Source organism: Sphingomonas zeae (assembly GCF_014197135.1).
GTDB classification, from domain to species: domain Bacteria; phylum Pseudomonadota; class Alphaproteobacteria; order Sphingomonadales; family Sphingomonadaceae; genus Sphingomonas; species Sphingomonas zeae.
In genome coordinates this window covers 1-56,712 of the sequence record NZ_JACIFA010000002.1, presented here as the reverse complement: position 1 = coordinate 56,712, position 56,712 = coordinate 1, and the positions used below count along the sequence as shown (strand labels likewise).

At 66.8% G+C, this 56,712-nt stretch carries 50 protein-coding genes, 1 tRNA gene and 2 riboswitches (1 of these 53 only partly in view); of the genes, 24 read left to right on the top strand and 27 right to left on the bottom strand.

Translation table 11 applies throughout. The features are described from left to right. Positions 1-283 carry the 3' portion of a bifunctional adenosylcobinamide kinase/adenosylcobinamide-phosphate guanylyltransferase gene (gene cobU, locus GGR45_RS03330; RefSeq protein ID WP_175312745.1) on the top strand. 242 nt of this gene lie to the left of the window's left edge, so only the last 283 of its 525 coding nucleotides appear in the window; its start codon lies off the left edge, out of view; it ends in the stop codon at positions 281-283. Continuing rightward, the gene (gene cobO, locus GGR45_RS03325; RefSeq protein ID WP_246358029.1) at positions 283-882 is read left to right on the top strand and encodes a cob(I)yrinic acid a,c-diamide adenosyltransferase; all 600 of its coding nucleotides are present in this window, start codon (positions 283-285) and stop codon (positions 880-882) included. Before cobU ends, cobO begins: the two co-directional genes overlap by 1 nt. Before the next feature lie 191 nt (positions 883-1,073). Here cobO and cobF read toward each other — a convergent pair whose 3' ends face one another. The 6 genes from cobF to cbiE are packed head-to-tail and all read right to left on the bottom strand — an operon-like array spanning position 1,074 to position 6,231. Then, the gene (gene cobF / locus GGR45_RS03320; RefSeq protein WP_285138874.1) at positions 1,074-1,907 is read right to left on the bottom strand and encodes a precorrin-6A synthase (deacetylating); all 834 of its coding nucleotides are present in this window, start codon (positions 1,905-1,907) and stop codon (positions 1,074-1,076) included. Next, positions 1,904-2,626, bottom strand: a complete 723-nt coding sequence (cobA, locus tag GGR45_RS03315; RefSeq protein WP_175312743.1) for a uroporphyrinogen-III C-methyltransferase — start codon at positions 2,624-2,626, stop codon at positions 1,904-1,906. Before cobA ends, cobF begins: the two co-directional genes overlap by 4 nt. Then, on the bottom strand, positions 2,623-3,930 hold the full coding sequence (locus GGR45_RS03310; protein ID WP_175312742.1) for a cobyrinic acid a,c-diamide synthase CobB: 1,308 nt from the start codon (positions 3,928-3,930) through the stop codon (positions 2,623-2,625). Before GGR45_RS03310 ends, cobA begins: the two co-directional genes overlap by 4 nt. Beyond that, positions 3,927-4,691, bottom strand: coding sequence for a precorrin-4 C(11)-methyltransferase (gene cobM, locus GGR45_RS03305; RefSeq protein ID WP_175312741.1), 765 nt, complete (start codon positions 4,689-4,691; stop codon positions 3,927-3,929). Before cobM ends, GGR45_RS03310 begins: the two co-directional genes overlap by 4 nt. Then, positions 4,688-5,038, bottom strand: coding sequence for a cobalamin biosynthesis protein (locus GGR45_RS03300; protein WP_175312740.1), 351 nt, complete (start codon positions 5,036-5,038; stop codon positions 4,688-4,690). The genes cobM and GGR45_RS03300 overlap by 4 nt, the downstream gene beginning before the upstream one ends. Then, the gene (gene cbiE, locus GGR45_RS03295) at positions 5,032-6,231 is read right to left on the bottom strand and encodes a precorrin-6y C5,15-methyltransferase (decarboxylating) subunit CbiE (RefSeq protein WP_175312739.1); all 1,200 of its coding nucleotides are present in this window, start codon (positions 6,229-6,231) and stop codon (positions 5,032-5,034) included. Before cbiE ends, GGR45_RS03300 begins: the two co-directional genes overlap by 7 nt. Here cbiE and GGR45_RS03290 point away from each other — a divergent pair. Continuing rightward, positions 6,230-6,976 carry a cobalt-precorrin-6A reductase gene (locus GGR45_RS03290; protein ID WP_175312738.1) on the top strand — a complete coding sequence of 249 codons (747 nt, stop codon included), beginning with the start codon at positions 6,230-6,232 and terminating at the stop codon, positions 6,974-6,976. The two genes, cbiE and GGR45_RS03290, sit on opposite strands and share 2 nt — an antisense overlap. Here GGR45_RS03290 and cobJ read toward each other — a convergent pair. From cobJ to GGR45_RS03255, 7 genes are all read right to left on the bottom strand, one after another. After that, on the bottom strand, positions 6,952-7,701 hold the full coding sequence (gene cobJ, locus GGR45_RS03285; protein WP_175312737.1) for a precorrin-3B C(17)-methyltransferase: 750 nt from the start codon (positions 7,699-7,701) through the stop codon (positions 6,952-6,954). The genes GGR45_RS03290 and cobJ overlap by 25 nt on opposite strands. Next, positions 7,698-8,426: a precorrin-2 C(20)-methyltransferase gene (gene cobI / locus GGR45_RS03280; protein ID WP_175312736.1), complete on the bottom strand. Its 729-nt coding sequence runs from the start codon at positions 8,424-8,426 to the stop codon at positions 7,698-7,700. The genes cobJ and cobI overlap by 4 nt, the downstream gene beginning before the upstream one ends. Further along, positions 8,423-9,052: a precorrin-8X methylmutase gene (locus GGR45_RS03275; protein ID WP_175312735.1), complete on the bottom strand. Its 630-nt coding sequence runs from the start codon at positions 9,050-9,052 to the stop codon at positions 8,423-8,425. Before GGR45_RS03275 ends, cobI begins: the two co-directional genes overlap by 4 nt. After that, positions 9,052-10,173: a cobalamin biosynthesis protein CobG gene (locus GGR45_RS03270; RefSeq protein ID WP_175312734.1), complete on the bottom strand. Its 1,122-nt coding sequence runs from the start codon at positions 10,171-10,173 to the stop codon at positions 9,052-9,054. The genes GGR45_RS03275 and GGR45_RS03270 overlap by 1 nt, the downstream gene beginning before the upstream one ends. Continuing rightward, the gene (gene cobN, locus GGR45_RS03265; RefSeq protein WP_175312733.1) at positions 10,170-13,619 is read right to left on the bottom strand and encodes a cobaltochelatase subunit CobN; all 3,450 of its coding nucleotides are present in this window, start codon (positions 13,617-13,619) and stop codon (positions 10,170-10,172) included. Before cobN ends, GGR45_RS03270 begins: the two co-directional genes overlap by 4 nt. Positions 13,620-13,623: 4 nt before the next feature. Then, a complete protein-coding gene (cobW, locus tag GGR45_RS03260; RefSeq protein WP_175312732.1) occupies positions 13,624-14,661 on the bottom strand; it encodes a cobalamin biosynthesis protein CobW in 1,038 nt (345 codons plus the stop codon). Between the two features lie 180 nt (positions 14,662-14,841). Then, positions 14,842-15,041, bottom strand: a riboswitch (cobalamin riboswitch). A gap of 22 nt (positions 15,042-15,063) precedes the next feature. Next, entirely contained in the window at positions 15,064-16,119 is a 1,056-nt protein-coding gene (locus tag GGR45_RS03255; protein WP_175312731.1) for a HoxN/HupN/NixA family nickel/cobalt transporter, read from the bottom strand. Between the two features lie 158 nt (positions 16,120-16,277). Beyond that, positions 16,278-16,479, bottom strand: a riboswitch (cobalamin riboswitch). A 100-nt stretch (positions 16,480-16,579) separates the two neighbouring features. Here GGR45_RS03255 and GGR45_RS03250 point away from each other — a divergent pair. Further along, a complete protein-coding gene (locus GGR45_RS03250; protein ID WP_175312730.1) occupies positions 16,580-17,155 on the top strand; it encodes a septal ring lytic transglycosylase RlpA family protein in 576 nt (191 codons plus the stop codon). Between the two features lie 709 nt (positions 17,156-17,864). Here GGR45_RS03250 and GGR45_RS03245 read toward each other — a convergent pair. Then, positions 17,865-17,941, bottom strand: a tRNA-Pro gene (locus GGR45_RS03245). Between the two features lie 192 nt (positions 17,942-18,133). Between GGR45_RS03245 and yajC the strand changes: the two genes are divergently transcribed. Genes yajC through GGR45_RS03225 form a run of 4 tightly spaced genes read left to right on the top strand, consistent with a single transcriptional unit; the run spans position 18,134 to position 21,483 of the window. Then, complete coding sequence (gene yajC, locus GGR45_RS03240; RefSeq protein ID WP_415640673.1) at positions 18,134-18,484, top strand: preprotein translocase subunit YajC; 351 nt, start codon at positions 18,134-18,136, stop codon at positions 18,482-18,484. Between the two features lie 4 nt (positions 18,485-18,488). Then, positions 18,489-20,093 (top strand): protein translocase subunit SecD, encoded by a 1,605-nt coding sequence (gene secD, locus GGR45_RS03235; protein ID WP_175312729.1) that lies wholly within the window; start codon positions 18,489-18,491, stop codon positions 20,091-20,093. Between the two features lie 16 nt (positions 20,094-20,109). Next, positions 20,110-21,090 (top strand): protein translocase subunit SecF, encoded by a 981-nt coding sequence (gene secF / locus GGR45_RS03230; protein WP_175312728.1) that lies wholly within the window; start codon positions 20,110-20,112, stop codon positions 21,088-21,090. Positions 21,091-21,099: 9 nt separating this feature from the next. Beyond that, the gene (locus GGR45_RS03225) at positions 21,100-21,483 is read left to right on the top strand and encodes an Mth938-like domain-containing protein (RefSeq protein WP_175312727.1); all 384 of its coding nucleotides are present in this window, start codon (positions 21,100-21,102) and stop codon (positions 21,481-21,483) included. Positions 21,484-21,628: 145 nt separating this feature from the next. Here GGR45_RS03225 and GGR45_RS03220 read toward each other — a convergent pair whose 3' ends face one another. After that, positions 21,629-22,801, bottom strand: coding sequence for a glycosyltransferase (locus GGR45_RS03220; protein WP_175312726.1), 1,173 nt, complete (start codon positions 22,799-22,801; stop codon positions 21,629-21,631). 201 nt (positions 22,802-23,002) lie between these two features. On the opposite strand from GGR45_RS03220, the gene GGR45_RS03215 reads away from it, so the two are divergent. Then, complete coding sequence (locus GGR45_RS03215) at positions 23,003-24,445, top strand: S41 family peptidase (protein ID WP_175312725.1); 1,443 nt, start codon at positions 23,003-23,005, stop codon at positions 24,443-24,445. A 76-nt stretch (positions 24,446-24,521) separates the two neighbouring features. Here the strand turns inward: GGR45_RS03215 and GGR45_RS03210 are convergent, their stop codons facing one another. After that, complete coding sequence (locus GGR45_RS03210) at positions 24,522-25,346, bottom strand: pirin family protein (protein ID WP_175312724.1); 825 nt, start codon at positions 25,344-25,346, stop codon at positions 24,522-24,524. A 194-nt stretch (positions 25,347-25,540) separates the two neighbouring features. On the opposite strand from GGR45_RS03210, the gene GGR45_RS03205 reads away from it, so the two are divergent. The 7 genes from GGR45_RS03205 (at position 25,541) to GGR45_RS03175 (ending at position 36,004) form a co-directional block, all read left to right on the top strand. Further along, positions 25,541-26,476 carry an outer membrane protein assembly factor BamD gene (locus GGR45_RS03205; RefSeq protein ID WP_175312723.1) on the top strand — a complete coding sequence of 312 codons (936 nt, stop codon included), beginning with the start codon at positions 25,541-25,543 and terminating at the stop codon, positions 26,474-26,476. A 250-nt stretch (positions 26,477-26,726) separates the two neighbouring features. After that, a complete protein-coding gene (recN, locus tag GGR45_RS03200) occupies positions 26,727-28,388 on the top strand; it encodes a DNA repair protein RecN (RefSeq protein WP_175312722.1) in 1,662 nt (553 codons plus the stop codon). Between the two features lie 136 nt (positions 28,389-28,524). Further along, positions 28,525-28,680, top strand: a complete 156-nt coding sequence (locus tag GGR45_RS03195; RefSeq protein WP_175312721.1) for a hypothetical protein — start codon at positions 28,525-28,527, stop codon at positions 28,678-28,680. 65 nt (positions 28,681-28,745) lie between these two features. Beyond that, on the top strand, positions 28,746-30,884 hold the full coding sequence (ligA, locus tag GGR45_RS03190; RefSeq protein ID WP_175312720.1) for an NAD-dependent DNA ligase LigA: 2,139 nt from the start codon (positions 28,746-28,748) through the stop codon (positions 30,882-30,884). 323 nt (positions 30,885-31,207) lie between these two features. Further along, positions 31,208-33,961 (top strand): TonB-dependent receptor, encoded by a 2,754-nt coding sequence (locus tag GGR45_RS03185; protein WP_175312719.1) that lies wholly within the window; start codon positions 31,208-31,210, stop codon positions 33,959-33,961. A gap of 109 nt (positions 33,962-34,070) precedes the next feature. Next, positions 34,071-35,210, top strand: a complete 1,140-nt coding sequence (locus GGR45_RS03180) for a sensor histidine kinase (protein WP_175312718.1) — start codon at positions 34,071-34,073, stop codon at positions 35,208-35,210. Further along, positions 35,207-36,004, top strand: coding sequence for a LytR/AlgR family response regulator transcription factor (locus GGR45_RS03175; protein WP_175312717.1), 798 nt, complete (start codon positions 35,207-35,209; stop codon positions 36,002-36,004). The genes GGR45_RS03180 and GGR45_RS03175 overlap by 4 nt, the downstream gene beginning before the upstream one ends. Before the next feature lie 132 nt (positions 36,005-36,136). Here GGR45_RS03175 and queE read toward each other — a convergent pair whose 3' ends face one another. From queE to GGR45_RS03160, 3 genes are all read right to left on the bottom strand, one after another. Beyond that, positions 36,137-36,769: a 7-carboxy-7-deazaguanine synthase gene (gene queE / locus GGR45_RS03170; protein ID WP_175312716.1), complete on the bottom strand. Its 633-nt coding sequence runs from the start codon at positions 36,767-36,769 to the stop codon at positions 36,137-36,139. Between the two features lie 4 nt (positions 36,770-36,773). After that, on the bottom strand, positions 36,774-37,469 hold the full coding sequence (gene queC, locus GGR45_RS03165) for a 7-cyano-7-deazaguanine synthase QueC (RefSeq protein WP_175312715.1): 696 nt from the start codon (positions 37,467-37,469) through the stop codon (positions 36,774-36,776). 200 nt (positions 37,470-37,669) lie between these two features. Further along, a complete protein-coding gene (locus tag GGR45_RS03160; protein ID WP_175312714.1) occupies positions 37,670-38,521 on the bottom strand; it encodes an ABC transporter permease in 852 nt (283 codons plus the stop codon). A gap of 72 nt (positions 38,522-38,593) precedes the next feature. Between GGR45_RS03160 and GGR45_RS03155 the strand changes: the two genes are divergently transcribed. Further along, positions 38,594-39,235, top strand: a complete 642-nt coding sequence (locus tag GGR45_RS03155) for a GcrA family cell cycle regulator (RefSeq protein WP_175312713.1) — start codon at positions 38,594-38,596, stop codon at positions 39,233-39,235. Between the two features lie 164 nt (positions 39,236-39,399). On the opposite strand, the gene GGR45_RS03150 is transcribed toward GGR45_RS03155, so the two are convergent. After that, on the bottom strand, positions 39,400-40,260 hold the full coding sequence (locus GGR45_RS03150) for an outer membrane protein (protein ID WP_175312712.1): 861 nt from the start codon (positions 40,258-40,260) through the stop codon (positions 39,400-39,402). A 152-nt stretch (positions 40,261-40,412) separates the two neighbouring features. Between GGR45_RS03150 and parE the strand changes: the two genes are divergently transcribed. The 5 genes from parE (at position 40,413) to hslO (ending at position 47,073) form a co-directional block, all read left to right on the top strand. Further along, complete coding sequence (gene parE, locus GGR45_RS03145; RefSeq protein WP_175312711.1) at positions 40,413-42,392, top strand: DNA topoisomerase IV subunit B; 1,980 nt, start codon at positions 40,413-40,415, stop codon at positions 42,390-42,392. Between the two features lie 411 nt (positions 42,393-42,803). Beyond that, positions 42,804-43,796, top strand: coding sequence for a hypothetical protein (locus GGR45_RS03140; RefSeq protein ID WP_221235827.1), 993 nt, complete (start codon positions 42,804-42,806; stop codon positions 43,794-43,796). A gap of 77 nt (positions 43,797-43,873) precedes the next feature. Continuing rightward, a complete protein-coding gene (locus tag GGR45_RS03135; protein WP_175312709.1) occupies positions 43,874-45,064 on the top strand; it encodes an aspartate aminotransferase family protein in 1,191 nt (396 codons plus the stop codon). A 52-nt stretch (positions 45,065-45,116) separates the two neighbouring features. Beyond that, positions 45,117-46,040: an ornithine carbamoyltransferase gene (gene argF, locus GGR45_RS03130; protein WP_175312708.1), complete on the top strand. Its 924-nt coding sequence runs from the start codon at positions 45,117-45,119 to the stop codon at positions 46,038-46,040. Positions 46,041-46,158: 118 nt separating this feature from the next. Then, the gene (gene hslO / locus GGR45_RS03125; RefSeq protein WP_175312707.1) at positions 46,159-47,073 is read left to right on the top strand and encodes an Hsp33 family molecular chaperone HslO; all 915 of its coding nucleotides are present in this window, start codon (positions 46,159-46,161) and stop codon (positions 47,071-47,073) included. A gap of 135 nt (positions 47,074-47,208) precedes the next feature. Here hslO and GGR45_RS03120 read toward each other — a convergent pair whose 3' ends face one another. Genes GGR45_RS03120 through GGR45_RS03110 form a run of 3 tightly spaced genes read right to left on the bottom strand, consistent with a single transcriptional unit; the run spans position 47,209 to position 49,588 of the window. Next, positions 47,209-47,988, bottom strand: coding sequence for a LysR family transcriptional regulator (locus GGR45_RS03120; protein ID WP_175312706.1), 780 nt, complete (start codon positions 47,986-47,988; stop codon positions 47,209-47,211). Next, on the bottom strand, positions 47,985-48,383 hold the full coding sequence (apaG, locus tag GGR45_RS03115; RefSeq protein WP_175312705.1) for a Co2+/Mg2+ efflux protein ApaG: 399 nt from the start codon (positions 48,381-48,383) through the stop codon (positions 47,985-47,987). The genes GGR45_RS03120 and apaG overlap by 4 nt, the downstream gene beginning before the upstream one ends. Next, positions 48,380-49,588 carry a trans-sulfuration enzyme family protein gene (locus GGR45_RS03110; protein WP_175312704.1) on the bottom strand — a complete coding sequence of 403 codons (1,209 nt, stop codon included), beginning with the start codon at positions 49,586-49,588 and terminating at the stop codon, positions 48,380-48,382. Before GGR45_RS03110 ends, apaG begins: the two co-directional genes overlap by 4 nt. A gap of 134 nt (positions 49,589-49,722) precedes the next feature. Here GGR45_RS03110 and GGR45_RS03105 point away from each other — a divergent pair, with 134 nt between their 5' ends. Next, positions 49,723-50,028 (top strand): hypothetical protein, encoded by a 306-nt coding sequence (locus tag GGR45_RS03105; RefSeq protein WP_175312703.1) that lies wholly within the window; start codon positions 49,723-49,725, stop codon positions 50,026-50,028. 139 nt (positions 50,029-50,167) lie between these two features. Here the strand turns inward: GGR45_RS03105 and GGR45_RS03100 are convergent, their stop codons facing one another. Beyond that, complete coding sequence (locus tag GGR45_RS03100) at positions 50,168-52,027, bottom strand: glycoside hydrolase family 35 protein (protein ID WP_285138876.1); 1,860 nt, start codon at positions 52,025-52,027, stop codon at positions 50,168-50,170. Between the two features lie 259 nt (positions 52,028-52,286). On the opposite strand from GGR45_RS03100, the gene GGR45_RS03095 reads away from it, so the two are divergent. Next, positions 52,287-53,531, top strand: coding sequence for a phospholipid carrier-dependent glycosyltransferase (locus GGR45_RS03095; RefSeq protein ID WP_175312702.1), 1,245 nt, complete (start codon positions 52,287-52,289; stop codon positions 53,529-53,531). 4 nt (positions 53,532-53,535) lie between these two features. Here the strand turns inward: GGR45_RS03095 and GGR45_RS03090 are convergent, their stop codons facing one another. Genes GGR45_RS03090 through recO form a run of 3 tightly spaced genes read right to left on the bottom strand, consistent with a single transcriptional unit; the run spans position 53,536 to position 56,471 of the window. Continuing rightward, positions 53,536-54,636 (bottom strand): glycosyltransferase family 2 protein, encoded by a 1,101-nt coding sequence (locus GGR45_RS03090; RefSeq protein ID WP_175312701.1) that lies wholly within the window; start codon positions 54,634-54,636, stop codon positions 53,536-53,538. Between the two features lie 5 nt (positions 54,637-54,641). Continuing rightward, positions 54,642-55,685: a 3-isopropylmalate dehydrogenase gene (gene leuB / locus GGR45_RS03085; RefSeq protein WP_175312700.1), complete on the bottom strand. Its 1,044-nt coding sequence runs from the start codon at positions 55,683-55,685 to the stop codon at positions 54,642-54,644. A 54-nt stretch (positions 55,686-55,739) separates the two neighbouring features. Continuing rightward, positions 55,740-56,471, bottom strand: a complete 732-nt coding sequence (gene recO / locus GGR45_RS03080) for a DNA repair protein RecO (protein ID WP_175312699.1) — start codon at positions 56,469-56,471, stop codon at positions 55,740-55,742. Positions 56,472-56,712 lie beyond the last annotated feature (241 nt).

The window sequence follows — 56,712 nt, the reverse complement described above, 5'->3', positions numbered from 1 at the left end:
CGTGCTGCTGGTGGACTGCCTGACCTTGTGGCTCACCAATATGCTGTTGGGCGAGGCCGATCTGGCGGCGGCGGGCGATGCGCTGGTCGCGGCGCTGGAGGACGCCCCATGCCCGGTGGTGCTGGTCAGCAACGAGGTTGGCTTCGGCATCGTCCCCGACAACGCGCTGGCCCGGCGCTTCCGCGATGCGCAGGGCACGCTCAACCAGCGGCTGGCGCGGGTGTGCGATGCGACCGATCTGGTGGTGGCGGGGCTTCCCTTGCGGCTTTCAGGAGAGAAATGATGCGAACCGACGCCGAACATGCCGAGCGCATGGCCAAGAAGAAGGCCGCGCAGGATAGCAAGGTCGCCGCGCGCGATGCGGAGAAGGGTCTCCTCATCGTCCATACCGGCAAGGGCAAGGGCAAGACCACCGCCGCGCTCGGCATGGCGATCCGCGCAGTCGGCCACGACATGCGGGTCGGCATAGTCCAGTTCGTGAAGGGCGCGATGACCACCGGTGAAGCGGCGGTACTGGCGCGTTTTCCGGAAGTCGATTTCCATGCGATGGGCGAAGGCTTCACCTGGAACACCCAGGACCGCGCCCGCGACATCTCCACAGCGCGCACCGCTTGGGACGAGGTCAAGCGGATGATCGCCGACCCGTCCTACGACCTGATCGTCGCGGACGAACTCAATATCGTCCTGCGCTACGACTATCTGCCGCTCGACGAGGTGCTGGAAGTGCTCGGCACCAAGGGCGCGATGACGCATATCGTCATTACCGGGCGCAACGCCCCGGAGGCGCTGATCGAGGCGGCGGACCTGGTGACGGACATGACGCAGGTGAAGCACCCCTTCCGCGAACAGGGCGTAAAGGCGCAAAAGGGCATCGAGTTCTAAGCCCCCCCTCCCGGCAGGGGGGAGGGGTTTGGGGTGGGGGCCAGGCCACGAGCGATGCAGCCTGTGGCCCCGCCCTCCCCCAGCCCAGTTGTGAGTGAACGATGCCCCGCATCGTTCAGGCCATGCCGGGGGCATGGCCAACCCACAACTCGCCTGCGGGAGGGGAGATGTTTGTGGCGGCCGGATCCGCATTAAGCCCCTCCTCCCGGCAGGGGGGAGGGGTTTGGGGTGGGGGCGCCGCCGCAAGCGACGTCGCTGGGGGCAATGCCCTCCCCCGCCAAATCTCCCGCCCGCCGCAACAGATACACATCCATGATCCACCCATGGACCCGCCGCAGTTCGGCCCGCCGCGCGACGATCCGTTCCGCCACATCCGCCAGCCGCCCGGCGTCGATGGCCTGTTGCGCCATGCCCAGATACGCGCCCCACCAGATCGCCGCATCCGGCTGATCCAGCGTGGTGAACGCGCATCCGCCGTCGAGCATCACCGCGACGCTGTCCGCACCGTCGGGCCAGCCGCCGTCGCGCAGACGCCGCCCGGTCGTCACCATCACCGGCGCGCCGACCGCGTTGAACGGGATCGCATGTGCCGCGCACAGAGCCTGAAGGCTGGTGATTCCCGGCACGACCGTCACCCGCTCCACCGCCACCAGCCGCCGGGCGATGCGGATCGTGCTGTCGTAAAGCGAGGGGTCGCCCCATACGAGCAGCGCCACCCGCCCGCCGCCGGGCAGATGTGCCGCGATTGCCCCAGCCCAGCATTCGGCGATCGCATCATGCCAATGCTCGACGCTATCGAGATAGGCCCCCTCGCCGCTGCGCACCGGCAGGTCGAACTCGACCACCCGCACGGCTGTCCCCGCCAGCACCTGCGCGCAGATGTCGCGGCGCAGGTCGATCAATTCGGCCTTGTCCGCCTTGCGCGGCAGCAGGATCAGGTCGGCGGCGCGCATCGCGGCCTCCGCCGCACGGGTCAGGTGCTCGGGATTGCCCGTACCGATGCCGATCAGGTCGAGATGGATCACAGGTCCTCCATCAGCGGGCCATAGAGGATCAGCGCCGCCTTGTCGGACACGCCCTCCGCCAGTTGCGTCGCCAGTTCGCCCACGGTCGCGCGGGTCAGGCGCTGATCGGGGCAGCCGACATGCTCGGCCATCAGCGCGGGCGTCGCGGGCGACAGGCCATGCGCGACCAGCGCCTCGGCCAGCGCGGGAAAGGTGCGCTTGGGCATGAACACCACGGTCGTCGCGCCCGCGTCCGCCAATGCCGCCATGTTGCGATCGGCAGGCAGCGCGCCGGTCACGTCATGGCCGGTCACGAACTGCACCCGCCGCGCCTCGGCTCGCCGGGTCAGTGGAATGCCCGCCACCGCCGCCGCCGCGCTCGCCGCGCTGACGCCGGGGACGATCTCGAAGGGGATGCCCGCGCCTTTCAGCGCGACGATCTCTTCCTCCAGCCGCCCGAAGATGCCGGGATCGCCCGACTTCAGGCGCACCACGCGCTTGCCCGCCAAGGCATGATCGACCAGCAGCCGGTCGATCTCACCCTGTTTGGGCGAGGCGCGGCCCGCGCGCTTGCCGACCGCGATCAGTTGGGCACCGCTGCGCGCGTGGCTCAGCATCGGCCCGGCGGCGAGGTCGTCGAACAGCACGACATCGGCCGCGCCCAGACAGCGCACCGCCTTCAGCGTCAGCAGTTCGGGGTCGCCCGGCCCCGCGCCGATCAGATGGACGAACCCGCTCACCACCAGCGCGCCACCAGATGGAAGAAGGTGCCGGTCACCTGCCCCCGCCGCGATCCGGTTTCGGGCACCGCCTCGCCTTGCGCATCGACGACATGAGCGAGTGCCGCGTCGGGCTGTTCGAGCACGGTCGAATAATGAAACTCATGCCCGCCCAGCACCGCGCCCTCGGGCATCCCCGTCACTTCGCCGAGCAGGGTCGCGCGGCGATAGCCGAGATGCATCTTGCGCTTGGCATAGCTGGTGACGAGGCCGAGCAGCCCGGCCATGCGGTGGCTGACGCCGCCTGCATCGACCAGCGCCTCGCCCAGCGCCATATAGCCGCCGCACTCGCCGTGGATCGGCTTGGTCGCGGCGTGGGCGGCGAGCCCCTTGCGGAACGTCTCCGCCGCCGCCAGCCGCCCGGCGTGAAGCTCGGGATAGCCGCCGGGCAACCAGACAAGATCGGCCGAGGCATCCGGTGCCTCGTCGGCCAGCGGCGAGAAGAGCAAGATTTCCGCGCCACCCGCGCGCCAGCCCTCCAGCATGTGCGGATAGACGAAGGAAAAGGCCGCATCCTGCGCCAGCGCGATCCGCTGCGCCGGGGGTGGAGGGAGCGTGCCGGACGCGACGGCAAAGGGTTTGGCATAGGCCGCCGCGCGGATCGCCGCCAAATCGACATGCGCGGCCAGGAAGGCCGCATAATCGCCGATCAACCGGTCAAGCTCGGGATGCTCAACCGCCTGCACCAGCCCGAGATGCCGCTCCGGGATGACCAGGTCGCCGCGCCGGGGCAGCGCGCCGAACACGGGCAGGCCGATCTCCTCGAAGCCGAGCTTGGCCAGCCGCTCGTGACGCGGGCTCGCCACCCGGTTGAGGATCACGCCCGCCACCCGCAATTCGGGGTCATAGCGCGCGAAACCCAGCGCGGTCGCCGCCGCCGATTGCGCCTGTCCCGACACGTCGATGACCAGGATCACCGGCCAGCCCATGCGCTTGGCGGTTTCCGCGCTGCTGCCCATGCCGGTAGCACCCGGTTTGGCGACCCCGTCGAACAGCCCCATCGAGCCTTCCGCGAGCACGAGGTCCGCGTCCCTCCCTCGCTGGCCCAGCGTGTCGAGCAGGGCTGCGGGCATCGCCCAGCCATCGAGGTTGAACGACGCCCGCCCACAGGCCGCGCGGTGAAAGGCCGGATCGATATAGTCGGGGCCGCTCTTGAACGGCTGCACAGCCAGCCCCGCATCGCGGAACGCGCGGAGCAGGCCCAGCATCACCGTCGTCTTGCCAGTGCCCGAGGCGGGCGCGGCGATCATCAATCCCGGAGTCATGTCAGGCTGTTTCCGGGGCGATAGCGGCGGTCATAGCCCTCCGCGTACAAACGGCTCTCGGCGAAATCGCTCGGGGCAAGAACGCGGCCGACCAGGATCAGCGCGGTCCGCTCCGGCCCGTCGGCGGCGGCCTCTTCGATGGTGGCCAGCGTCGCGCGGACGATCCGCTGTTCGGGCCAGCTGGCGCGCCAGACGATCGCGACCGGGCAGTCGGCCCCATAATGCGGGGTCAGGTCGGCAACGACCTTGGCCAGATTGTGGATCGACAGATGGATGGCCAGCGTCGCGCCGGTCGCAGCAAAGGCGGTCAGCGATTCACCCTCGGGCATTGCGCTGGCGCGGCCGGGGGTGCGGGTGAGAATGACCGACTGGGCGATGCCGGGCAGGGTCAGCTCGCTTTCCAGCACCGCCGCCGCCGCCGCGAAGGACGGCACGCCCGGCGTCACCGAGACGGGGATGCCCAGTTCACGCAACCGCCGCACCTGCTCGCCCATCGCCGACCAGACCGACAGGTCGCCCGAATGGAGCCGGGCGACGTCCTGCCCCTTGGCATGCGCGTCCGAGATTTCGGCCATGATCTCATCGAGCGTCATCGGCGCTGTGTTGACGATCCTCGCACCCGGTGGGCAGTGGTCGAGCACGGCCTCGGGCACCAGCGATCCGGCATAGAGGCAGACCGGGCAGGCGGCGATCAGGTCGCGCCCGCGCAGGGTCAGCAGATCGGGCGCGCCGGGTCCGGCGCCAATGAAGTGAACGGTCATTCTTCAAGTCCCTGGGCAATGGCGCAGGTCGCCATGCGGTCGGAGGAAATCACACGGGCAACGACGATCCGCGCGCCCGGCCCGGCGGCAGCGAGCGCCACGGCTTCGGCGACGCTGCCTACGCCGCGCGCGGCCATGCTGACGGTCGAACGGGTCGGGGTGTCGATGCCTTGCAACAGGTCTGCGGCAATGGCGTGGACAGCCATCCCACCGGCGAATGGCGCGATCACCGCTGTGCGATCAGCAGGTACGGCCAGCGAATCCGGACGCATGCCTGTTTGCGCCAACGCGCTGCGGAACGACTCCATCGTCGCCTCCGCCCGGCATCCGAACCCGGCGATCACCATGCGACCCGCCATTGCACGATGGGATAGCTCGCCTTCCACCCGCGCTTGGTCCCGAGCGGGCGCGCGTGCGCCAATTCGATGCGAAGCAATTCACCGCCATAGCGGGCGTGGCATTCGGCTAGCAGCGCCTCGGTCTCCAGCGTGACGGCGTGGGCGACCAGGCGACAACGCGGCAGCGTCCGCAGCGCCTCGACCAGGGGGCGCGACAGGCCACCGCCGACAAACACCGCATCGGGATGCGGGCGCTCGGCCAGTTCAGCCGCCGCATCGCCTTCGACCAGTTCCAGCCGGGTCAGGCCCAGACGCGCGGCATTGGCAGCGGCGCGGGCGAGGCGGTCGGGATCGCGCTCGAAACCGATGGCGCGGGTGGTCGGGTCGCTCAACAGCCATTCGATCGCAACCGATCCCGATCCCGTCCCGATATCCCACAGCAACTCGCCGGGGCGCGGGGCGAGCGCCGACAGCGCCAGCGCGCGGACGGGGCGCTTGGTGATCTGTCCGTCATGCGCGAACCAGTCGTCGTCGAGGCCACTCGCGCCAGGCAATACCCGGCCCGCCCCGGCAGGCTCGATCGCCACCGCGACCGGGTGTGCGATGTCGGTCCAGTCGAGCGCGTCCGCCGTACAGGCCCGCACCCGTTCACGCGGGCCGCCCAGCGCCTCCAGCACGGTCAGCGCGCTGTCGCCGAAACCCTGCTCGGCGAGCCACGCCGCCAGCCCCGTCACCGAAGCCCCGTCGCGCATCAGCGCCAGGATGCGCTTTCCCGGCGCCAGATGCGGGCGCAGCGTCTCGATCGGCCGGGCGTGAAGCCCGACGCTCTGGATCGTCTCCACCGGCCAGCCAAGCCGCGCCGCCGCCAGCGACAGGGTGGAAGCGGCCGGATAGGCCACCCATTCGCCCGGCGTCAGATGACGGGTCACGACCGATCCCGCTCCGAACCAGAAGGGATCGCCCGAGGCGAGCATCGCTACCCGCCCACCCCGCCGTTCGAGCAGCATCGGCACCCCATCGGCAAAGGGCACCGGCCAGACGACCCGTTCCGCCCGGCCCGTCCTGGGCAGCAGCGACAGGTGACGGGCTGCGCCCATCACGCTATCGGCCGCTTCGATCGCGGCGCGCGCGGGGGCGGTCAGGCCATCCCAGCCATCCTCGCCGATCCCGACGATCGTCAGCCAGGGTTCGGAGTCAGCCATGCGCCATATCCTTCTGCTCGGCGGCACGACCGAGGCGAGCGCGCTGGCCTCCGCGCTGGCGCAGCGCGGGATACGCGCGGTGCTGAGCTATGCGGGCCGCACCGAGCACCCCCGCGCCCAGGCGATCCCGATACGCGTCGGCGGGTTCGGCGGGGTCGAGGGGCTGGCCGATCACCTGAAGCGCGAAGGCGTGACGCATCTGGTCGACGCGACCCACCCCTTCGCCGCGCGGATCAGCACCAATGCGATTGCGGCGGCGGAGCGGGCGGGCGTGCCTTTGCTCGCGCTGACCCGACCCGAATGGGTGGAAAGCCCCGGTGATCGCTGGATCCGCGTGGCGGATACCGAACAGGCGATCGCTGCGCTCGGCACCGACCCTGCGCGCGTGTTCCTGGCACTTGGCCGCCAGACCATCGGCGACTTTGCCAAGGCCCCGCAGCATTTCTACCTGCTGCGCTTCGTCGATACCGCCGCGCCGCCGGCCTGGCCCCACCATCATCTGGTCGTGGATCGCGGCCCCTTCACGCCGGCGGGCGAACTGGCCTTGTTGCGCGAACACCGCATCGAGGTGATCGTCGCCAAGAATGCGGGCGGCACGGGCGCGCGCGCCAAGCTGGATGCCGCGCGCGCGCTGGGGTTGCCGGTCGTGATGATCGACCGTCCCTTCATCCCGCCCCGCCCGCAGGTGGACAGCGTCGCCGAGGTGCTGGACTGGCTGGATCACGGCGTCGTCCGGGGGGTGTAGAGGATCGGCTGGCCCGCATGCGGGATCATCCGCGTGCGGCTGGAGCCGATGATGACGACGGTGCGCATGTCGGCCATCTCGCCCTTGGCTTCGGGCAAGGGCACGATGCGCAAGACCTCCTCCGGCGTGGAGACGGCGCGGGCGAACAGCACAGGACGGTTGTCGCCACACGTCTCGCGAAGGAGTGCAAAGGCCGCATCCAACGCGTCGGGCCGTGCCTTGGAGCGGGGATTGTAGAGCGCGATGGCGAAGTCCGCTTCCGCCGCTAGGGCCAGGCGCCGCTCGATCAACGCCTGCGGCTTGAGGTTGTCCGACAGATTGATCGCGCAGAAATCATGGCCCAGCGGCGCCCCCGCCCGCGCACTCGCCGCCAGCATCGCGGTGATGCCGGGCAGGACGCGGATGTCGAGATCGTGCCAGCGGGTGGGGTCTTCCTCGACCCGCTCGAAGATCGCCGCCGCCATCGCGAAGACGCCCGGATCGCCCGAGGATACGACGACCACGCGAGCCCCCGCCTCAGCCATTTCCAGCGCATGGAGCGCGCGGTCGCGCTCGACACGGTTGTCGCTGGCGTGGCGGGTCAGGCCGGGCCGCTCGGGCACGCGCGCGACATAGGGGATATAGCCGACGACATCGGTCGCCTCCGCCAGCGCCACCGAAACCTCGGGCGTGACCATCGCGTCCGCGCCCGGCCCCAGCCCCGCGACGATCAGCCAGCCGCTCATGGCCGCCGCCCCTGTCCATGGATCAGCGCGATCGAGAAATAGGGGGCGGGGGCGTCCTCGACCTCCACCAGCGGGCGAACCCGTTCGGCGGCTTGCGCGGCATGTTCGACCAGCCAGGCCTGCCCTTCCCGCCCCGCCGCCGCGATCGCACGGCGCAGCTTGGGGAGGTGGCGGCCGATCTTCATGACGACCAGCGCGTCCGTTTCGGCGATGCGGCGGGTCAACTCCGCCTCTGGCAGGGTCGCCATCGCCACGGTCAGCACATCGTCGCCCCAGGTGATCGGCGCGCCGCTGGCGGTCCAGGCGCCCGACATGCCGGTGATGCCGGGCACCACGGCGACGGGGGCGTGATCCTTCAACCGGCTGTGCAGGTGCATGAACGAGCCGTAGAAGAACGGATCGCCCTCACACAGCACGACCACATCCTCGCCACCCTGCACCAGCGACAGGATATGCGCGGTGCATGTCGCGTAAAAGGCCGCCAGGCATTCATTATAGCGCGGGTCGGTGAAGACGATCTCGGTGGTGACCGGATAGTCCATCGGGTACTCGACCACATCGTCGCGCAGCATCCCGTCGACAATGGTACGCGCATGGCCGCGCCGCCCGCTTTTACGGAAATAAGCGACATGACGCGCCCCCCGCACCAGCCGGTCGGCACGGACACTCATCAGGTCCGCCGCGCCGGGGCCGAGCCCGACACCGTGGATCGTTCCGATGGTCATTCGGCGCGGCTCGCCAGCGCGTTGATCGCCGCGACGGTGATCGCGCTGCCGCCGGGACGGCCCTTGACGATGGCGCAAGGGACGGGCTGCGCGTCCCACAGCGCATCCTTCGACTCCATCGCGCCGACAAAGCCGACCGGACAACCGATGATGGCCGCCGGGCGGGGGCAGTCGGGGTCTTCCAACATGGTCAGGAGATGGAACAGCGCGGTCGGCGCATTGCCGATCGCGACCAGCGCGCCCGCCAGATGCGGCCGCCACAACTCCAGCGCGGCGGCCGAGCGGGTCGTACCCATCTCCTTCGCCAGCGTGGGCACCGATGGGTCACGCAAGGTACAGATTACCGGATTGTCGGCGGGCAGCCGCGCGCGCGTGACGCCTTCGCTGACCATATGCGCGTCGCACAGGATCGCCCCGCTGTTCGCCAGCGCCTGCCGCCCCGCCACCGCGAAACCACTTGAGAAATGGATCGATGGCGCCAGCTCGACCAGCCCGGCGGCATGGATCATGCGCACCGCGACCGGCTCTTCCTCGGCGTCGAAGCGGGCCAGATCCGCCTCGGCGCGGATGATGGCGAAAGACTGGCGATAGATCGCCGCGCCATCGGTTTCGTAAGTGTACGGCATCAACAGGCTCCGAGAAGCGCGACCGCCCGCTCGGGCGTCAATCCGGTGTGAAGGGGCGTGGCCCCGGCGTGGGCGTTGCGGGCCAGATCGAAAGCCCCCTCCCGCCCGGTCAGCACCCAGTCCGCCGCCCGTGCCCGTGCGCAGCCCTTCGCGCAACCCGAGACATGCAGCCGCCCCTCGATCAGCGGCGCAAGACGGGCGGCAAGACTGCGGGTTTCGACGCTGCCCTGCGGGCAAGCGGGCGCGCCTACACAGGCATCGACGTGGAGGATCGGGCTGTCGGCCAGCAGCATTCCGGCGGCGGGCACGGGCGCAATGCCCTCCGCGATCAGCAGCCGCCACGGGGTAAGGCGAATCGCGCAGTCATGGGCGCGGGCAAACGCCGCCAGCGATGCGGCCTCGATCCGGCCGAAGGGCAGGCCATAGACCGCACCCATGGGATGCGCGCCAGGCTGCATCGGCGCGCCGGATGCAGGTACGGCATCGCCTTCGGCCCAGTCAGGCAGAGAGGCCATGTGTCGCGCCATCCGCCCGGCGGTGCGGCCGTTGCTGTCGGCGAACCAGTTCGCCAACCGGATCAGGGCATCGGCTGCGTTGGAGCGGGTAACGGTCACGCCGCTCGCCCGGCCATCCGCGCGCAACAGCAACTCCCCGGTAGCCGCCCGCTCGATCCGAAAATCGCCGGAGGCGTGCGCCAAGGTCGGCGCAGGCCCCGCATCGACCACGAAGCCCACCTTGCCCGGCAGTTCAGGCAATTCGGCCAGCCGCGCGCGCCATTCGCTGGCGATGGCATGGGTGTCGTCGCCTTCGCGCCAGTCGGGGTTGACGAGGATCGCCCCCCGCCGCTCGCGCACCGGATCGGGATCGACCAGTCCCAGCGCCTGCAACTCGGCGACCATAATAGGCCAGCTTGCCTCGGTCGCCCCACGCAGTTGCAGATTGGCGCGGGCGGTCAGGTCTATCTGGCCATTGCCATGCCGGATCGCGGCCTCGCACAGCCCCTCCATCTGCTCCGCCGTCAGCCGCGCCAACGGCGGGCGGACGCGGACCAGCAAGCCGTCGCCCGCCATCATCGGCCGCCACGCATCGGGGCACCAGCCCTTGACGACGAAGCCGCTCATGCCATGCCGTCCAGCATCGCCAGCACCGAGTTGCGCCGCGTCTGCCAGAGGCCCGCCGCATGGAGCGCCGCGAAGCGTGCCTCCATGGCCGCCAGCGCCGCCGGATTCGCCTGCGCCATGAAGTCGCGCACCTCGTCTCGCGCCAGCGTCGCATCCCAATAAAGGTCGATCAACGCGGCGGGCACCGCATCGGCCAGATGCGCGAAACTGCCCAGATGGTCGAGCGTCGCGGCGATCTCCGCCGCGCCGCGAAAGCCATGCGCCATCATTCCCTCGACCCAGCGCGGGTGCGCGGCGCGGGCATGGACGGTGCGGGCGATTTCCTCCGCCAGCGTCCGCGCCTTGGGGTTGGCCGGATCGCGCGTGTCGAGGTGATAGAGCGAGGCTGCCTCCTCGCCCAAGGCCGTGCGCGCCGCCGCGAAACCTGCCTGATGCGCGGCATAATCGGCGGCGAGCAACAGATCGCTTTCGGGGAGGTCATGGACGTGAACAAAGGCCTGTGCGCGAGCCACCCGCGCCGCGACCCCCTCTGCATCGCGCCGGTCGCCATCGTCGAGCGCGGTTGCCGAGGCGGCGAGCCAGCTCCGCCCCGCCTCGAACCGCGCGGCGTCGTCATAGCCCGCATTCGGGTCCAGCCCGACGCCGTAACGCCCCGGCGCGGGACCATAGACGCGAGGGGACGCCTGCCCGACGAACGGATTCCACTCCGCCGCTTCGTCGCGCTGGGCGAGCGCGCGCACGGCCTGCCCGAACAAGGCGACCAGATGCGGGAAGGCGTCGCGAAACAGTCCCGACACGCGCAGCGTCACATCGACACGCGGCCTGTCGAAGCGCATCAGCGGCATCACCTCGAACCCGGTCACCCGCTCGGACCGATGATCCCAGACGGGCTCGACCCCGATCAGATGCAGCGCCATGGCGAACTCCTCCCCCGCCGTGCGCATCGTCGCCGATCCCCAGAGATCGACGATCAGCGTGCGAAGATGGTCGCCTTCTTCCTGCATATGCCGGCGGATCAGTTCCTCGGCGAGCTTGACGCCCTGGGTCTGTGCCGCCCGGCTTGGCACCGCGCGCGGATCGATGGCGTAGAGGTTGCGGCCCGTGGGCAGGACGTCGGCCCGGCCGCGATAAGGCGAGCCCGAAGGCCCCGGCGCGACCCGCTTGCCATCCAGACCGGCGAGCAGCCCGGCGCGCTCCGCCGCCCCCTGTTCGCCGCGGCCGAAGACGTGCAGCCCCTCGCCGAACTGGCTGTCCTTCACGTCGCACACAAAGGCGTCGATCCGGGCGAGCGGGTCCTCCGCGCCCGCCAGCCCCAAAGTCTCGCCCAGCCCGACGCTGTCCGCCTCCTCGGCGATCAGACCGCGCAGCCGATCGCGACGCGCAGGGTCGAGGCCATCGGCATTGGCATATTCGTCAAGCAACGCCTCCAGCCGCCCCAGACCGGCCCCCGTTTCCGCTTGGACCAGCGCCGGGGGGACATGGCCGATCGTCACCGCGCTCAGACGGCGCTTGGCCTGCGCCGACTCGCCCGGATCGTTGACGATAAAGGGATAGAGGACCGGCCAGTCCCGCGTCAGCGCCTCGGGCCAGCAGGCGTCGGACAGCGCGACCGCCTTGCCGGGCAGCCATTCCAGCGTGCCATGCGCACCGACATGGACCAGCGCATCGATCCCCTGCGCGCGGAGCCAGAGATAGAAGGCGACATAGGCGTGGCGCGGGCAGCGGGACAAGTCGTGATACTCGTCCGCCCGTGCCTCGCGACGGCCACGCTCGGGCTGGAGCGCGACGATCGCCTTGCCGAGCGTCAGCGCGGGAAAATGGAACTGGTCGCCCTCGACCATCGGGTCGTCCTCGACCGCGCCCCAGCTTTCGAGCAGGTCGCAGCGCAAGGTTTTGGGGAGGGTGGCCAGGGCGTCACGATATGCCTCGACCGGCCACGCGATCCGGCTGCTCGTCAGCGCCACGGGCAAATCGGCCGGCACCGCGACATCATAGTAAGCAGCGCGCAGGTCATCGAGGATCGCCGCCGTCGAGGCGAAACCGTCCAGCCCGACCGCATGGGCCGCCTGCCAGTCCTTGCCCGGATAGGTGGACAGCAGGATCGCCAACCGCCGCTCCGCCACGGGGGTGGCGGCCAGTTTCGTCCAACCCGCCACCCGGTCGGCGACCGCCGCAATCCGGCTCGGCTCCGCGCGATGAAGGCGCAAGGCGATGTCGAAATCGGGGTCACGCTCTCCCGGCTGCTTGAAGCTGACGACGCCCGCGAACAACCGTCCGTCGATCTCGGGCAGGACGACATGCATGGCGAGGTCGGCGGGCGACAGGCCGCGCGCCGAACTCTCCCAACCTTCGCGGTCGCTGGTTGCGAGCGCGACCTGGAACACCGGCACGCCCGCGCCGTCGAGCGGGGTGGTGTCGTCCTCGCCGCGCGCCGAGAAGGCGGTGGCGTTGACGATCGCGGTCGGGGCGAGCGCCTTTACCCAGCGCGCGATCCATGACCCTGCGCCCTCGGCCTTCAGCGAGGGCACGAACAGGGCAACGGGGTCGAAGCCGCGCTCCGTCAAGGCGGTATGAAGGGCGGCGATGGGTTCCAGATCGGCGGCGGCGAGATAGGCGCGGTAGAAGACGATCAGGACGCGGGGGCGGGTGGCGGTCAGCAGGGTCGCGGCGGGGCAGGAGACGCCCTGCGGGGACCAGGCGCCGACAGGGGCTACTTCAAAGCCCCTCTCCCGGCAGGGGGGGGGGGTGGGGAGGGGAAAGGGCGCGAGCGACGTCGCTTGCGGCAAGGATCCTCCCCCATCCCCTCCCGCCTGCGGGAGGGGCGTGCTTGTGGTGGCAGCCCGCGCTTCTTCAAACGGCTCGCTTGCGTCTCCGACAAGAGCCTCAAGCTCGGACCCCACGCCCCTCGCATCACTATAGCCCCTCCCGCTGGCGGGAGGGGTTGGGGAGGGCATAGCCCCAAGCGACACCGCCTGCGCCAACGCCCGCAAAGCCATCATCGCCGCCTGTGCACCCCCCGCGTCGCACAGCGCCCCCAACCGCCGCACAACCGCCTCATCGACGGTAGACGCCGCCGCCAGCCGCGGGTCCTCACGCCCGTCCGCCGCCAGCACCGCCAGCGCGATGCCCCGCTCGCGCGCCAGCCGCTCGACCTCGCGCAGGCCATAGTCCCAATAGGCCGCCCCGCCGATCAGCCGGATTAGGATCGCTTTCGCATGCGCCAAGGTGTGTTCGACATAGGTGTCGACCGACAGCGGGTGGACCAGCGCCGCCAGATTGGCGAGCCGTAGCGACCAGGGGAATCCCCCTGCCCGCCAGCCCGCCGCAAAGGCGCTCAGGTCGCTGTCGGAGAAGGACAGGACGACCGCATCACCGGGGCGCTGCCCCAGATCCTGCGGAACGGCCTGTTCCTCCAGCCCATGGCTCTCGCGAAAGACGAGATGCACTGGCTCAGCCCTTCAGCACAGCCTCGATCGCGGGCCGGTCGATCCGGTCATGCTCGGCAATGACGACCAGCTGTGTTCCGCGCGGCTCGCCTGCGCCCCAGGGGCGGTCGTAATTGGTGCGCACCCGGCGGCCGACCGCCTGGACCAGCAGCCGCATCGGCTTGCCCGCCACTGCGGCATAGCCCTTTACGCGCAATATGTCCTGTTGCTCGGCCAGCGTGACGATGCGCTGCGTGATCGCCTCGGGGCTGTCCACTTCGCCCAGCATGACCGAGATGCTGTCGAAATCGTCGTGCTCGTGATCGTCGGCGCCGTCATGGTGCGAGGGGCGCGCGGCGATGTCGTCCTCAGCGGCGGCTTCCAGCCCCAGCACGATCTCGGCGGAGACGATGCCATCGACCGCCTCGACCATCGGCAGCGGACGCGGCGCTTCGGCGGCGATGATGGCGCGGGCCTTGGCGACGCCTTCCGGCCCGGCGAGGTCCGCCTTGGTCAGCAGGACGATGTCGGCACAGGCCAGCTGGTCCTCGAACACCTCCGACAGCGGGGTTTCATGGTCGAGGCTGGGGTCAGCGGCGCGTTGCGCCTCGACCGCGTCCAGATCGGGGGCGAAACGCCCTGCCGCGACGGCTTCGGCGTCGGCCAGTGCGACCACGCCGTCGACGGTGATCCGCGAGCGGATGGCGGGCCAGTCGAACGCCTTGAGCAGCGGCTTGGGCAGCGCCAGCCCCGACGTCTCGATCAGGATGTGATCGGGACGCGGCTCCATCGCCAGCAGCTTTTCGACCGTCGGGATGAAGTCGTCGGCGACGGTGCAGCAGATGCAGCCATTGGCGAGCTCGACGATATTCTCGGCCGGGCAGTCGGGGATGGCGCAGGACTGCAGGATGTCGCCATCGACGCCCAAAGTGCCGAACTCGTTGACGACCACCGCCAGGCGGCGGCCGCCCGCATTGCGGATCAGATGGCTGATGAGCGTGGTTTTCCCGGCGCCCAGAAAGCCGGTGACGATGGTGACGGGGACCTTGGAGAGGTCACGCATGATAATTCTCCGACGCGCCGGACGAGCGAGCACGGACGGGGGCCAATCGCCGGAGCGGTGACGGACGGGCGCTGTCGAATGCGTCCGCCCCGCTGCCCAGCGACCGATGCGGCCCCGGCCGCATGGCTTCGTCGCTCCCCGACGGAGAACCGTGCCCCGACCACCCCCTGGGTCCAGGCAAGAGCGACCATGACGCCGGCAGGTCTCCTGGCTCGCGGGTCGAAGCAAGGGGATGCGCCTTCCCGGATCACTCCAGTGGCCGTGCCCTCATGGGAGCACCAGCATCGCTCGCTCACCGCTTACAGTTGCAGGGACAGCCGGGGATTTTCACCCCATTCCCGTTTGAAGCCCTTGCGGGCACCGGCGCGATCTTCGAGGGCTTTCGTCCCCGATATGCGGCATTTATCCCGCCCCGCCGGGCTTTGCAATTCGCGCTTCCATCGCCGCGAAACCGCGCCAGCGATAGAGGAGGAAGCTCACGCCCCAACAGACGACGAACAGCCCCACGATGGCGAAGCCGAGCACGTTGAAATGCTCCGCCAGCGCCCCCGCATAGCGGAACGGCCCCGTCGTCCAGCCGAACCGCTCGGCGAGCAGCGCGGTCGCCTGGATGCCCCCGATCACCAAGGCGACCAGGGCGGACACAAGCGTGATCGTCATGTTGTAATAGAGTTTGCGCAACGGATGGACGAACGCCCACTCATAGGCGCCGAGCATCACCAGACCGTCGGCCGTGTCGATCAGCGCCATGCCGACCGCGAACAGCACCGGGAACACCAGGATCGTCGCCAGCGATACGCCATCGGCGGCATGCGAACCCGACAGGCCGAGGATCGCCACCTCGGTCGCGGTGTCGAAGCCCAGCCCGAACAGGAAGCCCAGCGGCGCCATGTGCCAGCTGCGGCGGATCAGCCGGAACAGCGGACGGAACAGCCGCGACAAAGGCCCCTGCCCCGAAAACAGCATATCGGCATCCGCCTCGGCCATCGGCTCGCCGCGCGCGACGCGGCGGAAGCGGGTCCAGACATCGCGCAGGATGATGAGGTTCATGATCGCAATGGCGAACAGGAAGCTGGCCGAGACGATGGTGGCGATGGTCCCGCCGCTCTGCCCGAACGCCTCGAAGTCGGACAAGGTGCTCGCCGCCAGCGCCACCGTGGTCGCCGCGATCAGGACGATGGCGGAATGGCCGATCGCGAACCACAGGCCGACCGCGATGGGGCGCTGGCCGTCCTGCATCAGCTTGCGGGTGACATTGTCGATGGCGGCGATGTGATCGGCATCGACCGCATGGCGCAGCCCCAGGCTATAGGCGAGCAAAGCGGTGCCCAGCATCAGGCTGTTGCCCGCAAAGACGCTGAGCGCCCAGCCCCAGACGGCGATATTGACGATGACCAGTGCCCCCATCAGCAGCGTGACGCGGCGCTTCAACGGGGGGCGAGTGGAAACTTCGGACATGGGCGGATCACGCCTTGCACAGCGCCGTTGCGACTAAGGCCGTCCCTCCCCGGCCACAAGCGGGCGCACGCCGGGCTGGGTTTCCGATTCGGGTCGGCCGGATGGCGTCGCTCGCATGATACAATATATCCTGGCCATGACCATCCCCTGGATCGCGGCAAGAGCGACTCGCATCGGCAGGTCTCCTGGCTTGCGGGTCGAAGCGTCGGCAATGCGGCCTTCCCGGATCGCTCCAGTGGCTGTTCCCTGTTGCAGGAACCGGCATCACGCGCTCACCGCTTACAGTTGCAGGGACAGCTATGGATTTGCACCATATTCCCGTTTGAAGCCCCACGGGGCACCGATGCGATAGCCCGGCGGCGTGGCTGAAAGCCCTTGCCGGTCGGCCCGGGGATAGTCTGCGGTGGGCGGAGGCGCAAACGGCTTTATCGGCTGACGCGAGCGGCTTAATCCGGATCATATGGCGAATATGATGAGATGGCGTTGCTGGGCGCCGGCGGCGGCCGGCCTGGTCGCGGCCTGTTCAGGCGGGAATTACCGGCCAGTCAGCGATTTTCCGGTGCGGATCGGCAAGCCCTATACGGTGCGCGGCATCACCTATGTCCCCGCCGAGGATACGACCTACGACATGCTCGGCTATGCCAGCTGGTATGGCAACGAATCGGGCAAGCGCACCGCGAACGGCGAACGCTTCCGCCCCGGCTGGGCGACGGCGGCGCACACCACCCTGCCCCTGCCCAGCTATGTCGAGGTGACGGCGCTCGACACCGGGCGGCGGATCATCGTGCGGGTCAACGATCGCGGGCCGTTCGCGGGATCGTCCCGGATCATCGACCTCTCGCGCGGCGCGGCGGAACAGCTCGGCCTGCGCGCGGTCGGCAAGGCGGCGGTACGCGTGCGCGTCGTCGAGCCGGACGAAAAGGACCGCGAACGCCTGCGCCACGGCAAGGCCGCGCGGCCCTTGCCTCCGGTATCGGATGCGGTGCGGGCGAACCTGCTGTCGCAGATCGCGGCGGCGGGGATGACGGTTCGGTAGGAACGGCAGCTTTCGCCCAGTAGCGGACGTTGCCCCTCTGGTGCAGGATTGCTACCTCAGATGAGAACGGAGCGCTGCGATGAGCCTGATGTTTTTCCTCGCTGCACTCTTTGCCATTAGGACAGGGCATCAACCCCTGGAGTATCTGGCCACACGAAATCTCCAGGTAGATGCGTGGTACTGCGACGGCACGGGCTGCGCAGACACGCCGCGGCGGTTCGCCGGCACAGTACAATTCGATACGGTCAGATCGAGTTTGCCTGCGGATATAAAGGCATTCGGGCCTGAGAGCTGGACCGCCGTTCTCACTTGCAACGCGACGCGGGGACGGCTCGCCGCTTGCCGTGTTGAGCCGGATTCGACAGCGACCGGTGAGGCAGCTGAGCATGGCTTAGCACTGACGCGCCGTTTACATCTCAGATCAACCCCAGCAGTTCGCAACAAGCGAGCCACAATCCTCCTGATCATCACCTACTCGGCAGGAGAATGCGGGTGGCAGTGCGTTCCTACCCCCGCGCCGCCCAGATTGCCGGGCTGAATTGACGGCAGCTAACCACCAATAGCAGACAATCGATCTGGGCGATTTGGTCCATCATGACGCCAGATCTCCCGGCCCTCACATCGCTCCGAATAAACAGGACGCGCCCAAATACGAAAAAAAGCGGGCTTTCGCCCGCTTCATCGTCATCCGCCAATGTTGGAAGAAGATTGGTCGGGGCGACAGGATTCGAACCTGCGACCCCCACACCCCCAGTGTGATGCGCTACCAGGCTGCGCTACGCCCCGACCGAGCGGCGGCCTCTAGGCGGGTTTTATCGGGGATGCAAGCCTTGATGTTGCGATACTGCCGTCACCACATCCGCCTCTCCATTGCGCCTGTCCGCCTGCGATGGTAGCGGGCAGGCTATCCGACATGGGGGCTTGTCGATCGTCATCGGTCGACACGTACCCGTGCCCATTCAGCATAGACGGGTCCGAATGTTCATTCCCTTCACCGCCCCAGTCGCCGTGATGGCAGCCGCCTCCGGCACCGCCGCCTCGAGCGGAGCCGCCTCGTTCCTCAGCCTCGCGCCGCTGCTCCTCGTCTTCGTCGTCTTCTATTTCCTGATGATCCGCCCGCAACAGCGTCGGATGAAGACGCTGCAGGCGTCGATCGAGGCGGTCAAGAAGGGCGATCAGGTCACCACGGCGGGCGGCATCGTCGGCAAGGTGACCCGCGTCGAGGACCAGCTGGTCGAGGTCGAGATCGCTCCGAACGTCCGCGTCCGCGTGGTCAAGGCGACGCTGACCGACGTGATCGACCCCACCGCCAAACCCGCGAACGACTGACCCCATGCTGGATTTCCCCCGCTGGAAGGTCGCTTCCATCGTCGCGCTGCTGGCCGCCCTGTGCCTGCTGGCGATTCCGAGCTTTCTGCCGGAAAGCGTCACCAACAAATGGGGGGCCATCCCCCATCCGCGCGTAAACCTGGGTCTCGACCTGGCGGGCGGCAGCTATCTGCTGCTGGAGGCGGACACGTCCGACCTCGCCAATACGCGGCTGGAGACGATGCGCGATCAGGTCGCGGCCGAAATGCGCCGGGGCCAGCCCCGCATCGACATCGGTGACATCTCGGTCCGGGGCGGACAGCTCAGCTTCATGCTGCGCGATCCCTCTCAGGTGGATGCGGCGCGCGAGCGGTTGCTGGCGATCACCGGCGGCGGGGCGGGCATGACCGGCCAGCGCGAATGGGACATCCAGGTCGTCGACACCTCGCGCTTCGTGCTGAAGCCGACCCAGGCGGGACTAAACCAGGCGGTCGACACGGCGATGAAGACCGCGACGGAAGTCGTGCGTCGCCGCATCGACGCGCTGGGCACCAAGGAACCGACGATCCTTCAGCAGGGCAGCAACCGCATCGTGGTGCAGGTGCCTGGGCTCCAGGACCCGCAGGCGCTGAAGAGCCTGATCGGCAAGACCGCCAAGCTGGAATTCAAGCTGGTCGACACCACCGCCAACCCGGTGGACGTGGTCAAGGGCAATGCGCCGGCGGGTAGCCAGGTCCTGCCCTATCCGGGCAATCCGCTGGGTGCGCCGGTGATCGCGGTCAAGCGGCCGGTCATCATCTCGGGCGACCAGCTGATCGACGCGCAGCAGACCTTCGACCAGCAGACCAACGCACCGCAGGTGGCGATCACCTTCGACGCACAGGGCGGCCGCAAGTTCGCGCGCATCACGCAGGAAAACACCGGCAAGCCCTTCGCGATCATCCTTGATGGTCAGGTGCTGTCGGCCCCCAATATCAACGAGCCGATCCTCGGCGGTCGCGCCTCGATCAGCGGCAACTTCACCGTTGAGACGGCCAACCAGCTGGCGATCTCGCTGCGCTCGGGCAAGCTGCCGATCGATCTGAAGGTCATCGAGGAACGCACCGTCGGCCCCGATCTGGGCGCGGACTCGATCCATGCGGGCATCCTGGCCTCGGCGATCGCGGCGCTGGCGGTGGTCATCTTCATGACCCTGACCTATGGCCGGTTCGGCATCTATGCGAATATCGCGGTCATCATCAACATCCTGGTCATCCTGGCCGTGATGGCGATGCTAAACGCGACGCTGACCCTGCCGGGTATCGCAGGCTTCGTGCTGACCATCGGCACCGCCGTCGACGCCAACGTGCTCATCAACGAGCGCATCCGCGAGGAACGACGGCGCGGACGCAACGTCGTCCAGGCGGTCGAGCTGGGGTATAAGGAAGCCAGCCGCACCATCTTCGAGGCGAACGTGACCCACGCCATCTCGGGTGTCATCATGCTCGTGCTCGGCTCCGGCCCGGTCAAGGGGTTCGCGGTCGTGCTGCTGATCGGCATCGTGACCAGCGTGTTCACCGCCGTTACCTTCACGCGGATGCTCGTGGCGCTCTGGTTGCGCCGCGAAAAGCCCAAGACCATCAATATTTGAGGCAGGAGAACAGATCATGCGCCTCCTGAAACTCGTCCCCGACAACACGAACATCGACTTTGTCCGCCTGCGCGGCTGGGCGTTCGGGCTGACGCTCGCGCTCACTTTGCTGGCGGTCGGCGTGACGTTCGCCAAGGGCCTCAATCTGGGCGTCGACTTTGTCGGCGGCCTGATGATCGAAGAGAAGTTCCCCACCCCGCCTTCGGCCGACCGGGTCCGCTCGGTGATCGACGGGCTGGGCGTCGGTGAAGCCAATATCCAGACGGTCGGCGACGGCCGCACCATCAGCATCCGCCTGCCCGCGCCCAACTCGAATGACGAAGGCGCGACCAATGCCGTTGTCCGCAAGGTCGAGACGGCGCTCGGCCAGCAATTCCCCGGCGCGACCTTCAGCCGTTACGACACGGTGTCGGGCAAGGTCTCGGGCGAACTCATCAAGCACGGCGTCCTGGCGGTGGTCCTGGCGGTGCTGGGCATCGGCCTGTTCGCCATCTTCCGCTTCGAATGGCAGTTCGGCGTGTCGACCATCGTCGCCATCGTCCACGATCTTCTCGTCACGCTGGGCTTCTTCGCGATCACGCGATTTGAAGTCGACCTGACGATCATCGCGGCGTTCCTGACCATCATCGGCTATTCGATCAACGACAAGATCGTCATCGATGACCGCATCCGCGAGAATATGCGCCGCTATCGCAAGATGGACATGCGCGAGATCATCAACCTGTCGGTGAACGAGACGCTGCCGCGCACGGTCATGACCTCGGTCACGATCCTGCTGGCGCTGATGGCGCTGCTGCTGCTGGGCGGCCATGTGCTGCGCGGCTTCACCGCGGCGATGATCCTGGGCATCGTGGTCGGCACCTATTCGTCGATCTACGTATCGTCCTCGCTGCTCATCACGCTGGGCCTGCGCGCCGAGCCCAACCGCGAGAAGCCGGGTACCACCGACAAGCGCAAGGTGGCCGACGCCGAACGCATCACCCCGCGTGAGGAGTAAGTCGGCGGGATGAGCGACTCGATCCGCATCACGCGCGATCCCACCGCGCCCGGCCCGATCGTCCGTGGCTTTGCCGCCACGGGCTTTCGGGTGGGCGAGATCGCCTATCCCGCGCTGCTGCTCTCGCCCGACTGGCATGAGCCATGGAGCCCGCCGCCGTTCGACGCGCTGACCCCCGAATCGGTCGCGGCGCTGGTCGACGAAGCCCCCGAATTCCTGTTGCTCGGCACGGGCGCGACCCTGCGCCGCGCGCCCGTCGCGTTCGTCGCCGCGCTGGAAGCGCGCGGGCTGGGCGTCGAAGTCATGGACAGCCGCGCCGCCGCGCGCGCCTGGGGCGTGCTGCGCAGCGAGGGCCGCAAGCTCTGCGCCGCCCTCTACCCGCTCGACGCCTGAGTAGAATCGATCCTCCCCGCTCGCGGGAAGGTGGCGGGCCAAAGGCCTGACGGAGGGGGGCTTCCCCGCAGCACGTCGCTTGCAACACGCCCCCGCCACCAGCCTGCGGCTGGTCCCCCTCCCCGTGCCGGGGAGGATGATTTGCCTACCGCCCGCGCGCGACCAGTTCCGCCAGGTGCGAGTGCAACGCCGCCGCATTGGCCGCCCAGGTAAAGTCACGCACCACCGCGCGCACCGCCCAGGGGTCGGCCGCCTGATCCAGCACGTCGAGAATCGCGGCGGCGAATTCGCCCGGATCGGCCAGCGCGATCCGCCCGGCCACCCGGCTGGTCACGACATCGCCCGCCCCGCCGGCTGGGGTGATGACCACCGGCGTTCCGCAGGCGAGCGACTCGACCCAGGCATTGGCCAGCCCTTCGGAGGCGGAGGCCAATGCCATCACATCCGCAGCGCCCAGCAACGGTGGCAACTCGGCATGGGGAATCGCCCCGACCAGCCGCACCCGATCAGCGATCCCGGCGCGCTCGGCCCGGGCGGCGAGCGCGGCACGCTCCGGTCCCTCCCCCACGATCATCAGGGTGACGCCCGGCAGCCGGGCGACGGCGTCGATCACCACGCCATGCCCCTTCCGCGGGATCAGCGCGCCCAGCGACACGACCAGCGGCCCGGTAACGCCCAGCGCCTGTTTGGCCCCGTCGCGTTCGATCGGCTGGAACCGGCTCTGGTCGACGCCGGTATGGTGGACGCGGATGCGGTGTTTCGAGACGCCGAGCGCGGCCACGTCATCGGCCATCGCATCGCTGACCGCCAGCAAGCCGTCGGCCTGCATCGCCGCACGCGCCACCTGATGACGGGTGGCGGGGGCGCGGCCCCAGAGGTGAATGTCCGCCCCCCGCGCCTTGATCGAGACGGGCACGCCGTAACGCCGCCCCAGCGCGACCGCCGCCGGGCCATCGGGGAAGAAGAAGGACGCATCGATCACGTCGAACCGCGCTTCGTCGTACAGCCGGTCAAGTACCGGGATCAACGCGCGGATCAGGGCCGGGACATGAAAGCGTCCGCCGGTGCCGGGTATCGTCACGAAACGCGGTCGGCTGACGTCCAGCCCCGCCCAATTTTCGCGCAAGGGGAGTGCCGCCTGCGCACGGAATCGGGCCGAGCGAGCCAAAGGCCAGACCGGCAGGCCGATCGGCGCGACCACCCGGACGGCGACCCCGGGACGCGACGCCAGCGCGGCGGTCTGTCGTTCGACGAAGATGCCGAAATTCGGACGCGTGGCGTCGGGAAACAGGCTCGACAGGGTCAGCACGTTCAGCATGAGACCTCATACTCCTGTCGAGGCGAAAAGCGCAGATGTCGGGGCATGATGACCGACACCGTCCGCCTGAACCACGACTTGCGTTTACAAGATCATAAATCTGACGGCCAAGATATACGCCATTCATCAACTCGACAGATCGGACCTGACACAGTTACGGCAACAAGCTATCCTTTCGACAGCTTTCAGGTGGGGGATTCGATGAGCCGATTCGGACGTTGGGGCGCGCTGCTGGCGCTGAGCGCGACGCTGGCGGGTTGCGGCGGTGACGGGGGCAGCAACAGTACGATCGGATCGAACACCGGGGGTGGCGGCACCGCGACCGGCACCATCGACGGCACCTGCTCGCTGCGCAATCGCCAGAACTGGGTCTGGGCGCAGATGAACGAATGGTATCTGTTCCCCGATACCCTGCCCGCCTCGCTCGACCCGTCGGGCTATACGACGGTCAGCGATTATATCGACGCGTTGACCGCGACCGCGCGGGCGCAGCGCAAGGATCGGTATTTCACCTATCTGACCTCGATCAAGGAAGAGGACGCCTATTATAGCTCGGGCTCCTCGGCCGGTTTCGGCTGGCGCCTGACGGCCGACGCTTCGATGTCGAAGCTGATGATCGCCGAATCGATGGAGGGCGGCCCAGCACTCGCCGCCGGGATCGATCGCGGCACCGAGATCCAAGGCATCGGCACCACCCAGTCGAATATCCAGTCGATCGCCGATATCGTCCGCGCCGACCCCAATAACGGCCTGTACAATGCGCTGGGCAGCGACACGGCGGGAACCACCCGCTATTTCCGCGTCGCCGACTCGTCGGGCGGCAATGTCCGTACCGTGGCGGTGACCAAGGCGGACTTCACCCTTCAGCCGGTGTCGCCGCGCTATGGCACGCAGATCATCACCGATAACGGCCAGCGCTATGGCTATATCAACCTGCGCACCTTCATCAGCACCGCCGATCCGCAACTGCGCGCCGCCTTCGCGACCTTCAAGCAGCAGGGCATCACCCAGGTCATCGTCGACCTTCGCTATAATGGCGGCGGTGCCATTCCGATCGCCGACCTGTTCAACAACCTGCTGGGCGGCAATCGCCAGACGTCGGACGTGATGGGCTATGTCGCCTATCGCGCCAGCAAGGCGTCGAACAACCAGACGACCTATTTTGCGCCACAGCCCGAATCGATTGTGCCGACCCGCCTCGCCTTTATCGGCACGGGCGGCACCGCCTCGGCCAGCGAGTTGGTCCTCAATCGCACCCTGCCCTATATGGGCGCGAATACGGGGCTGATCGGCGCCAACACTTATGGCAAGCCGGTGGGCCAGATTGCCCGCGACAATGCCCAGTGCGACGACCGGCTGCGCGTGATCGCGATCTCGCTGCAGAACGCCAACAAGCAGGGCGATTATTATAACGGCCTGGCTGGCGTGGTACCCGCCAGTTGCACGGCCAGCGACGACCTGACCCGCAGCATGGGCGATCCGCAGGAAGCCTCGACCCGCGCCGCGCTCAACTTCCTGCAGGGCAAGAGCTGCACCCCGATCAGTGCGAGTGCCAGTGCGCAGGCGGTCGGGACCGGTCCGCGCAAGCTGCTGCAGCCCGACCGTCCCTCGGTCGCACAGCGTGACGTGCCTGGCTTGTTCTAAAATCGGTGGAGGGGTGTCACCGCTGATGGTGACACCCCCCGTCAGGGCTTCGCCCTGCCCCCCTTGGGAGGGATTTTCAGAGCCGCTTCGTACCCGCATAGGCAAACAGCGCATCGCCGTCTGCCGACAGCGTCACCGTTTCCTGGCCCGTCACGGTCAGGCACTGGCCCGCCTTGAACGCAACGCCCGCGACCTCGCCCGACCCGGTGATCGGGATCAGCCACGCCGTCCGCCCCTCGGGCAAGGCCACCGCATGGTCGCCCGCCGCCCAGCGCTCCAGCACGAATTTGGGTCCTTCGACCAGGATGTCGCGCCCCTCGCCCGCTGCACCGGGCGAGACGATCGGTTCGTAAGGCGTCAGATGCGCGACATCGACCCCGTCCTCCAGATGGAGCTCGCGGTCGCTGCCATAGTCATAGAGGCGATAGGTGGTTTCGCTGTTCTGCTGGACCTCGATCACGGTAAGCCCTGCGCCGATCGCATGGATGGTGCCCGAGGGCGCGTAGTAGAAATCACCCTCCTTCACGGGCACCCAGTCCAGATCCGCCTCGACCGAGCCGTCCCGTGCATGGCTGCGCAACTGTTCCTTGGTCATCGGCGCCTTCGGCCCCAGCGCGATAGTCGAATCGGGCTCGGCGGTGAGGATGGTCCAGCACTCGTCCTTGCCGCGCGGCAGGCCACGGGCATGGGCCTGTTCGTCATCCGGGTGGACCTGCACCGACAGCTTCTCACTGGTGAACAGATATTTGATGAGCAGGTCGGGCGAGGTGTCGCCGGGTTCCTGGAACCAGACCTCGCCGACGGGCGCGCTGCCCGGCGCAACATCCTCGAACCCCGGATACAGCGTGTGGCGGCCCCAGGGTTTTTCGACGCGGTGGGTTTGGAGCATCGTGGCGGGCATGGTCGTTCGATTCCTTCCGATCGGGCGACGGCAGAACCGTCGGGGCCTTGGGGGCGTTCCGTGCCGCCCGGCCCGAGCTCGCCCCATGCCGCGAGCGCTATCGGAATGGCAAGTCGTCTGTCGTCACGGCCTATCGTTACGGTTGTGCGGGAAGGACTGTTCCCCGCCCCAATGCTGCGCTAAGGACATGCGCGATGCGTAACCCCCGTTCCCGTGCGCTGTCGCTGGCGCTGATCGCCGCTCTGGCCCTTCCGATCGCGGGTTGCGCCCGCAACCGTACCCGCACTGACCTGCCTTATGTCGCGCGCGACGTCGGCACGCTGTACACGGCCGCCAAGAACCGGCTGGACCAGCACCGCTATAAGGAGGCCGCGCTGCTGTTCGACGAGGTGGAGCGTCAGCACCCCTATTCGATCTGGGCTCGCCGCGCGCAGCTGATGAGCGCGTTCAGCTATTATCTGGGTCGCGACTATACCCAGTCGATCCAATCAGCGCAGCGTTTCATCTCGGTCCATCCGGGCAATCGCGACGCGCCCTATGCCTATTATCTGATCGCGCTCGGCTATTATGAGCAGATCCAGGACGTGACCCGCGACCAGAAGATCACTCGCCAGGCGCTCGACGCGCTGGGCGAACTGATGCGCCGCTATCCCAACAGCCGCTATGCCGCCGATTCGCGGTTGAAGGTCGATCTGGTCAACGATCACTTGGCGGGCAAGGAGATGGAGATCGGCCGCTTCTACGAGGATCGGCACCAGTGGCTGGCCGCGTCGATGCGCTTCCGCACCGTCGTCGACAAGTACCAGACGACCAGCCACACGCCCGAGGCGCTGATGCGTCTGGTCGAGACCTATCTGGCGCTGGGCGTGCGCGGCGAGGCGGAGCGTTCCGCCGCCGTGCTGGGTGCCAATTATCCGGGCAGCGACTGGTATAACCGCGCGTACAAGCTGATGCGCGAATATCCGGTACAGACGATCCCCCCGATCCAGCCAGGCCAGCCCGTGGTGCCGACCGGTACGCCGGGTTCGGTCAATATCGGCCTGCCCGGCAGCGGCGGCACCGTCACGCCGAGCGCGGCGGCGCCGGGCCGTCCGACCCCGACCGGCAACAACAGCTCGCCCACGGGTTGAGTTTTCAGGTAAGCCAGCTTTCCTCCCCTGCAGCGGAAGGTTGCGGGCCGCAGGCTTGACGGAGGGGTGTGCCCGTGGCGAGGACGCCCATCCTCGCGACCCGAGCCCCTCTCCACCAGCTTCGCTGGTCCCCCTCCCCTTGCGGGAGCGGAATAAGATTTCGTAGCGACCGGCCCCCTCCCGAACAAATCGGGATCATTTTTGCGACGGGGGATAACATCGCGCCGCATTTGGCTTTATATCGCGCGCCATGCTGACCGCGCTGTCCATTCGTGATGTCGTCCTGATCGAGGCTCTGGACTTGGATTTCGGCCGGGGCCTCGGCGTTCTGACCGGTGAGACCGGGGCGGGCAAATCGATCCTGCTCGACGCGCTCGGGCTGGCGCTGGGTGGGCGCGGCGACAGCGGGCTGGTCCGCCACGGCGCGGGACAGGCCATCGTTACCGCCAGTTTCGAGCCCCCCGCCCCCGACAGCCGCCTGGCCGCCATTCTCGACGAGGCGGGCATCGCGGTCGAACCGGGTGAGCCGCTGATCGTGCGGCGTCAGGTGAAGGCCGATGGCGGAAGCCGGGGCTTCGTCAACAGCCAGCCCGCCTCCGCCGCCTTGCTGCGCGAGATCGCTCCCTATCTGGTCGAGATTCATGGCCAGCATGACGATCGCGGCCTGCTGAACCCACGCGGCCACCGGATGATGCTCGACAGCTTTGGGCGGATCGACACCGGCGCGGTCGCCGCCGCCTGGGCGCAATTTCGCGAGGCCGAAGCCGCGTTGACCGCCGCGCGCGAGGAGATCGAGACGGCGGCCCGCGACCGCGAATGGCTGGAACATGCGGTCGCCGAACTGACCAAGCTCGCCCCCGAACCCGGCGAGGAAGAGGCACTGGCCGACCGACGCCGCACCATGCAGCGTTCCGAAAAGATCGCGGGCGAGCTGGGCGCGATCGAGGACCATCTGCAAGGATCGGACGGCGCGCTGGCGGGGTTGCGCCAGGCCGCACGCGTGCTGGAGCGGATCGGCGGGGACCATCCCGCGCTCGCCGAAGCGCTGGCGGCCATCGACCGTGCGGTGATCGAGGCGTCGCTGGCCGAGGAACGCCTGATCGAGGCGCAACGCGAACTCGCCTATGATCCCCGCGCGCTGGAAGAGGATGAGGCCCGGCTGTTCGAACTGCGCGGCATGGCGCGCAAGCATCGGGTCCAGCCCGATGATCTAGCCGAGCTGACCGAGCAGCTGCGCGGGCGGCTCGAACGGCTCGATGCGGGAGAGGAAGGCATCGGCCGACTGGAAGCGGCGGTCGCGACCGCGCGGGCCGCCTATGACAAACACGCTGCGAAAGTCACGGCTGCGCGCACAGCCGCCGCCGAACGGCTGGATCAAGCGGTAAAGGGCGAGTTGGCTCCGTTGAAGCTCGACGCCGCGCGGTTTCGTACCATCGTCGCACCACTCGAAGCATCGGGGTGGTCGGCGGCGGGCAAGGACCGGGTGGAGTTCGAGATTTCGACCAACCCCGGCGCACCCTTCGCTCCCCTGATGAAGATCGCCAGCGGTGGCGAATTGTCGCGCTTCATCCTGGCGTTGAAGGTCGCGCTGGCCGAGGAGGGCGGCGCCACGACGATGATCTTCGACGAGATTGATCGCGGCGTCGGCGGCGCCGTGGCCTCGGCGATCGGCGACCGGCTGCATCGGCTGGCGGGCCGCACCCAGTTGCTCGTCGTCACCCACAGCCCGCAGGTGGCGGCGCGCGGGGCGGCACATCTGCTGATCGCCAAAAGCCATGACGGTACCGTTACCCGTACCGGCGTCCGCACCTTGAGTGACGAGGAACGGCGTGAGGAGATTGCCCGGATGCTGTCGGGCGCGACCATTACCGACGAGGCGCGTGCCCAGGCGGATCGATTGCTCGAAAGCTGACGAAATTTATAGAATGTTATTTTATAGCTGATAGAAAACTCGGCTGACGGAGGGGTGGGGTCGTCGCCGGTTTTCATGGACTTATCGGATGCCGAATATCGTAGCTTCTATCGTTCCGACTATCGATGCAAACGATATGACCGCCTTGATCGCGGGTCTGCAATCCTGCCTGGTCTTGGCCGACCGGTTGGAACTGCCGATGGTGGCAATCCATATCGAACAGGCCGTCAGCTGGATGATCGATCACGGCCAGGCCTTGGACGTGGCGCCGCCGGCCGACTCGGTTTCCTGAATATCGCGGGCCGCGCGGGCGCAACGGCTTGATCCCGCTGTCACGGCTGGACTAGCACGGGCCGCGTGACTGCACCTCAGACCCTGCCGCAGACCGATCTCGAAGCCGCCGCCGAGCTGGACCGCCTGGCGCGTGAGATCGCTCATCATAACCGCCTCTACCATAGCGAGGATGCGCCCGAGATTTCGGACGCCGATTACGACGCGCTGGTCCGCCACAACACCGCGATCGAAGCCGCCTTTCCGCATCTGATCCGACCCGATTCGCCCAATACCCAGGTCGGCGCCGCACCCGCCGCGCATCTGGCCAAGGTGCCCCACGCGCGGCCGATGACCAGCCTGGACAATGCCTTTGCCGACGAGGAAGTCGAGGAATTCGTCGGACGCGTCCGCCGCTATCTGAAGCTGGCCGAAGACGAACCCGTCACCCTGACCGCCGAGCCCAAGATCGATGGTCTGTCCTGTTCGCTGCGCTATGTCGACGGGCGGCTGGTCCAGGCGCTGACCCGCGGCGACGGCGCGATCGGTGAGGACGTGACCGAGAATGTCCGCACCATCGCCGACATTCCCCAGACCCTGCCCGCCGACGCGCCGCAGGTCTTCGAGGTGCGCGGCGAGGTCTATATGAGCAAGGCCGATTTCGCCGCGCTCAACGCCCGGCTGGCTCAGGAAGCGGCCGACACCGGCAAGGAGGCGCGCCAGTTCGCCAATCCGCGTAACGCCGCCGCCGGATCGCTGCGCCAGAAGAACCCCGCGATCACCGCCGGACGTCCGTTACGCTTCCTCGCGCATGGCTGGGGCGAGGCGAGCGCGGTGCCGGTCGAAACCCAGTTCGACATGGTCGAGACGTGGCGCCGCTGGGGCTTTCCCATCGCCGACGCCTTTGCCCGGGTCCCCGACGCCGCCGCCGCACTGACCATTTACCGCGAGATCGAGGCGCAGCGTGCCGACCTGCCCTTCGATATCGACGGCGTCGTCTACAAGGTCGATCGGCTCGATTGGCAGACGCGACTCGGCATTGTCGGGCGCACGCCGCGCTGGGCGGTCGCACACAAATTCCCTGCCGAGCGCGCGCAGACCACGTTGGAGAAGATCGACATTCAGGTCGGCCGCACCGGCGCGCTGACGCCGGTCGCGCGGCTGGAGCCGGTGACGGTCGGCGGGGTCGTCGTGACCAACGCCACGCTGCACAATGCCGACGAGATCGAGCGGCTGGGCGTCCGCCCCGGCGACCGCGTGATCCTGCAACGCGCCGGCGACGTGATACCGCAGATCGTCGAGAACCTGACCCGCGAGACACCGCGCGAGCCATTCATATTCCCCGACCACTGCCCCGAATGCGGGAGTCTCGCAACGCGCGAGGAGGGGGAGGTCGTCATCCGCTGCGCCGGCGGGCTGATCTGCCCGGCGCAGCGCGTCGAGCGGCTGATCCATTTCGTATCGCGCCATGCCTTCGACATCACCGGGCTGGGCCTGGTTCGCGTCGAGGAATTCTTCCGCGACGGCTTGATCGCCTCGCCCGCCGACATCTTTCGTCTGCACCGGCATCGCGAAGCGCTGATCCAGCGCGAGCGCATGTCCGAACTGGTCGTCGACAAGCTGCTCGCCGCGATCGACGCCCGCCGCGAGATCGCGCTCGACCGCTTCCTGTTCGCGCTCGGCATCCGCCATGTCGGTGAGATCACCGCCCGCGACCTGGCCCGCCGCTTCGTGTCGATGGCGGGATTCCATGCGATGATCGACGCCGCGCTCCAAATCCGCAGCCAGACCGTCCCCGCGCTGGGCGAGCCCGAGCGCAAGTTCGAACTGCGCCGCCAGCGCGCGATCGTGGCGGCGATCGACACGCCCCAGATCGGTCCCGAAGTCGCCGACGCGCTGCTCGACTTCTTCGCCGAGGAGCATAACCGCGCCGTCGTCGACGACCTGCTGAGCGAAGTGACGCCCGCCGACACCGTTCACCAGACACGCGAATCGGAGGTGACGGGCAAGACCCTGGTCTTCACCGGCACGCTGGAAACCCTGTCCCGGGACGAGGCCAAGGCGCAGGCCGAAGCGCTGGGCGCGCGGGTCTCAGGCTCCGTTTCGGCCAAGACCGACCTGGTCATCGCCGGGCCGGGGGCGGGATCGAAGCTGAAAAAGGCGCAGGATCTGGGCATACCGGTGATCGACGAGGCCGCCTGGAACGTGCTGGTGGCAAAGAACTGACCGGCGCGGCGTCGCGTGAAACGCCCGTCACAAAGCGTCCGGGGCGGCGGCCAGGTCGCGCGTCTGACCTGGTAGCGGGCATCACCCCGCCCGGCCGAACGGTGCCTCCGATGATTTTCCGTACGATCTGAAATACATAGCGCCCGACTGTCCGCATGACCGTTGCCAAACTGCAACGCCCGCCAACGGAGTGCAGCCCCCCCTGTCCCTGCCCCGGTCTTTGTAACATAACGGCAATGTTCGTAGCGCAGGGGCACGCTCAACCGAGCCGCAGAAGCGGTCGGACCGCGCCGCTTCGCGCGCGAAAAGGGGACTTATAACTCATGCGTAATTCGCTTTTCCTGGGCGCGGCTGTCATCGCGCTCGCCATTCCGGCGGCGGCGTCGGCTCAGTCGACCGGCTCGGTGGATGCCGAAGAAGTCGTCGTCACCGGCAGCCGCAATGACAGCGTCGGCGGCGTCAAGACGGTCGACACGACCCGTAACAAGGCCGTGCTGACGCAGCAGTTCATCAGCCGCCAGACGCCGGGTCAGAGCGTCAACGAAATCATCAACAATCTGCCGGGCGTCAGCTTCCAGAACAACGATCCGTTCGGTTCGGCTGGCGGCACGCTGACCATTCGTGGTTTCGACTCGACCCGCATCAGCCAGACCTTCGACGGTATTCCGCTGAACGATACCGGCAACTATGCGATCTATTCCAACCAACAGCTCGACCCCGAACTGATCGAGCAGGTCAACGTCAACTTGGGCACCACCGACGTCGACTCGCCGACTGCCGCCGCGACCGGCTCGACCGTCAATTATCGCAGTTTGATGCCCTCCGACAATTTCGGGGCGCGCATGGTCGGCTCGGTCGGCGACTACAGCTTCTTCCGTGTATTCGGCCTTGTTAACACTGGCGTCTTCACTCCTTGGGGCACCAAGGCATGGATCGCGGGCAGCAGCGCCACCAACGATGTCGTGTTCAACAATTACGGCAAGATTAACAAGCAGCAGTATAACGCTAAGGTTTATCAGCCAATTGGCGGCAATGGCGACTTCATCGCCATTTCGGGTCATTATAACCAGAACCGTAACAACTTCTTTGGTTCGGCTCCGCTGCGCAACGACACCAACGTCTTCACCTCGATCGGCGGCACCGGCCCGAACGCCGCTGCCCCAACACTGGTGACCGGTGCAGTCCGCACGGCGGGCACGGGTTCGAACAACCGCTTTCCCAATAGCCGCGACGAACTGCCATACAATGTGGCTCGCTGCCAGATTGACACGCCGCAAGCGGGCGTCAACGATGTGCCCAATAGCTGCGGCACCAGTTTCGACGAGCGCTACAACCCGTCGAATACTTCGAACATTCGCATCAATTCGCGCTTCACGCTGGCCGATAACCTCATCCTATCGGCTGATCCTTACTATCAGTACACCAAGGCCAATGGCGGCGGCACGGTGCGCGGTCAGGAAGGCGGCTTCACCCGCAACGGCCAGACCTTCTACGGCTTTATTGGCAACAACTATTATTTTGGTCGCGACTTGAACGGCGACGGCGATCTGCTCGATCGTACGACGGCCATTGGCGGCACCACAACCAATGGGGGCGTAACGCTGCTGGCCCCGAGCCAGACGGTCACGCACCGCTACGGCGTGATCTCGTCGCTGCGCTATGACATCGCGCGGGGCCAGACAATTCGTATTGCCTATACCCACGAATATGCGCGTCACCGTCAGACCGGCGAGTTGGGCTATCTTCAGCTGAACGGTCAGCCATTCGACGTCTTCCCGATTAATAACCCGATCCTCGCGGCGAACGGCTTTGCTGTGCAGAAGCGCGATCGCCAGTCCTTCGCGATCCTGGATCAGGTGTCGGGCGAATATACCGGCAAGTTCTTCGACGACGCCCTGACCATCCAGGCCGGTGTTCGCGCACCGTGGTTTAAGCGTGACCTGAACAACTTCTGCTTCGTCACCTCGGGCGGCGGCAATGTCGACTGTCTGGGCCGCGGCAACGATGCCGCAAATGCCGCTTATGCCGCTCAGAACCCATATTCGTACAATGCGACGACCAACACGGTCACGGGCTACGCTGTGCCGCAGCAGCGTGTCCTGCGCTACAACCGCGTCCTGCCGAGCGCGGGCTTCACCTATCGCCTGGACAGCAGCGCGTCGGTCTTCGCGAATTATTCGCGCGGTTTCCAGGTTCCGGGCACCGACAATCTGTATCAGACCCTGTACTATCCGGCGGGTACCGAGGCGGCCAATCCGAAGCCTGAATTCTCGGACAATTTCGACCTTGGCGCCCGCTACACGACCAATCGTATTCAGGCGCAGGTCGGCCTGTGGTACACCAAGTTCAGCAACCGCCTGGCCTCGGCCTATGACGTAGACACCCAGCAGACGATCTATCGCAACTTGGGCCGCGTCGATAAGTACGGCATCGACGGCTCCATCGCCTATCGTCCAGTCGACGATGTGACGCTCTATGTCTTCGGTTCATACCTGAAGTCGGAGATAAAGAACGACGTGGTGCTGGGCCGCTGCCCAACCACGCTGACGGCTGCGAACACCACGACAAACTGTTCGGCCGCTGGCGCGCCGGTCTATGCGCTGACCGCTGGCAAGCGAGAATCGGGTGCGCCAGTTTACACCTTCGGCGGCCGTGCCCAAGCCACGCTGGGTCCGGTTGACCTAGGTGTCCAGGCCAAGCGCACCGGGCGTCGTTATCTGAACGATCAGAACCTGCCGCAGTTCGCCTGCACCGTGGCGCTCATCAACAATGTGTGCCCGACCGTGGCCAACGTCCCTGCGTCGTTCAGCGGCACGCGCGGCATCCAGTACCAGACCTATGGCGCCTATGCTCCGGGCTACACGACCGTCGATCTTGACGCCCGCATCGCGCTGGGTTGGACCGGCATCGGCACGGACAAGACCTACATCCAGTTGAACCTTCAGAATGTGTTCAACACCTTCTATGTCGGCGGCTTGGGTCAGGCGGGCCAGACGGCCAATGTCGTCTCATCGCTACCCTTTGTGCAGATCGGTTCGCCGCGCGCGCTGATCGTGTCGCTCAACACGCAGTTCTAAGTCGAGACCGGGCGTTAGCGCCGAGTGGCTTCGGGGCCGTCCTTCCTCCGGGAAGGGCGGCCCTTCTTTTTTGCCCTTACCCGTCAGGCCGTGTAGATGTCGCCCGGCCATGGCCATCCACTCGCCCGTCGCGACGTCCTCTGCTTCGCTCCCCGCTTCCGATCCCTTGTCGGTGCGGCCGTTTTTCGAGAACAAGGCGCGCGCCTTCTGGACGCTGCAGGCGGCCGGGTGGTCGGGCTATCTGGTGCTGCGATCGGTGGTTGGCATCTCCAACGGTTTTTCGCTGGAGAAGATCATCCCGGTGATCATCGAGGCGATCCTGGGCTATTGCATCACCCTGCTGCTCTCGACGCTGTACGGCTATTACCGGCGCATCCCGCGCATCATGGGGGTGTTCCTGACGCTGGCGACGCTGGCCGCGGCGACCTTCCTATATGCCGCGCTCAACGCCTTTTCCTTCTCGTTCATCACCACGACCCAGCCGGGCGTCACCGTCACGCTGCTGATCGGTAATCTGTTCATCACCTTCGTGGTGCTGGCGGGCTGGTCGGCGCTGTATTTCGCGATCAACTATTATCTGATCGTCGAGAGCCAGATCGACGAGATGCGCGCGCTGGAGTTGCAGGCGTCCTCGGCGCAGCTGGCGATGTTGCGCTATCAGCTCAATCCGCATTTCCTGTTCAACACGCTGAATTCCATCTCGACGCTGGTGCTGCTGAAACAGACCGAGCGGGCCAATGCGATGTTAAGCCGGCTGTCAGCCTTCCTCCGCTACACGCTGGCGAACGAGCCCACGGCGCATGTCACCGTGGCGCAAGAGGTCGAAACGCTGAAACTGTATCTCGAAATCGAAAAGATGCGCTTTGAGGATCGTCTGCGTCCCAGTTTCGAGATCGACCCGCGGGCCGAGCGCGCGCGACTGCCCTCGCTGCTGCTGCAACCGCTGGTCGAGAACGCCATCAAATACGCCGTCACGCCGCAGGAGGAAGGCGCGGAAATCCGCGTCGATGTGCGACTGGTCGGGCAACGGGTGCGGATCGCCGTATCCGACACCGGCCCCGGCTTGCACGAAATCCGTCATTCCTCAAGCGTTTCGACCGGCGTTGGACTGTCCAATATCCGCGAACGGCTGGCCCAGGCTTATGGCCCGGACCATCGTTTCGAATCCCGCTCCGCGCCAGCTGGAGGTTTCTCGGTCGAGATCGAGATCCCCTTCCAGCTTGAGAATGTGAACAGAGAGGCCGCATGACCATCCGTACCATCCTCGTCGACGACGAGCCCCTGGCGATCCAGGGCATGGAGCTCCGGCTCCAGGCGCACGACGACGTCGAGATCATCGAGCGTTGCTCGAACGGGCGCGAGGCGATCCGCGCGATCAAGACGCACAAGCCCGACCTCGTCTTCCTCGATATCCAGATGCCCGGTTTCGACGGCTTTTCCGTGGTTCAGGGGCTGATGGAAGTCGAGCCGCCGCTGTTCGTCTTCGTCACCGCCTATTCCGACCACGCCCTGCGCGCGTTCGAGGCGCAGGCGGTCGATTATCTGATGAAGCCGGTCGAGGAAGCGCGCCTGGCCGATACGCTCGACCGGGTGCGCCAGCGCCTGAACGAGAAGCGTGGCGCGGGCGAGGTCGAGAAGCTGAAGGAAGTGCTCGCCGAACATGCGCCCGAGGCGGTCGCCGATCTGAACGAGGGCGGCGAGGTCGCCTCCAGCCGGTTCGAAAAGCTGATCAACATCAAGGATCGCGGCCAGATTTTCCGCGTCGATGTCGACACGATCGAGATGATCGAGGCGGCGGGCGATTACATGGTCATCAACACCGGCGACAATTCGCTGGTCCTGCGTGAGACGATGAAGGACCTGGAAAAGCGCCTCGATCCGCGTCGGTTCCAGCGGGTGCATCGCTCGACCATCGTCAACCTGGACCTGGTCAAACAGGTCAAGCCGCACACCAATGGCGAATGTTTCCTGCTGCTCGAATCGGGGGCGCAGGTGAAGGTGTCGCGGAGCTACCGCGACGTGGTGGCGCGGTTCGTTCATTGAGGCCAATTCCTCCCCTGCAAGGGGAGGGGACCATGCGCAGCATGGTGGAGGGGTGTCTCGCTATCGAGAGGGCGACCCCCCTCCGTCGGCGCTCCGCGCCGCCACCTCCCCTTACAGGGGAGGAATAAGATTTTACCGCAACCCCAGCATCTTGTGCGTCTGGAGCGTCAGCCGCCAACGCGGCCGCTCCATCACCATGGCGATGCACGCCTCGCGATTCGCCTCCGCCCGAGGATCGTCGAGTGGCTGGAGCAGGTGGTTTGCAAAGTCCCAGCGCTCGACCTCAGCCGGATCGATCCCCGCCTGCGGCCAGACCAGCTTCAGTTCCTGCCCCGACCGTTGGACGACCTCCGACCCCGCCTTGGGACTGATGCACACCCAGTCGAGTCGCGGATGCGCGGCAAGCGTTCCGTTGCTCTCGATCGCGACGAAGAAGCCCGCCGCGTGCAGGCCATCGACCAGCGCATCATCGACCTGGAGCATCGGCTCGCCGCCCGTCAGCACGACGAAGCGCTCATCCCGCGACTCGCCCCAAAACCCCTCGACCGCCGCGACCAGCGCCTGCGCATCGGCGAAACGCCCGCCGCCCAGGCCATCGACCCCGACGAAATCGGTGTCGCAGAAGCGGCAGATGGCGCTGGCCCGGTCCTGCTCACGGCCCGACCACAGATTGCAGCCCGCAAAGCGCACGAACACCGCGCGCCGGCCGGCCTGCACCCCCTCGCCCTGGAGCGTCAGGAACATCTCCTTGACGGCATAGCTCATGGCGTCAGCCCTGCGGCTTCACCGCATAGGCGGTGGGATCGGGAATGCCCGCTTCCTCGAACCCCTTCGACCGCAGGCGACAACTGTCGCAGAGACCGCAATGCAAGCCACCCGGCGCGGGATCGTAGCAGGACCAGCTCAGTCCCATGTCGATGCCCAGCCGCGCGCCTTCGCGCACGATATCGGCCTTGGTCATGTGTTGGAGCGGCGCGTGGATCTTGAACGGCTGGCCTTCGACGCCCGCCTTGGTCGCAATCTCGGCCAGCCCCTCAAAGGCCGCGATGAATTCGGGGCGGCAATCGGGATAGCCCGAATAATCGAGCGCGTTGACCCCGATGAACAGGTCGCGCGCGCCCGCCGCCTCGGCCCAGCCGAGCGCCAGACTGAGGAAGATCGTGTTGCGCGCCGGGACATAGGTGACGGGAATGCCCGGCTGAACCCCGTCCTTGGGCACGTCGATATCGGCGGTCAGCGCCGATCCGCCAAAGGCCGACAGGTCGAGCGGCAGGACGATGTGGCGCTCGGCGCCGAGCGCATGGGCGACTCGACGCGCGGCGGCGAGTTCGATCTGGTGGCGCTGATTATAGTCCACCGAAAGCGCGAGGATATGATAGCCTGCGGCCTTGGCCGAGGCGGCGGAAATCATCGAGTCCAGCCCGCCCGAAACGAGCACGACCGCCATGGGAGCAGAAGATGTCATGATCTGGCCGCGCTACGCCGATTGGCGCGCCGTTGCAATGCCGGGGGTGGATCGGAAAAGAAACGGCGGGACCGCCAAGGCAATCCCGCCAAGGACCTGACCGGGCATGCTGATGACCCGGACGAGGGAGATTTCCGCTGCTGAAGCAGAAGCCGCTTGTAGCAGCCGGATGGTTAACAAATAGAAAAAAACGGTCCGTTTTAGTTCTTCAGCTTCCAGCCCTTGCGCAAAAGCGCGTAGCACAGCACCGCCATCGCGGCGTCGATGGCCAGAACGATGATCCCGCCCAGCGTTACCGGCGAGTCGGCCAGCCCCAGGAAGCCGTATCGGAACCCCGAAATGACATAGAAGAAGGGGTTGGCATGGCTGATCGCGCGGAAGGCTGGCGCCAGTCCGTCGACCGAATAGAAGGTGCCCGACAGCAGCGACAGCGGTACGACCACGAAATTGGTGACGGCGGCGGCATGGTCGAACTTCTCCGCCCAGATCGAGGTCAACACGCCGAGCAGCGCCAGAAATACCGAACCCAGCAGGCCGAACCACAGGACCGCGAAAAAAGCGTGCGGCGTCACATGCACCCCCGGCCAGATCGCCATCGCGGCCCACACCGTTACCCCGACCAGCACCGCGCGCGTCACCGCGCCGCCGACCAGCGCGGCCAGCAGCTCCGCCGTGGAGAGCGGCGGCATCAGATAATCGACGATCGTGCCCTGGATTTTGCCGACCAGCAGCGAGAAGCTGGCATTGGCAAAGGCATTGTTCATCATGCCCATCACGATCAGGCCCGGCGCGATGAAATCGGCGAACGGCACCTGCGCGCCCGCGACGGGCACGGCATGGCGGCCGCCCAGAGCGGTGGTGAAAATGATGAGATAAAGCAGCGTCGTGACCGATGGCGCCCAGATCGTCTGGAGCTGCACCTTGAAGAAACGGCGCACCTCCTTGATATAGAGGGTCTTGAGGCCGCCCCAGTTGATGTTCCGGATTACGGGCTCACCGGGGGCGGCGCGCACCGCCGAGTGGATTTCGCCGATGGGGGGCTGGCTGCTCATCGTCATAGCGCGTAACCGTTGCCGTGGCCGCCCGCAACCCGGTGCGATGGATGGAATGAGGAAAGGTTTCGAATGTCGTGGACCGATGAGCGGATCGATACGCTCAGGACGATGTGGGAGGCGGGGCAGACCGCCAGCCAGATCGCCGAAGCACTGGGCGGAGTTAGCCGCAACGCGGTGATCGGCAAGGCGCACCGCCTGGGCCTTCAGGCGCGACCGTCGCCGGTAAAGGCCAATGAGCCGGCCGTCGTCGCCGAGGCGGTCGTTGCGGCGGCGCCGCCGGCGCCTGCGCCGGAACCGGAACCCGAGCCCGAACCGATTCGCGCCGCACCGGTCGTCGACGCCGAGCCCGCGCCCGAGCCGGTTCGCGAGCCGCAGCCGATCCTGCGCTCGGTGGGTCCCGGCGGCTTCGTTCGCCAGTCGCCCGGCGAGCAGCAGCCCCCGCCCTCGCCCGCCCCGCCGCGCCGTCTGGTCCCCGCCAAGCCGAGCCCGGAGATTGCGGGCAAGACCTCGCTGCTCGACCTGAACGACCGCATCTGCAAATGGCCGATCGGCCATCCGGGTGAGCCGGACTTTCACTTTTGCGGCGACAAGGTGAATCCAGGCTTCCCCTATTGCGTCGCGCATTGCGGCCATGCCTATCAGGCACAGCTGCCTCGCCGCGACCGCCGTCCGCCGCCGCCTTTGCCCTTTGGCGGCCCGCGCGTCCGCTAATATCTGGGTCATGAGAAAAGCCCGCCGGTTTCGCGACCGGCGGGCTTTTTCTTGGCTGGTGTAATCCCGTGGGCGTCGACTGAACGGCGTTCGGGGACCAATCTCCGTTAGGTCGAAGTACACGCCCCGTCGCTTTCCTCAAGCGACAGGGCGTGCCCCTCCCATCAGAACCGGAACGCCGCTGTCGCCCGCAGCGAGTGCCAGCGGAACTTGTCGTCCGACCGTCGGATATCCGTACCCGCCGTGTTGGGTGCCAGCACGAACGGGTTGGTCGCGGGGGCGCTGCCCTGGGTCACGCGGACGCGCGTGTCGTCGTCGCGATACTGATGGTACATATACTCCATGCCGATCGAGAAATTGCGCCCGATCTTCTGCTCGATGCCGCCGCCGCCGAGGAAACCGAACTGGTTGCGCTTGCCGCCGAGAGCAAAGGCGTTCGACCCGTTCGAGGTGGTGAACTCGCGGTTGATCCGGGCATAGCCGCCGCCAAACGTGCCGTAGAACAGCGTGTTGTTCGCCGCATATCCTGCGCGACCGCGAACCGAGGCTTCCCAGTCGATGCTGCGGGTCATGGTGTACCAGGCGGGCGTGGTCGAGAAGGCCGATACGCTGTCGGTGATCTCGGACTTACCGAACTCGCCCACTGCGCCATAGACGATGTTGCCGACCTGATGGTCGACGCCGACGCGGCCATAATAGGCGATGCCGTCCTTGTCGTTGTCGCAGCCGGTCGCGGCGTTCTGCGGCGACAGGACGCTGCGCGCGCGGCCGTTGCAGAAGCCCGGCGAGAAGGCGTTGGCGCCGGTCGAGGTCGTCACCACGTCGCCGAACCGCCCGTCGAGGTTGCGGTCGAACAGGAAGCGCGAGCCGACATCGTTGGGCTGCACGTCATAGCCGAAGCTGCCGCCGACATAGACGCCGGAGAAGGGCGCATCGTCCGCCCCCGCATAGGTCCCGTCCTGCGCCATCGCGGGCGCAGCGATCAGCGCCGAGGCCATGGCCCCCGCCATCCAGAATTTCATCATTATCACTCCCGTACCCTTGGCATAAAGGTGACGGGCTAACGGACGGCAGCGGCCGAAATATCCCAGGTTAGATTTTCGGCAAAGTTTTGTTGCAATTCGGCCACGCGCCACGAAGCTGGCGCAAGCGCGTCTCAAGGCCTATAGTTCCCGTTATGTCCAATGATCTGTTCGCGGGCGGCGCCCGTCCCCAGCCCGCCTATGACGCCTCCTCGATCGAGGTGCTGGAGGGGCTGGAGCCGGTACGTCGCCGTCCGGGCATGTATATCGGCGGCACCGACGAGCGCGCGCTGCATCACTTGGCGGCCGAGGTGCTCGACAATGCGATGGACGAAGCGGTGGCGGGCCATGCCAACCGCATCGAGGTGAAGCTGGAGCCGGGCAACCGCCTGACCATTATCGACAATGGCCGCGGCATCCCGGTCGATCCGCACCCCAAATTCCCCGACAAGTCGGCGCTGGAGGTCATCCTCTCGACGCTGCACTCGGGCGGCAAGTTCACCGGCAAGGCCTATGCGACTTCGGGCGGTCTGCACGGCGTCGGCATCTCGGTGGTCAACGCGCTGTCCTCGGACACGGTGGTCGAGGTGGCGCGCGAGCGTATCCTCTATCGCCAGCGTTTCGCGCAAGGGACGACGCTCGGCCCGCTGGAGACGGTGGGTGCCGCCCCCAATCGGCGCGGCACCAGCGTCGCCTTCACGCCGGACATCGAGATTTTCGGGCCGGAGCTGCACTTCAAGCCCGCGCGGCTGCACAAGCTCGTCCGCTCCAAGGCCTATTTGTTCGCGGGCGTCGAAATCCGCTGGCACTGCGCGCCCGAGCTCATCACCGACGACACGCCCGCCGACGCGGTGTTCCAGTTCCCGGGTGGCCTCGCCGATCACCTGAAGGAACAGATTGCTGGCCGCGAATGCGCCACCGCCGACTTCTTTTCCGGCAATCAGGATTTCCCGGCCGAGCAGGGCCGCGTCGAATGGGCGGTCGCCTGGCCGCTGTGGAGCGACGGCAGCTATAGCTGGTATTGCAACACCATCCCGACCCCCGATGGCGGCACCCATGAACAGGGTTTGCGACAGGCATTGGTGCGTGGACTTCGTGCGTTCGGCGAGCTGGTGAATCAGAAAAAGGCCAAGGATATCACCGCCGACGACGTCATGGTCGGCTCCGAACTGATGCTCTCGGTCTTCATCCGCGAACCGCAATTCCAGAGCCAGACCAAGGACCGGCTGACTAGCCCCGAAGCGGCCGGGCTGGTCGAAAAGGCGGTGCGCGACCATTTCGACCATTATCTCTCGGCCAATATGGAGCGCGGCAAGGCGTTGCTCGGCTATGTGCTCGACCGCATGGACGAACGCCTTCGCCGCAAGGCCGAGCGCGAGGTCAAGCGCAAGACCGCCACCTCGGCGCGCAAGCTGCGCCTGCCCGGCAAGCTGACCGACTGTTCGGCCGACAGCCCCGAAGGCACCGAGTTGTTCATCGTCGAAGGCGACTCGGCGGGCGGCTCGGCCAAGCAGGCGCGCGACCGCAAGACGCAGGCGATCCTGCCGATCCGCGGCAAGATCCTGAACGTCGCTTCGGCCACCTCGGCCAAGATCCTGCAAAATCAGGAGATCGCCGACCTGACGCTGGCGATGGGTTGCGGCACGCGCAAGGATTGCGACCCGACCCAGCTGCGCTATGATAAGATCGTCATCATGACCGACGCCGACGTGGACGGTGCGCATATCGCCACGCTGCTGATGACCTTCTTCTTCCAGGAAATGCCTGATCTGGTGCGGCGCGGGCATCTCTATCTCGCCCAGCCGCCGCTCTATCGGCTGACCGTCGGCGCCAAGTCGCTCTATGCCCGCGACGACGCCCACCGCGCCGAGCTGGAGCGCACCGCGTTCAAGGGCAAGAAGGTCGATGTCGCGCGCTTCAAGGGCCTGGGCGAGATGAACCCCGGCCAGCTGCGCGAGACGACGATGGACCCCGCCAGCCGCAGCCTGATCCGAATCACACTGCCCCAGGAATATGAGGAGCGTGCCGGGGTGAAAGATCTCGTCGACCGCCTGATGGGCAACAACCCGGCGCATCGCTTTGCGTTTATCCAGGAAAATGCGGCAAGACTGGATGAAGAGGTGATCGACGCGTGAGGACATTTCAAGACGGGTAAATCGGTTGTTTGGGGGCTGGTCGAGATGAAGCGAATCTGACACAATCCTCTATCCCATCCGGAGTCACCCGCCGATCTGGCTCCTCCTGGCAGATCGGCAATACGGAGGCCCGTCATGCTTATCCTCGCCCTGCTTCTCCAACAGACGCCGACTCTGCCCGAACCCGGCGATTATCAGTTACAAAGGCCGCGAAATCCGCCCGCACCGGTGGAGTCGATCTTCCGGGGACCGAATGCCGATCTGGGGGCAGCCAAGGCCGAAACGTCGGTCGTCGTCACGGGGCAGCGCCTGACCAAGCTGAAGGCCGATCTGGATGATTGTATCGCCCGACATTGCCCGCCGGAGCGCGACATCTCGCTGACGTTGGCTTATGCCGAAACGCAGTTCATCATGGGCGATTATAAGGGCGGTCGCGAAACGATGCTGGCTGCCCGAAAACGCAATGCACGCTTTGCCGCACAACTGCCGATCGACGTGTCCGACATGCACCGCGCGACCGGGCTCTTCGCCAATCTGACCGGCCACCCCAACCAGAACCAGACGAGCGCGATCGATGCCATCGACGCGCTGAAAAAGGGTCTGCCCGAGGGCGATGCGCGGATCTATGCCCAGCGGCTGGAAATCGGTGACGCGATGCAGCGAAACGGTAACCTGGAAGCGGCCTTGTCGCAATATGACAAGGTTGCGCGTCAGGGGCGCGACGCGGGATTACCGATGGTCGAGGGCATGGCGATGTTCCGTTCCGCAGTGTTGCTCAGCGCCCTAGCCAGCGTAATGCCGAGATTCACCCGGCCCGCCCAGGAACAGACTGGGCGCATCCTGAGCAACACCTCGCCCGCTTTCCTGCCATTCCGTAACGGCGTCCGCATGCTGCAGGCCCGGCTCGCGCCTTCTGCGGACCGGCCGGCGGCCATGCAGGCTGCCCTGGCCCAATTGGAGATCGATGACAATCCACAGCCCACCTTGCTCGTCGCGCCGCCGATCAAGACCCAAGATATGGCTTTCGGCGCAGCGCACGGCACCGACAAACCGCTTTGGGCCGATGTCAGCTTCTTCATTGCCCCCGATGGCAAGGTCGCCGACGTCGCGGTCGTTCAACAGACCGATGGCGTTCGGAAGCAATGGATGGACCTCATCACACGATCGATCGCGGAACGTCGATATGCACCGCAACGTCGTAACGGCGACCTCCCGCGTCTTGAGCGCTACTCGTTCATCGCGGATACCGCGACGGAAACCCGCTCGCGGATGCGGACCCGCACGTCCAATCTCAGCCTGCAGGTCACCGATCTTTCGCCCGTGCCCAAACCCGCACCAGCCTCGCAGAGCAGTGCAACGGCACCCACCCCTCAACCACGTCCGGTGACGACGGCGATGCGTTGACGCCGGGAAGCAATAGCCCGTATGATCGCAAAGGGCGGCCCTTGATGCCGCCCTTTGCTGTTTGAAGGAGACACCCCGTGACCATCACCGCCCTGATGCCCGTTTACCCACGGTGCGGGGTGCGTCCGGTCCGAGGCGAGGGCGTCTATCTGTACGGCGAGGATGGCGAGCAGTATCTGGACTTCGCCGCCGGCATCGCGGTCAACGCGCTGGGCCATGGCCACCCGAAACTGGTCGAGGCGATCGCCAAGCAGGCCGCGACGCTGATGCATGTGTCGAACCTGTACGGCAGCCCGCAGGGGGAGCATTTCGCCCAGCGGCTGGTCGATTCGACCTTTGCCGACACGGTGTTCTTCACCAATTCGGGCGCCGAGGCGGTCGAGTGCGCGATCAAGACCGCGCGCCGCTATCACTTCGCCAATGGGAACCCCCAGCGTCATACGCTCATCACGTTCAACAACGCGTTCCATGGACGGACGCTGGGCGCGATTTCGGCGACCAACCAGCCCAAGATGCGTGACGGGTTCGAGCCGCTGCTGCCCGGCTTCGCCTATGCGCCGTTCGACGATCTGGAGGCCGCACTCGCGCTGATCGACGAGAACACCGCCGGTTTCCTGGTCGAGCCGATCCAGGGCGAAGGCGGCCTGCGCCCCGCCAGCATGGAGTTCCTGCAGGGGCTACGCAGGGCGTGCGACGAGCATGGCCTGTTGCTGGTGCTGGACGAAGTACAGTGCGGTTATGGTCGCACCGGCAAATTTTTCGCGCATGAACTCTATGGCGTGACGCCCGACATCATGGCGTCGGCCAAGGGCATTGGTGGCGGCTTCCCGCTGGGTGCCTGCCTGGCGACCGAGGAAGCGGCCAAGGGCATGGTGGCTGGCACCCACGGGTCGACCTATGGCGGCAACCCGCTCGCCATGGCCGCCGGCGAGGCGGTGCTCGACGTGATGCAGGAGCCGGGCTTCCTCGAGCATGTCGAGGCGATGGGCCAGCGGCTGCGCGCGACGCTGGAGCAGATGATCCCGAACTTCGATCATCTGTTCGAGGAAGTGCGCGGCCACGGCCTGATGCAGGGTCTGAAGATGAAAAGCGACAGCCGTCGTTTCGTGGCGCATTGCCGCGACAATCACGGCCTGTTGCTGGTCGCGGCGGGCGAGAATGTCATCCGCATCCTGCCGCCGCTGACCATCGACGAGAGCCACATCACCGAGTTCGCGACGAAGCTGTCGGACGCCGCGCGCGTCTATGTCCCCGCCGCCGACGATTGATGATCTTTGCCACCCCGGCGGCACCGACCGCCGGGGGACGGAGTACCGACCCATGACGATCCGCCACTTCCTGAACCTCGCCGACGCCGGTCCCGAGGGTGTGACCGCCATTTTGACCGATGCACAGGCCCGCAAGGCCGCGCGCGCCGGCTTCACCAAGGGCCGTGTCGATGCCGATGCGCCGCTCGCGGGCCAAGTGCTCGCCATGGTGTTCGAGAAGAACTCGACCCGCACCCGCGTCAGCTTCGACATGGCGATCCGCCAGCTGGGCGGCACGTCGATCGTGCTCGATGCGGGGACCATGCAGCTGGGTCGCGGCGAGACGATCGCCGACACCGCGCGCATCCTGTCGGGCTATACCGACGCGATCATGATCCGCACCGACGACCATGCCAAGGTCGAGGAGATGGCCCACTATGCCAGCGTGCCGGTCATCAATGGCCTGACCGACCTGTCGCACCCCTGCCAGATCATGGCCGACCTGCTGACCGTGATCGAGGCGGGCAAGACACTGTCGGGCCTGAAGGTCGCGTGGCTGGGCGACGGCAACAACGTCCTGCACTCGATCGTCGAGGCAGGCGGGCTGCTGGGCTTCGACGTGGTCGCTGCCTGCCCCACCGGCTATCATCCGGAGCCGGGCACGCTGGAACTGGGCCAAGGTCGCGCGACCTGCACCACCGACCCGCGCGCAGCGGTCGAAGGGGCGGACATCGTCGTCACCGACACCTGGATCTCGATGGGCCAGGCCCATGCCGAGGAAAAGCTGGCCGCGATGATGCCGTTCCAGGTCAATGCCGACCTCATGGCGCTGGCCAAGCCCGATGCCAAGTTCCTCCACTGCCTGCCCGCGCATCGCGAGGAGGAAGTCACCTCGGACGTGATCGACGGCCCGCAGTCGCTGATCTGGCCGGAGGCGGAGAACCGCCTCCACGCCCAGAAGTCGATCCTGCGCTGGTGCTTCGGCCAGATCGGTTGATCGCGCCTCGGCATTACCTATCTATGGAAAGGCCGGCGGCTTCGTCGGCCTTTTCTCTTTCCCCTGCCGCACTGGCACCATATCGCCCGGACATCCTCCGGTGCGTAAAGGCACGAGCATGACCGACATCACCCTGCCCGACCTCGACCGCGCCATCGCGTTCACCATCCCTGAGCAGCATGCACGTGGACGGATGGTGCGGCTTGGCCCGGTGCTCGACGAGATTCTGGCGGCCCATGCCTATCCCCCGGTGATCGAGCGACTGCTGGCCGAGGCGCTGACCCTGACCGCGCTGATGGGGGCGACGCTGAAGGATACCAGCGGCCAGCTGACCATCCAGACGCGTAGCGATAGCGGCGTGATCCGGCTGCTCGTCTGCGATTATCGTGGCGGCGAACTGCGGGGCTATATCCAGTATGACGAGGACCGGCTGGCCGAGCTGCCCGCCGACCCGACGCTGTTCGCGCTGTTCGGCCAAGGCTATCTGGCGATCACCTTCGACCTGGCGGTGACGGGCGAGCGCTATCAGGGCATCGTGCCGCTGGATGGTGAGACGCTGTCCGCCGCCGCCGAAAGCTATTTTATCCAGTCGGAGCAGATACCCAGCCTGCTGCGCGTCGGGATCAGCAAGGGGCCGGACGGTCGCACCGTCGCGGGCGGCCTGTTCCTGCAGCATCTGCCCGAGGGCGAGGAAGGTCGCGAGCGGCTGCACGTCAAGCTCGATCATCCCGAATGGGAGCATGTCCAGGCGCTCGGCGAGACGATGCAGGTCGAGGAGCTGGCTGACGCCGCGCTGCCGCTGGAGACGCTCGTATGGCGGCTGTTCCATGAGGAGCAGAATGTCCGCGTGTCGGAAAGCCCCGCCATCGTGCGCGGCTGCCGCTGCTCGGCCGAGTATATCGCCAGCGTCATCACCAAATTCTCGGTCGAGGAACGGCGCGAGATGGCGGATGCCGACGGGCTGATCCAGGTCGACTGCGCGTTCTGCGCCAAGAAATTCCCGGTGCGGTTCGACGCGGAACCGGCGGCATGATCCTGAAATCCTCCCCGGTACGGGGAGGTGGCAGGCCGTCAGGCCTGACGGAGGGGGGCTTCCGCATCGGGCGGCCCTCGCGGCACGCCCACTCCACCATGCTGCGCATGGTCCCCGTCCCCGCGCCGGGGAGGATCAGCCGCCCAGCGCCTCGACCAGCGCCTTGACCTTTTGCTGGCGCCATTGCGGCAGCGGCGCGACCAGCCAGTAGCCCATGCGCGAGGGCACCGCTTCGCCGGTGGCGACGACCCGGCCCTCCGCCAGGTCACGTTCGGCGAGCAGTTGCGGCACGATGGCACGGCCCAGCCCTGCCGCAACCGCGTCGATGGCGAGCCCCGCATCGGTGACCCGGACGAGAGGGACGCCTTCCTCGGGCGCCCCCGGCCAGGCGATCAGGGGAGCATCGGTCGGGCCGATCGGAATCATCCCGTCCGACTCGATCGCCTCGCCCTCCAGCCCGCCTGGCCCGTCGCCCCAGCGGATGGCGAGGTCCAGATTGGCCTCGGTGAAGTCGAGCCCTTCGTCCGACGCGATCAGCGAGAAGCGCAGGTCGGGATCGCGCGCGGCGATCGCGGCTAGGCGCGGCATCAGCCATTTCTCGGTCACGTCGCGCGGCGCAGCGATGGTCAGGGACTTGGACGACTGGCCCGCCTGCATCGCGCGCACCGCCTCCTCGAACTGCAGGAAGCCGGCACGGAGAGGCGCAAGCCCCGCTTCCGCTTCGGGCGTCAGCTCCAACCCGCGCGTCGTGCGGCGGAACAGCACGACGCCCAGCGTATCCTCCAGCGCGCGGATTTGCTGTCCCACCGCCGCCGGGGTCACGGCCAATTCATCGGCGGCGCGGGTGAAGCTCAGATGGCGGGCCGCGGCATCGAGCACGCGCAGGCCATTGAGCGGCAGATGCGTGCGCTTCATGATTCCACCGCCGGAGCGATCAGCGCGAAGTGCGGGATGGCGACGTCGAAGGTCACGCCATCGCCCGCGATCATCCGATAGCTGCCCTGCATCGCACCGCTGGTCGTCGCCAGCGGACAGCCAGAGACATAATCATAGGAGGCACCCGGCTGGATCACCGGCTGTTCGCCGACCACGCCCTCGCCCTCAACCGAGTGGCGTGCGCCGCGCGCGTCGGTGATGATCCATCGGCGGGTGAGCAGTTGGACCGGCTGGTCGCCCCCATTCTCGATGCGGACATGATAGGCCCAGAACCAGCGCCCGCGCTGCGGCTCGGACTGTTCGGGCAGATAGCTGACCGACACCCGGACCGTCACCGGCCCGGTCGTCAGCGCATGGGGAAAGAGGGCCTTCACAGACCCACGGCGCGCAAGGCCTGGTCGAGATCGTCGATCAGGTCATCGGCGTCTTCCAGCCCGACATTCAGGCGCAGCATCCCCTCTCCGATCCCCATCTCGACCCGCTTTTCCTCGGCGACGCCCGCATGGGTGGTCGAGGCAGGGTGGGTCATCAGCGAGCGAGAGTCGCCGATATTGTTGGAGATGTCGATCAGTTCCAGCGCGTCGAGCAGGCCATGCGCCTGGGTCCGTCCGCCGTCGAGTTCGATCGCGAAGATGCTGCCGCCCGCCTTCATCTGGCGCATGGCGAGCGCATGTTGCGGATGGCTGGGCAGCGCCGGGCACAGGACGCGCGGCACCCGGCCCTCGAGGAACGTCGCGACCTTCAGCGCGGATTCCGACTGGCGATGAATACGCAGGTCCAGCGTCTCCAGCCCCTTCAGCACCACCCAGGCGTTGAACGCCGACAGCGTCGGCCCGGTGTTGCGGGTGAAGGGCAGCAGCGTGTTGGTGATGAAGTCCTCGGTTCCGCACACCGCGCCCGCCAGCACGCGGCCCTGCCCGTCCATCATCTTGGTGGCGGAATAGGCGGTCACGTCCGCGCCGAAGTCCATTGGCCGCTGGAGCGCGGGCGTCGCAAAGGCATTGTCGACGACCGTGGTGATCCCGCGTTCCCCCGCGATCGCGCAGATCGTCTCCAGGTCCGCGACGTCCATCGTCGGGTTGGCGGGCGTCTCGAAGAAGAAGACCTTGGTTTCGGGGCGCACCGCGTCCAGGAAGGCCTGCGGGTCGCGCGCATCCACGACGGTCGTGGCGATGCCGAACTTGGGCAGCAACGTGTCGGTCAGCCACCGACACGATCCGAACGCCGCGCGGCCGCCGACCAGATGGTCGCCCGCCTGCAACTGGCAGAGCAGCACCGCCGTCATCGCCGCCATGCCCGACGCCATGGTCCGGCACGCCTCCGCCCCTTCGAGCAGCGCGATACGCTGTTCCAGCATCTCGACCGTCGGGTTCTGGAGACGGGAATAGGTCATTCCCTCCTGCTCACCCGCGAACCGCGCCGCCGCATCCCCCGCCCGGTCATAGCAATAGCCCGAGGTCAGAAAGAGCGCCTCGGACGTTTCGCCATATTCCGATCGCGCGGTGCCGCCGCGTACGGCCTGCGTTGCGGGACGCCATTTGGTGGTGATCGAGCGGTCCTGGCCAGTCTTGCGCTTCATGCCCGCCCATTTGCCGGTCCGGGCAGCGGGGTTCAAGGATATTCCGACGCCGCCGCCATATGTCACCGTTACGGCAGCGGAACGGAAAAGCGCCCGATTCGGTTATTCCCCCCCATCCAACAGGGAGAATGACCATGAACATCCGCATCGGCCTGCTGCTGGCCGCAAGCCTGGCGTCGCTGTCCGCCTGCAACGGCAAGGGCACCGACAAGTTGGCCGAGAATGTCGAAAAGGCCGCCGACAACCGCGCCGACGGCATGGAAAGCCAGGCTGACGCGCTGCGCAACCAGGCCAAGATGCTCGACAAGCAGGCGGAAAAGACCCGCGACTATGCCGAGGATCGCGCCGATGCGATCAAGGCGGCGGACGTCAACGCCGCCGCGATGAACCCCGAACAGCGTGAAGCGGTCATCGACAACCAGGCGGCCGCAGTGCGGTGACGTATATCCTTCCCGGTACGGGGAGGGGGATCATCCGCAGGATGGTGGAGGGGGGAGCGCCACATGGGCTGCCCTATGAGGAAGCCCCCTCCGTCAGTCCTTCGGACTGCCACCTCCCCGTGCCGGGGAGGATATTGGGTTACTGCGCCTCGCGGTGGTTCGTCACCTTGCCATAGATCGGCTTGTCCACCGTGCTCAGCCGGTCGCTGGCATCGCCGGTCAGGTCGAAGAACAGCACTCGGTTCGCACCCGCCTTCAGCCACGGCGCCGGCGTATAGAGCGTGTGGACCGGCCCGATGCTCCAGAAGCGACCGAGATTATGGTCGTTCAGCCACAACTGCCCCTTATGCGCGCCCCGCATGTCGAGATAGGTGTCGCCGGGCTTCGCGACCGTCATCTCCGCTTCGTAGAAGCACGGGCCGCTGCACGGCTTGGCCGACATTTTCAGCGACGACAGGTTATCCATCGGCAGGCGGAACATCTGCCAGTCGCTCAAGGGCGCGCCCGCCAGTGTCACCGCGCCGGTGAGGCCCGTCTGTTCGGTGCGGATCGCGTGGGAATAGTTCACCCGGCCGGTATTCTCGACCAGGATGTCGAGCGTCGCGGGCTTGGCACGGGCGGGCAGTTCAACCGTCTCCTGATCCAGCCGCCGGTCGAGCGTGCCGACCAGCGCGCGGTTGAGATAGACCTGCGCATAGCTGTGCATGCCCTTGAGCGTCAGCGTCTGCGCAGGCCCCGCCGGAACCGCGACGCGGTAAAGGACATAGCCATAATTCTGGTCCAGCTCCTCGAAGGTCTTGGGCTGCGCGGCACGCACCGGCGTGGGGAGATTGTCCCATAGCGACGCGCTGCGCCGGATGTCCGACACCGGGAAGGTCGTCGCAACCGTGGGCGCAGGCGTGGGCGCGGCGGGCTTGCCGGTCACCTCGGCGATGGCGGCGGCGATCAGGCCGTATTTGTAGCGCGGATTGCCCGCCTCATCGATCGGCGCGTCATAATCATAGCTGGTTGTGTCGGGGTGATAGTCCTTGCCGGTGTGCGAATCCGCGCCGTTCATCCAGCCGAAGGTGGTGCCGCCATGGACCATATAGAGCGAGATCGAATAGCCGCGCTTGAGCATATAGGCCATTTCCTCGGCCTCTTTCTTGCCGTCGGTCTCGTGATGCTCCTCGCCCCATTTGTCGAACCAGCCCGCCCAATACTCGCCGACCATGCGCAGGCCATCGGGACGATAGGCTTCCAGCTTGGCGACCGAACTTTGCGCGCCGCCCGAGCCGAAATTGACGACGGAAGGCAGGTTGGGCAACGAGCCCTTGGCCAGATCACCGCCCTGGTTGGAGGTGAACAGGACGCCGTCGGCGAACCCGGCGCGCTTGTAGCTCGCCTCCAGTCCGCGCAAGTAAGCCTGGTCGTCGCCGAACGCGCCATATTCGTTTTCCAGCTGCACCGCGACGATCGGCCCGCCATTCTTCAGCAGCAGCGGCTTCACCTCCTGCCCCAGCCGCGCCAGCCAGCGGTCGACGGCGGCGGTATATTTGGGGTCGGTCGAACGCAGCACCAGCTTGCGGTCCTTAAGGAGCCAGGCCGGATAGCCGCCCAGCTCCCACTCGGCGCAGACATAAGGACCGGGGCGCAGGATCACGTCCAGCCCCTCAGCCTGGGCATCGCGGATGAAGGCGACGATGTCGTTCTGGCCGCTGAAGTCATAGACGCCCGGACGTGGCTCGTGCGCGTTCCAAAAGGCATAGGTGGTGATGGTGTTCAGCCCCATCGCCTTGGCCTTGCGCAGGCGGTCGCGCCAATAGCCGCGGGGGATGCGGACATAGTGCATCTCGCCCGAAATCACTTGATGCGGCTGGCCGTTGCGCAGGAAACCCTTGCCCTTCACCTCGAAGATCTTGGCCGGGCCGTCATTGCTGGTCGCGCTCTGCGCCGACAGCGGCGACCAGGCCGTTGCTGCCATGATGGCCAGGATCATCGGTCGGAACCGCTGCGTCACATCACTCTCCCGTTCTTCTGTCGCGTTTCGCACAGTCGGGGTTCCGGACACCGCCTCACCCGCCTCCGCTTCGGCCCTATGGGTGCCATGCAAATATGGGGTTCGTCAAATTGTCTGACGAATCGGATTTGGGCATTACCCCGCGAAGCGAGGGTAGGAAGGACGAACGATCGAGCGGCCTTCCGCTTGGCGGCGGCCATGCGGCATTACGGGTGAAAAACCATTGTGCCCCCCGACCTGCCCGGCCATGACCGGGGCCATGCGCCGCCTGCTCGCTCCGTTCCACCGCCCCATCCCGGCGCTATTGGCCATGTTGGTCGCGGCGCAGGCCCTGTTCGGCTGGCGGTTGACCATGCCGCACACGCTGGTGTTCGACGAGATCCATTACGTCCCCGCCGCACGCGCGTTGCTGGCGCTGGAAGGGCCGGTCAACATCGAGCATCCGCTGCTCGGCAAGACGTTGATCGCCGCCGGGATCCTGCTGTTCGGCGACACTCCGCTGGGCTGGCGGGCGCTGTCGACGGTCGCCGGCACGGCGATCGTCGGGGGCGTGTTCGGCATCGTCTGGCTGATGACCCGGCAAACGCGCGCCGCGGCGATCGGGGCGCTGCTGACGATCGTCAACTTCATGGTGCTGGTGCAGGCCCGGATCGCGATGCTCGATGGATTCATGGCGGCGTTGGTCGTGCTCGCGGTCGCAGCGATGGGTTGGGCGATGCGCGGCAGCGCGACGCAGAGCCGCTGGCGATGGATGCTGGGCGCGGTGCTGCTGGGGCTGGCGGTCGGAGTGAAATGGGCGGCGGTGCCCTATCTGGGCTATGCGGCGATCGGCCTTGCCCTGATGAAGCGCCAGGACCCGAGCCGCTGGCCGGGGCTGTCATGGTGGTCGGCCTGGGGGCTGCTCGGTCTGGGGGCTGGGCTGGCCTATTCGGCGACCTTTGCACCCGCCTTCTTCTATGCGCGTGAGCCGATGACGCTGGCGGGGCTGCTGCCTTTCCAATGGGAGATGTATGCGCGCCAGACCCAGATCCTGCCACCGCATGTCTATCAGTCGGCGTGGTGGAGCTGGCCGGTGATCGGGCGGCCGATCTGGTATTTTTATGAGGTGGCCGACGGCGCGCAGCGAGGCATCTTCCTGCTCGGCAATCCGGCGGTGATGTGGGGCGGACTGGTCGCGGTGGCCGCTTGTGCGCTCGGCTGGCTGCGCACGCGCGAGATACGGTTGGGCATCGCTGCGGCCCTGTGGATCGCGGGGTTCGGGGTCTGGGCGATCATTCCCAAGTCCCTCGGCTTCTATTATTATTACTTCCTGCCCGCGATCTGGCTGTCGGTCGCGCTGGCGGTGGCGATCAACCGTTGGCGCGGATGGATGCGGGACTGGGACGAGGCTTATCTGGTCGCGGCGATGTGTCTGTTCGTCTATTTCTACCCGATCCTGACGGCGGGGCCGCTGGCGGGGCCGAAGTCGTTTGCGCGCTGGGCCTGGTTCACAGACTGGCGGTGAGGGATCAGTACCGTCCCCACACGAACCGCGACGACAGCGCATAATTCCACACTGCCCCGACCAGCACGCCGATCAGCGCCGAGATCGCCCACTCATTCGCCCGCGCATCGTGCAGGAAGGCCGCGACGCCGACATTGGCGATCGCCCCCACCGCACAGACCAGACAGAAGGACACCCAGCCGTCGAGCAACGGCTTGAAGCCGCGCAACCGCCGATCGCGATAGGTCAGCGCGTTGTTGAGGAAGAAGTTGAACGTCATCGCCGCCGTCACCGCGACGATCTGACTGGCCAGGAAGGTCGCGCCCAGACCCACGAAGAACAGGCTGAGCACCGCCATATGGACGCCCACCCCCAGCACGCCGATCGCCGAGAACATGGCGAAGCGCACGGGAATGACCTTGCCGAACCGGCGGTCATAGAGCGCGATCAGATATTCCATCGCGACGACATGATCGAGCTTGGACTCGCCCTCGGTCCGCACGCGGAAGACATAGGGCATTTCGGCGGCGCGAAGCGGGCGTGGCGAGGCGCTCATGATGTCGAGCAGGATCTTGAAGCCGATGCCCGACAGATGCGGCACCGTCTCGCGCGCGATCTGGGTGCGCACCATGAAAAAGCCGCTCATCGGATCGGACAGGTCGACGTTCAGCACCCGCTGCGACAGCTTAGTGGCGAAGGCCGATTTGGCGACGCGGTCGCGGTCCCAGTCGCCCGTCCCGCCGCCATCGACAAAGCGCGATCCGACGACCAGGTCGAGATCGGGCTCGGCCTGCAACCGATCGAGCATCCTGGGCAGCAGCGTCTCGTCATGCTGAAGGTCGCCGTCGATCACCGCGACCATGGGCGCCGCGGTCGCACACATCCCCTCGATACAGGCCGAGGACAGGCCGCGCCGCCCGATGCGCTGGATCACGCGCACCCGCGGGTCGACACGCCCCAGCTCGCGGGCGGCGTCCGCCGTCCCGTCCGGGCTGTTGTCGTCGACGAAGATCGCCTCCCACCGCCGCCCGGCCAGCGCCTGGTCGAGCTTGGCGATGAGCACGGGCACGTTGGCGCGCTCGTTGAAGGTCGGAATGACGACCGCGAGTTCCAGCAGCGCGCTCATGCGGGTCAGAGGCGTTCGAGGATCGCGTCGGCCATGGCGCGGGTCGACAGGCTGCCGCCCAGATCGCCGGTCCGCGCGCCGTCCCGGATCGCGCCCGCCACCGCCGCGTCGATCCGGTCGGCGGCCTCGGTGAGCCCCAACGAGTGGCGCAGCAGCATCGCCGACGACAGGATCGCGGCGCACGGATTGGCCTTGCCCTGCCCCGCGATGTCGGGCGCCGAGCCATGGATCGGCTCGTACAGCCCCTTGCCCGTCGCGCCCAGTGCGGCCGAGGGCAGCATCCCGATCGAACCGGCGCACATCGACGCCTGGTCGGACAGGATGTCGCCGAACAGATTGCCGGTCAGGATCACATCAAACTGGCCCGGATCGCGCACCAGCTGCATGGCGCAATTGTCGACATACATATGGTCGAGCGTGACCTCGGGATAATCCTTTGCCACCTCGATCACCACGTCGCGCCACAGCTGCGAGGTTTCCAGCACATTGGCCTTGTCCACCGACAACAGGCGGCGGCGGCGGCGCATCGCGGTCTCGAAGCCGACCCGCGCGATCCGCGCCACTTCCTGTTCGTCATAGCGCATCAGGTCATGGCCTTCGCGAAGGCCCGCCTCGGTGGTGCCGCGACCCTTGGCACCGAAATAGACGTCGCCGGTCAGTTCGCGCACGATCACCATGTCGATGCGGCGCGCGATGTCGGGGCGCAGCGAACTGGCATCCTCCAGCCCCTCGAACAGCCGTGCGGGACGCAGGTTCGCGAACAGGCCAAACGCCTTGCGCAGGCCCAGGATCGCCTGTTCGGGCCGGTGCGCGCGCTCCAGATTGTCGAAGCGCGGATCGCCGACCGCGCCGAACAGCAGCGCATCGGCGCGGCCCGCCGCCTCCAGCGTCTCGAGGGGCAGCGGATGACCCGCTGCCTCATAGGCCGCACCGCCGACCTTGGCCTCCTCGAAGGTCAGGCCCAGGTCTAGCGCCTCCAGCACGCGCCGCGCTTCCGCCGTCACTTCCGGGCCGATGCCGTCACCGGCGAGGATCGCGATCAATGCCATGGCTGGCCCCTTCTTACCCAAGTTCGGAGCGCCCTTTGCCTTAGCGAGCGGGCATCACGCAACCGCCCTTTTGAACCGATCGAACAGGCGCGCGCGGGCGGGCATCGGATCGTGGCGCAGCCCCGCCAGGATATCGCGCGCCAGGAAATGCGCGGTGATCCGGCCCGCGTCGAAAATCTCGGGCCAGTCCCCGACGCCGCCCTCGCGCAGGAATGACGGCAGCCGGAACAATCTGGCCTCATAGCCGAACGCCGCCCCCAGCGACGCCGCCGCCCCGCTCTTGGGGCTGACATAGGCCAGGTCGGCCGTTCCTCCGGTCACGGTGCAGCGCTCCAGATCGAGCCCGAACCCCAACTGCCCCAGCAACAGCAATTCATAGCGTACCAACGCCCCCGCCCAGCCGCGCGCCGAGGGGGCCGACTCGATCGCGGTCAACACCGCGTCGAGCGCATCGTAGAGGATCGGATAAGGCTGTTCCTCCGGCAGCGCAGCGGCGGTCAGCGCACACAGCCACTCGATCCCGGCAGCCGCGAGCGGCTCGCCATGCAGCCCCGCGCGGCTATGCCCGGGCTCAACGGTGAGTGCCGCGAGTTGCTCCACCGTCCGCGCCCGCCACTCGCCGATGATCGCGTTCCCCGGTTGCAGCACCGGCCGCAATGCCCGCGACCGTCCACCCCGGACATAGCCAGCCTGCACCCCGTCATCGCGGGTCAAGCCCCGCACGATCGCCCCATGCTCGCCATGCGGCCGGACCGACAGGATGATGGCGGGGGCGACCCGGTGCATGGCTGTGGATGTAGGGGGGAATGGGGTGGGATGCTATATTCGGGAGCAGATCTACATAATTAGAACTTGATCTTATTGCCCTTAACAATTTTATTGTCCGCCTATACTCCAGCTAATATAAAATTCCAGAGGAAGCAGATGGCCCTTAGGGTCAGGACCCATTGATGTGAGCGTCGCGATCTGATTCAGGCTCCGTGAGGAGACTGGTAATGAGCGACCTGTTTTGGCTGACGGACGAGCA

Excerpts from the sequence above, each read along its gene's own strand:
- GGR45_RS03110 (WP_175312704.1), bottom strand. The coding sequence starts at position 49,588 with ATGAAGCGCAAGACTGGCCAGGACCGCTCGATCACCACCAAATGGCGT.
- cobW (WP_175312732.1), bottom strand. The coding sequence starts at position 14,661 with ATGCGTGACCTCTCCAAGGTCCCCGTCACCATCGTCACCGGCTTTCTG.
- GGR45_RS03155 (WP_175312713.1), top strand. The coding sequence starts at position 38,594 with ATGTCGTGGACCGATGAGCGGATCGATACGCTCAGGACGATGTGGGAG.
- secD (WP_175312729.1), top strand. The coding sequence starts at position 18,489 with ATGCTGGATTTCCCCCGCTGGAAGGTCGCTTCCATCGTCGCGCTGCTG.
- GGR45_RS03290 (WP_175312738.1), top strand. The coding sequence starts at position 6,230 with ATGCGCCATATCCTTCTGCTCGGCGGCACGACCGAGGCGAGCGCGCTG.
- GGR45_RS03250 (WP_175312730.1), top strand. The coding sequence starts at position 16,580 with ATGGCGAATATGATGAGATGGCGTTGCTGGGCGCCGGCGGCGGCCGGC.
- secF (WP_175312728.1), top strand. The coding sequence starts at position 20,110 with ATGCGCCTCCTGAAACTCGTCCCCGACAACACGAACATCGACTTTGTC.
- cobM (WP_175312741.1), bottom strand. The coding sequence starts at position 4,691 with ATGACCGTTCACTTCATTGGCGCCGGACCCGGCGCGCCCGATCTGCTG.
- GGR45_RS03090 (WP_175312701.1), bottom strand. The coding sequence starts at position 54,636 with ATGAGCGCGCTGCTGGAACTCGCGGTCGTCATTCCGACCTTCAACGAG.
- GGR45_RS03255 (WP_175312731.1), bottom strand. The coding sequence starts at position 16,119 with ATGTCCGAAGTTTCCACTCGCCCCCCGTTGAAGCGCCGCGTCACGCTG.
- GGR45_RS03140 (WP_221235827.1), top strand. The coding sequence starts at position 42,804 with ATGGGCGATTATAAGGGCGGTCGCGAAACGATGCTGGCTGCCCGAAAA.
- GGR45_RS03120 (WP_175312706.1), bottom strand. The coding sequence starts at position 47,988 with ATGAAGCGCACGCATCTGCCGCTCAATGGCCTGCGCGTGCTCGATGCC.
- GGR45_RS03215 (WP_175312725.1), top strand. The coding sequence starts at position 23,003 with ATGAGCCGATTCGGACGTTGGGGCGCGCTGCTGGCGCTGAGCGCGACG.
- GGR45_RS03205 (WP_175312723.1), top strand. The coding sequence starts at position 25,541 with ATGCGTAACCCCCGTTCCCGTGCGCTGTCGCTGGCGCTGATCGCCGCT.
- recN (WP_175312722.1), top strand. The coding sequence starts at position 26,727 with ATGCTGACCGCGCTGTCCATTCGTGATGTCGTCCTGATCGAGGCTCTG.
- GGR45_RS03185 (WP_175312719.1), top strand. The coding sequence starts at position 31,208 with ATGCGTAATTCGCTTTTCCTGGGCGCGGCTGTCATCGCGCTCGCCATT.
- GGR45_RS03220 (WP_175312726.1), bottom strand. The coding sequence starts at position 22,801 with ATGCTGAACGTGCTGACCCTGTCGAGCCTGTTTCCCGACGCCACGCGT.
- GGR45_RS03310 (WP_175312742.1), bottom strand. The coding sequence starts at position 3,930 with ATGACTCCGGGATTGATGATCGCCGCGCCCGCCTCGGGCACTGGCAAG.
- cobJ (WP_175312737.1), bottom strand. The coding sequence starts at position 7,701 with ATGAGCGGCTGGCTGATCGTCGCGGGGCTGGGGCCGGGCGCGGACGCG.
- GGR45_RS03095 (WP_175312702.1), top strand. The coding sequence starts at position 52,287 with ATGCGCCGCCTGCTCGCTCCGTTCCACCGCCCCATCCCGGCGCTATTG.
- GGR45_RS03275 (WP_175312735.1), bottom strand. The coding sequence starts at position 9,052 with ATGCCGTACACTTACGAAACCGATGGCGCGGCGATCTATCGCCAGTCT.
- queE (WP_175312716.1), bottom strand. The coding sequence starts at position 36,769 with ATGAGCTATGCCGTCAAGGAGATGTTCCTGACGCTCCAGGGCGAGGGG.
- parE (WP_175312711.1), top strand. The coding sequence starts at position 40,413 with ATGTCCAATGATCTGTTCGCGGGCGGCGCCCGTCCCCAGCCCGCCTAT.
- GGR45_RS03175 (WP_175312717.1), top strand. The coding sequence starts at position 35,207 with ATGACCATCCGTACCATCCTCGTCGACGACGAGCCCCTGGCGATCCAG.
- GGR45_RS03300 (WP_175312740.1), bottom strand. The coding sequence starts at position 5,038 with ATGGTGATCGCCGGGTTCGGATGCCGGGCGGAGGCGACGATGGAGTCG.
- GGR45_RS03225 (WP_175312727.1), top strand. The coding sequence starts at position 21,100 with ATGAGCGACTCGATCCGCATCACGCGCGATCCCACCGCGCCCGGCCCG.
- argF (WP_175312708.1), top strand. The coding sequence starts at position 45,117 with ATGACGATCCGCCACTTCCTGAACCTCGCCGACGCCGGTCCCGAGGGT.
- queC (WP_175312715.1), bottom strand. The coding sequence starts at position 37,469 with ATGACATCTTCTGCTCCCATGGCGGTCGTGCTCGTTTCGGGCGGGCTG.
- GGR45_RS03160 (WP_175312714.1), bottom strand. The coding sequence starts at position 38,521 with ATGAGCAGCCAGCCCCCCATCGGCGAAATCCACTCGGCGGTGCGCGCC.
- GGR45_RS03195 (WP_175312721.1), top strand. The coding sequence starts at position 28,525 with ATGACCGCCTTGATCGCGGGTCTGCAATCCTGCCTGGTCTTGGCCGAC.
- hslO (WP_175312707.1), top strand. The coding sequence starts at position 46,159 with ATGACCGACATCACCCTGCCCGACCTCGACCGCGCCATCGCGTTCACC.
- GGR45_RS03210 (WP_175312724.1), bottom strand. The coding sequence starts at position 25,346 with ATGCCCGCCACGATGCTCCAAACCCACCGCGTCGAAAAACCCTGGGGC.
- cobO (WP_246358029.1), top strand. The coding sequence starts at position 283 with ATGCGAACCGACGCCGAACATGCCGAGCGCATGGCCAAGAAGAAGGCC.
- recO (WP_175312699.1), bottom strand. The coding sequence starts at position 56,471 with ATGCACCGGGTCGCCCCCGCCATCATCCTGTCGGTCCGGCCGCATGGC.
- cbiE (WP_175312739.1), bottom strand. The coding sequence starts at position 6,231 with ATGGCTGACTCCGAACCCTGGCTGACGATCGTCGGGATCGGCGAGGAT.
- GGR45_RS03180 (WP_175312718.1), top strand. The coding sequence starts at position 34,071 with ATGGCCATCCACTCGCCCGTCGCGACGTCCTCTGCTTCGCTCCCCGCT.
- GGR45_RS03150 (WP_175312712.1), bottom strand. The coding sequence starts at position 40,260 with ATGATGAAATTCTGGATGGCGGGGGCCATGGCCTCGGCGCTGATCGCT.
- leuB (WP_175312700.1), bottom strand. The coding sequence starts at position 55,685 with ATGGCATTGATCGCGATCCTCGCCGGTGACGGCATCGGCCCGGAAGTG.
- cobI (WP_175312736.1), bottom strand. The coding sequence starts at position 8,426 with ATGACCATCGGAACGATCCACGGTGTCGGGCTCGGCCCCGGCGCGGCG.
- GGR45_RS03105 (WP_175312703.1), top strand. The coding sequence starts at position 49,723 with ATGAACATCCGCATCGGCCTGCTGCTGGCCGCAAGCCTGGCGTCGCTG.
- yajC (WP_415640673.1), top strand. The coding sequence starts at position 18,134 with ATGTTCATTCCCTTCACCGCCCCAGTCGCCGTGATGGCAGCCGCCTCC.
- GGR45_RS03270 (WP_175312734.1), bottom strand. The coding sequence starts at position 10,173 with ATGAGCGGCTTCGTCGTCAAGGGCTGGTGCCCCGATGCGTGGCGGCCG.